General features: G+C 68.7%; 57 protein-coding genes and 1 pseudogene (2 of these 58 only partly in view). 18 read left to right on the top strand and 40 right to left on the bottom strand.

The window, feature by feature from the left end; all coding sequences use genetic code 11:
* On the top strand, positions 1 to 607 hold the 3' portion of the coding sequence (locus ACNQOV_RS01120; RefSeq protein WP_402266344.1) for an SDR family NAD(P)-dependent oxidoreductase. It extends 137 nt beyond the left edge of the window; only the last 607 of its 744 coding nucleotides appear in the window; the start codon falls outside the window, past its left edge; it ends in the stop codon at positions 605 to 607.
* A 24-nt stretch (positions 608 to 631) separates the two neighbouring features.
* On the opposite strand, the gene ACNQOV_RS01115 is transcribed toward ACNQOV_RS01120, so the two are convergent.
* The 3 genes from ACNQOV_RS01115 to ACNQOV_RS01105 all read right to left on the bottom strand — a co-directional run bounded on the left by ACNQOV_RS01115 (position 632) and on the right by ACNQOV_RS01105 (position 2639).
* The gene (locus ACNQOV_RS01115; protein WP_022906781.1) at positions 632 to 1195 is read right to left on the bottom strand and encodes a DUF6611 family protein; all 564 of its coding nucleotides are present in this window, start codon (positions 1193 to 1195) and stop codon (positions 632 to 634) included.
* Complete coding sequence (locus ACNQOV_RS01110) at positions 1192 to 1722, bottom strand: hypothetical protein (protein WP_042723742.1); 531 nt, start codon at positions 1720 to 1722, stop codon at positions 1192 to 1194. The genes ACNQOV_RS01115 and ACNQOV_RS01110 overlap by 4 nt, the downstream gene beginning before the upstream one ends.
* A gap of 215 nt (positions 1723 to 1937) precedes the next feature.
* Positions 1938 to 2639 (bottom strand): SDR family oxidoreductase, encoded by a 702-nt coding sequence (locus ACNQOV_RS01105; protein ID WP_416392997.1) that lies wholly within the window; start codon positions 2637 to 2639, stop codon positions 1938 to 1940.
* Between the two features lie 86 nt (positions 2640 to 2725).
* Between ACNQOV_RS01105 and ACNQOV_RS01100 the strand changes: the two genes are divergently transcribed.
* Positions 2726 to 3115 carry a MerR family transcriptional regulator gene (locus ACNQOV_RS01100; RefSeq protein ID WP_031262038.1) on the top strand — a complete coding sequence of 130 codons (390 nt, stop codon included), beginning with the start codon at positions 2726 to 2728 and terminating at the stop codon, positions 3113 to 3115.
* Here ACNQOV_RS01100 and ACNQOV_RS01095 read toward each other — a convergent pair whose 3' ends face one another.
* The 3 genes from ACNQOV_RS01095 to ACNQOV_RS01085 form a co-directional block, all read right to left on the bottom strand.
* A complete protein-coding gene (locus tag ACNQOV_RS01095; RefSeq protein ID WP_416392996.1) occupies positions 3116 to 4063 on the bottom strand; it encodes a helix-turn-helix domain-containing protein in 948 nt (315 codons plus the stop codon).
* A complete protein-coding gene (locus tag ACNQOV_RS01090) occupies positions 4060 to 4623 on the bottom strand; it encodes an AAA family ATPase (protein WP_416392995.1) in 564 nt (187 codons plus the stop codon). Before ACNQOV_RS01090 ends, ACNQOV_RS01095 begins: the two co-directional genes overlap by 4 nt.
* Positions 4624 to 4717: 94 nt before the next feature.
* On the bottom strand, positions 4718 to 5935 hold the full coding sequence (locus tag ACNQOV_RS01085; protein ID WP_416392994.1) for an FAD-dependent monooxygenase: 1218 nt from the start codon (positions 5933 to 5935) through the stop codon (positions 4718 to 4720).
* Positions 5936 to 5994: 59 nt separating this feature from the next.
* Between ACNQOV_RS01085 and ACNQOV_RS01080 the strand changes: the two genes are divergently transcribed.
* Together ACNQOV_RS01080 and ACNQOV_RS01075 are read left to right on the top strand one after the other, a co-directional pair.
* Positions 5995 to 6516: a MarR family winged helix-turn-helix transcriptional regulator gene (locus ACNQOV_RS01080; protein WP_022906774.1), complete on the top strand. Its 522-nt coding sequence runs from the start codon at positions 5995 to 5997 to the stop codon at positions 6514 to 6516.
* Between the two features lie 30 nt (positions 6517 to 6546).
* Positions 6547 to 7149 carry a copper resistance CopC family protein gene (locus tag ACNQOV_RS01075; RefSeq protein WP_022906773.1) on the top strand — a complete coding sequence of 201 codons (603 nt, stop codon included), beginning with the start codon at positions 6547 to 6549 and terminating at the stop codon, positions 7147 to 7149.
* A gap of 11 nt (positions 7150 to 7160) precedes the next feature.
* Here ACNQOV_RS01075 and ACNQOV_RS01070 read toward each other — a convergent pair whose 3' ends face one another.
* Both ACNQOV_RS01070 and ACNQOV_RS01065 read right to left on the bottom strand, forming a co-directional pair.
* Entirely contained in the window at positions 7161 to 7397 is a 237-nt protein-coding gene (locus ACNQOV_RS01070) for a hypothetical protein (RefSeq protein ID WP_022906772.1), read from the bottom strand.
* Between the two features lie 51 nt (positions 7398 to 7448).
* On the bottom strand, positions 7449 to 7817 hold the full coding sequence (locus tag ACNQOV_RS01065) for a VOC family protein (RefSeq protein WP_022906771.1): 369 nt from the start codon (positions 7815 to 7817) through the stop codon (positions 7449 to 7451).
* Positions 7818 to 7878: 61 nt separating this feature from the next.
* Between ACNQOV_RS01065 and ACNQOV_RS01060 the strand changes: the two genes are divergently transcribed.
* Entirely contained in the window at positions 7879 to 8328 is a 450-nt protein-coding gene (locus ACNQOV_RS01060) for a MarR family winged helix-turn-helix transcriptional regulator (protein WP_416392993.1), read from the top strand.
* Between the two features lie 9 nt (positions 8329 to 8337).
* Here ACNQOV_RS01060 and ACNQOV_RS01055 read toward each other — a convergent pair whose 3' ends face one another.
* A complete protein-coding gene (locus ACNQOV_RS01055; protein WP_416392992.1) occupies positions 8338 to 8769 on the bottom strand; it encodes a bleomycin resistance protein in 432 nt (143 codons plus the stop codon).
* A 194-nt stretch (positions 8770 to 8963) separates the two neighbouring features.
* Here ACNQOV_RS01055 and ACNQOV_RS01050 point away from each other — a divergent pair, with 194 nt between their 5' ends.
* The 3 genes from ACNQOV_RS01050 to ACNQOV_RS01040 all read left to right on the top strand — a co-directional run bounded on the left by ACNQOV_RS01050 (position 8964) and on the right by ACNQOV_RS01040 (position 12580).
* Positions 8964 to 10514, top strand: coding sequence for an MFS transporter (locus tag ACNQOV_RS01050; RefSeq protein ID WP_416392991.1), 1551 nt, complete (start codon positions 8964 to 8966; stop codon positions 10512 to 10514).
* Between the two features lie 120 nt (positions 10515 to 10634).
* Positions 10635 to 11612 carry an alpha/beta hydrolase gene (locus tag ACNQOV_RS01045; RefSeq protein ID WP_416392990.1) on the top strand — a complete coding sequence of 326 codons (978 nt, stop codon included), beginning with the start codon at positions 10635 to 10637 and terminating at the stop codon, positions 11610 to 11612.
* Positions 11613 to 11620: 8 nt separating this feature from the next.
* The gene (locus tag ACNQOV_RS01040; protein ID WP_416392989.1) at positions 11621 to 12580 is read left to right on the top strand and encodes an NAD-dependent epimerase/dehydratase family protein; all 960 of its coding nucleotides are present in this window, start codon (positions 11621 to 11623) and stop codon (positions 12578 to 12580) included.
* 409 nt (positions 12581 to 12989) lie between these two features.
* Here ACNQOV_RS01040 and ACNQOV_RS01035 read toward each other — a convergent pair whose 3' ends face one another.
* Together ACNQOV_RS01035 and ACNQOV_RS01030 are read right to left on the bottom strand one after the other, a co-directional pair.
* Complete coding sequence (locus ACNQOV_RS01035; protein ID WP_416392988.1) at positions 12990 to 13859, bottom strand: hypothetical protein; 870 nt, start codon at positions 13857 to 13859, stop codon at positions 12990 to 12992.
* A gap of 82 nt (positions 13860 to 13941) precedes the next feature.
* Positions 13942 to 14520 carry a TetR/AcrR family transcriptional regulator gene (locus tag ACNQOV_RS01030; RefSeq protein WP_416392987.1) on the bottom strand — a complete coding sequence of 193 codons (579 nt, stop codon included), beginning with the start codon at positions 14518 to 14520 and terminating at the stop codon, positions 13942 to 13944.
* Positions 14521 to 14641: 121 nt separating this feature from the next.
* Here ACNQOV_RS01030 and ACNQOV_RS01025 point away from each other — a divergent pair, with 121 nt between their 5' ends.
* From ACNQOV_RS01025 to ACNQOV_RS01015, 3 genes are all read left to right on the top strand, one after another.
* Entirely contained in the window at positions 14642 to 15523 is an 882-nt protein-coding gene (locus ACNQOV_RS01025; protein ID WP_416392986.1) for an SDR family oxidoreductase, read from the top strand.
* A gap of 608 nt (positions 15524 to 16131) precedes the next feature.
* Positions 16132 to 17310 carry an XRE family transcriptional regulator gene (locus ACNQOV_RS01020; RefSeq protein WP_416392985.1) on the top strand — a complete coding sequence of 393 codons (1179 nt, stop codon included), beginning with the start codon at positions 16132 to 16134 and terminating at the stop codon, positions 17308 to 17310.
* Between the two features lie 11 nt (positions 17311 to 17321).
* Positions 17322 to 17789 (top strand): DUF4411 family protein, encoded by a 468-nt coding sequence (locus ACNQOV_RS01015; protein WP_416392984.1) that lies wholly within the window; start codon positions 17322 to 17324, stop codon positions 17787 to 17789.
* A 41-nt stretch (positions 17790 to 17830) separates the two neighbouring features.
* On the opposite strand, the gene ACNQOV_RS01010 is transcribed toward ACNQOV_RS01015, so the two are convergent.
* Genes ACNQOV_RS01010 through ACNQOV_RS00985 form a run of 6 tightly spaced genes read right to left on the bottom strand, consistent with a single transcriptional unit; the run spans position 17831 to position 23466 of the window.
* Positions 17831 to 18334, bottom strand: a complete 504-nt coding sequence (locus ACNQOV_RS01010) for a GNAT family N-acetyltransferase (RefSeq protein ID WP_416392983.1) — start codon at positions 18332 to 18334, stop codon at positions 17831 to 17833.
* A 29-nt stretch (positions 18335 to 18363) separates the two neighbouring features.
* Positions 18364 to 18759 carry a low molecular weight phosphatase family protein gene (locus ACNQOV_RS01005; RefSeq protein WP_416392982.1) on the bottom strand — a complete coding sequence of 132 codons (396 nt, stop codon included), beginning with the start codon at positions 18757 to 18759 and terminating at the stop codon, positions 18364 to 18366.
* Positions 18760 to 18771: 12 nt separating this feature from the next.
* Entirely contained in the window at positions 18772 to 20169 is a 1398-nt protein-coding gene (locus ACNQOV_RS01000) for an FAD-dependent oxidoreductase (protein WP_416392981.1), read from the bottom strand.
* 20 nt (positions 20170 to 20189) lie between these two features.
* Positions 20190 to 20606, bottom strand: coding sequence for an arsenate reductase ArsC (locus ACNQOV_RS00995; RefSeq protein ID WP_416393040.1), 417 nt, complete (start codon positions 20604 to 20606; stop codon positions 20190 to 20192).
* Positions 20607 to 20629: 23 nt separating this feature from the next.
* The gene (locus ACNQOV_RS00990; RefSeq protein WP_416392980.1) at positions 20630 to 22033 is read right to left on the bottom strand and encodes an arsenic transporter; all 1404 of its coding nucleotides are present in this window, start codon (positions 22031 to 22033) and stop codon (positions 20630 to 20632) included.
* On the bottom strand, positions 22033 to 23466 hold the full coding sequence (locus ACNQOV_RS00985; RefSeq protein WP_416392979.1) for an FAD-dependent oxidoreductase: 1434 nt from the start codon (positions 23464 to 23466) through the stop codon (positions 22033 to 22035). Before ACNQOV_RS00985 ends, ACNQOV_RS00990 begins: the two co-directional genes overlap by 1 nt.
* Before the next feature lie 66 nt (positions 23467 to 23532).
* On the opposite strand from ACNQOV_RS00985, the gene ACNQOV_RS00980 reads away from it, so the two are divergent.
* On the top strand, positions 23533 to 23889 hold the full coding sequence (locus ACNQOV_RS00980; RefSeq protein WP_058724395.1) for an ArsR/SmtB family transcription factor: 357 nt from the start codon (positions 23533 to 23535) through the stop codon (positions 23887 to 23889).
* 32 nt (positions 23890 to 23921) lie between these two features.
* Here the strand turns inward: ACNQOV_RS00980 and ACNQOV_RS00975 are convergent, their stop codons facing one another.
* Both ACNQOV_RS00975 and ACNQOV_RS00970 read right to left on the bottom strand, forming a co-directional pair.
* Complete coding sequence (locus ACNQOV_RS00975; protein ID WP_416392978.1) at positions 23922 to 25103, bottom strand: IS30 family transposase; 1182 nt, start codon at positions 25101 to 25103, stop codon at positions 23922 to 23924.
* Positions 25104 to 25182: 79 nt separating this feature from the next.
* Positions 25183 to 25599, bottom strand: coding sequence for a nuclear transport factor 2 family protein (locus ACNQOV_RS00970; RefSeq protein WP_416392977.1), 417 nt, complete (start codon positions 25597 to 25599; stop codon positions 25183 to 25185).
* On the opposite strand from ACNQOV_RS00970, the gene ACNQOV_RS00965 reads away from it, so the two are divergent.
* Positions 25592 to 25957 (top strand): hypothetical protein, encoded by a 366-nt coding sequence (locus ACNQOV_RS00965; RefSeq protein WP_416392976.1) that lies wholly within the window; start codon positions 25592 to 25594, stop codon positions 25955 to 25957. The two genes, ACNQOV_RS00970 and ACNQOV_RS00965, sit on opposite strands and share 8 nt — an antisense overlap.
* A 129-nt stretch (positions 25958 to 26086) precedes the next feature.
* Positions 26087 to 27248, top strand: a pseudogene (locus ACNQOV_RS00960) (IS3 family transposase).
* A gap of 14 nt (positions 27249 to 27262) precedes the next feature.
* Here the strand turns inward: ACNQOV_RS00960 and ACNQOV_RS00955 are convergent.
* The 10 genes from ACNQOV_RS00955 to ACNQOV_RS00910 form a co-directional block, all read right to left on the bottom strand.
* Positions 27263 to 28525 carry an ATP-dependent nuclease gene (locus ACNQOV_RS00955; RefSeq protein ID WP_416392975.1) on the bottom strand — a complete coding sequence of 421 codons (1263 nt, stop codon included), beginning with the start codon at positions 28523 to 28525 and terminating at the stop codon, positions 27263 to 27265.
* A gap of 199 nt (positions 28526 to 28724) precedes the next feature.
* Positions 28725 to 29384, bottom strand: coding sequence for a hypothetical protein (locus ACNQOV_RS00950; protein ID WP_416392974.1), 660 nt, complete (start codon positions 29382 to 29384; stop codon positions 28725 to 28727).
* 151 nt (positions 29385 to 29535) lie between these two features.
* Positions 29536 to 30270, bottom strand: a complete 735-nt coding sequence (locus tag ACNQOV_RS00945; protein WP_416392973.1) for a hypothetical protein — start codon at positions 30268 to 30270, stop codon at positions 29536 to 29538.
* A gap of 477 nt (positions 30271 to 30747) precedes the next feature.
* Positions 30748 to 31950: a helix-turn-helix domain-containing protein gene (locus ACNQOV_RS00940; RefSeq protein ID WP_416392972.1), complete on the bottom strand. Its 1203-nt coding sequence runs from the start codon at positions 31948 to 31950 to the stop codon at positions 30748 to 30750.
* Between the two features lie 11 nt (positions 31951 to 31961).
* Positions 31962 to 32561: a hypothetical protein gene (locus ACNQOV_RS00935; RefSeq protein WP_416392971.1), complete on the bottom strand. Its 600-nt coding sequence runs from the start codon at positions 32559 to 32561 to the stop codon at positions 31962 to 31964.
* Between the two features lie 149 nt (positions 32562 to 32710).
* Positions 32711 to 34909: a TniQ family protein gene (locus tag ACNQOV_RS00930; protein WP_416392970.1), complete on the bottom strand. Its 2199-nt coding sequence runs from the start codon at positions 34907 to 34909 to the stop codon at positions 32711 to 32713.
* Positions 34867 to 36021 (bottom strand): AAA family ATPase, encoded by a 1155-nt coding sequence (locus tag ACNQOV_RS00925; protein ID WP_416392969.1) that lies wholly within the window; start codon positions 36019 to 36021, stop codon positions 34867 to 34869. Before ACNQOV_RS00925 ends, ACNQOV_RS00930 begins: the two co-directional genes overlap by 43 nt.
* Positions 36018 to 38060 carry a hypothetical protein gene (locus ACNQOV_RS00920; RefSeq protein WP_416392968.1) on the bottom strand — a complete coding sequence of 681 codons (2043 nt, stop codon included), beginning with the start codon at positions 38058 to 38060 and terminating at the stop codon, positions 36018 to 36020. Before ACNQOV_RS00920 ends, ACNQOV_RS00925 begins: the two co-directional genes overlap by 4 nt.
* Positions 38057 to 38680 (bottom strand): hypothetical protein, encoded by a 624-nt coding sequence (locus tag ACNQOV_RS00915; protein ID WP_416392967.1) that lies wholly within the window; start codon positions 38678 to 38680, stop codon positions 38057 to 38059. Before ACNQOV_RS00915 ends, ACNQOV_RS00920 begins: the two co-directional genes overlap by 4 nt.
* A 564-nt stretch (positions 38681 to 39244) precedes the next feature.
* On the bottom strand, positions 39245 to 39511 hold the full coding sequence (locus tag ACNQOV_RS00910; RefSeq protein WP_416392966.1) for a hypothetical protein: 267 nt from the start codon (positions 39509 to 39511) through the stop codon (positions 39245 to 39247).
* Between the two features lie 966 nt (positions 39512 to 40477).
* Between ACNQOV_RS00910 and ACNQOV_RS00905 the strand changes: the two genes are divergently transcribed.
* Positions 40478 to 41149 carry a hypothetical protein gene (locus tag ACNQOV_RS00905; RefSeq protein ID WP_416392965.1) on the top strand — a complete coding sequence of 224 codons (672 nt, stop codon included), beginning with the start codon at positions 40478 to 40480 and terminating at the stop codon, positions 41147 to 41149.
* 386 nt (positions 41150 to 41535) lie between these two features.
* On the opposite strand, the gene ACNQOV_RS00900 is transcribed toward ACNQOV_RS00905, so the two are convergent.
* From ACNQOV_RS00900 to ACNQOV_RS00885, 4 genes are all read right to left on the bottom strand, one after another.
* Positions 41536 to 42276, bottom strand: a complete 741-nt coding sequence (locus ACNQOV_RS00900) for a metallophosphoesterase family protein (protein ID WP_416392964.1) — start codon at positions 42274 to 42276, stop codon at positions 41536 to 41538.
* 55 nt (positions 42277 to 42331) lie between these two features.
* On the bottom strand, positions 42332 to 43111 hold the full coding sequence (locus ACNQOV_RS00895) for an alpha/beta fold hydrolase (protein ID WP_416392963.1): 780 nt from the start codon (positions 43109 to 43111) through the stop codon (positions 42332 to 42334).
* An 85-nt stretch (positions 43112 to 43196) separates the two neighbouring features.
* Positions 43197 to 43781: a uracil-DNA glycosylase gene (locus tag ACNQOV_RS00890; protein ID WP_416392962.1), complete on the bottom strand. Its 585-nt coding sequence runs from the start codon at positions 43779 to 43781 to the stop codon at positions 43197 to 43199.
* Positions 43778 to 44935, bottom strand: coding sequence for a TDT family transporter (locus ACNQOV_RS00885; RefSeq protein WP_416392961.1), 1158 nt, complete (start codon positions 44933 to 44935; stop codon positions 43778 to 43780). Before ACNQOV_RS00885 ends, ACNQOV_RS00890 begins: the two co-directional genes overlap by 4 nt.
* 9 nt (positions 44936 to 44944) lie before the next feature.
* Here ACNQOV_RS00885 and ACNQOV_RS00880 point away from each other — a divergent pair, with 9 nt between their 5' ends.
* Positions 44945 to 45931, top strand: a complete 987-nt coding sequence (locus tag ACNQOV_RS00880; RefSeq protein ID WP_416392960.1) for a LysR family transcriptional regulator — start codon at positions 44945 to 44947, stop codon at positions 45929 to 45931.
* Between the two features lie 192 nt (positions 45932 to 46123).
* Here ACNQOV_RS00880 and ACNQOV_RS00875 read toward each other — a convergent pair whose 3' ends face one another.
* On the bottom strand, positions 46124 to 46408 hold the full coding sequence (locus tag ACNQOV_RS00875; RefSeq protein WP_416392959.1) for a hypothetical protein: 285 nt from the start codon (positions 46406 to 46408) through the stop codon (positions 46124 to 46126).
* 410 nt (positions 46409 to 46818) lie between these two features.
* On the opposite strand from ACNQOV_RS00875, the gene ACNQOV_RS00870 reads away from it, so the two are divergent.
* A complete protein-coding gene (locus ACNQOV_RS00870; protein ID WP_416392958.1) occupies positions 46819 to 47664 on the top strand; it encodes an AbiJ-NTD4 domain-containing protein in 846 nt (281 codons plus the stop codon).
* 336 nt (positions 47665 to 48000) lie between these two features.
* On the opposite strand, the gene dnaB is transcribed toward ACNQOV_RS00870, so the two are convergent.
* The 6 genes from dnaB to ACNQOV_RS00840 form a co-directional block, all read right to left on the bottom strand.
* Positions 48001 to 49368 (bottom strand): replicative DNA helicase, encoded by a 1368-nt coding sequence (dnaB, locus tag ACNQOV_RS00865; RefSeq protein WP_402266088.1) that lies wholly within the window; start codon positions 49366 to 49368, stop codon positions 48001 to 48003.
* 632 nt (positions 49369 to 50000) lie between these two features.
* On the bottom strand, positions 50001 to 50453 hold the full coding sequence (gene rplI, locus ACNQOV_RS00860) for a 50S ribosomal protein L9 (RefSeq protein ID WP_144711708.1): 453 nt from the start codon (positions 50451 to 50453) through the stop codon (positions 50001 to 50003).
* Positions 50454 to 50467: 14 nt separating this feature from the next.
* Positions 50468 to 50725: a 30S ribosomal protein S18 gene (gene rpsR / locus ACNQOV_RS00855; RefSeq protein ID WP_017887834.1), complete on the bottom strand. Its 258-nt coding sequence runs from the start codon at positions 50723 to 50725 to the stop codon at positions 50468 to 50470.
* Between the two features lie 47 nt (positions 50726 to 50772).
* Positions 50773 to 51339, bottom strand: a complete 567-nt coding sequence (locus ACNQOV_RS00850; RefSeq protein ID WP_022907087.1) for a single-stranded DNA-binding protein — start codon at positions 51337 to 51339, stop codon at positions 50773 to 50775.
* 3 nt (positions 51340 to 51342) lie between these two features.
* Positions 51343 to 51714 (bottom strand): 30S ribosomal protein S6, encoded by a 372-nt coding sequence (rpsF, locus tag ACNQOV_RS00845; protein WP_022907088.1) that lies wholly within the window; start codon positions 51712 to 51714, stop codon positions 51343 to 51345.
* Positions 51715 to 51875: 161 nt separating this feature from the next.
* Complete coding sequence (locus ACNQOV_RS00840) at positions 51876 to 53312, bottom strand: CCA tRNA nucleotidyltransferase (RefSeq protein ID WP_416392957.1); 1437 nt, start codon at positions 53310 to 53312, stop codon at positions 51876 to 51878.
* Positions 53313 to 53436: 124 nt separating this feature from the next.
* Between ACNQOV_RS00840 and ACNQOV_RS00835 the strand changes: the two genes are divergently transcribed.
* A protein-coding gene (locus ACNQOV_RS00835) for a DUF6049 family protein (protein WP_416392956.1) crosses the window boundary here: on the top strand, positions 53437 to 55588 show its 5' portion. Its footprint extends 1853 nt past the window's final position; only the first 2152 of its 4005 coding nucleotides appear in the window; the start codon lies at positions 53437 to 53439; its stop codon lies beyond the right edge, outside the window.

Below are 55588 nucleotides of genomic sequence, written 5' to 3'. Positions count from 1 at the left end.
CCGGGTGCGGGTGCTCCCCGCCGACCTGGCGACGACCGCCGGGGTCGACGAGGTCCTCTCCGCGCTGGACGGCACGCGGGTCGACGTCCTGATCGCGAACGCCGGTGTCGGGTGGCACGGCACCTTCGCGGAGCAGCCCGACGACGGCATCGTCCAGCAGATCGCGCTGAACGAGACGGCGCTGGTGCGGCTCACGCGGGCCTTCCTGCCCGGGATGCTCGCCCGCGGTGTCGGCGGCGTCATGACCGTCGCGTCGACCGCGGCGTTCCAGCCCACCCCGCACATGGCGCTGTACGGCGCGACGAAGGCGTTCGTCCTCTCGTTCACCGAGGCGCTCTGGTGGGAGACCCGCGGCCGGGGCGTCCGGGTGCTCGCCCTCTGTCCCGGACCGACCGCGACGGGCTTCTTCGACGCCGCCGGGGGTGGCTCGTTCCTCGAGGGCGGCCGGCAGACGGCGGACGAGGTCGCACGCGTCGGTCTGCAGGCGTTCTCCCGCGCCGGCGGCCCGACCGTGGTGTCCGGACTCCGCAACGCGGTGCTGGCGAGCGCGCACCGGTTCGTCCCCCGGGGCCTCATGACACGGATGTCCGCGATGGTGATGGAGTGACGGGCCGGACGGGACGCCGTCCGGTCAGCGCCCGAGCGGACCTCGTCGTCCCGCGGCCGGCGGCGTCGGGCGGCTGAACCGGGCACGTCGGTCGCGCGGCAGGTCGTTCCACACGTCGGCCCAGATCGCCTCGAAGTCGACCGGTCGGATCGCGCCCTGCCGGAGCGCCCGCTCCGGCACGGTCAGCGCGTCGAGCGAGGCGCCGAGCAGCCGGACGTCGCCGTGCACCTCGGGGCGTCCGTTGCCGTGGAACGTCGTCACGGTCAGGGTCCGCACGCCGGGTCGGAGTCGGCGGGCGGCGCGCCCGAGCACCAGGAACCCCGCGGCGTACAGCCCCACGGCGGCACCGGTCCCGAGGGCGGCGTGGGGGGCGAGCGCGGCCATCACGCCGATCGCCACGAGGGCGCCGAGTGCCGGCCAGGCGGACCACGCACGGAGCACCGCACGTTCGCCACGCGTCGTGCCCGGCGGGTAGACGACGAGCGTCCGGGTGCTCCACATCGTCCGGTCCACGGGCCGCACCGCGTACCGACCCCACACGTGCGGACCGTCCACCACGCGGGACCGGACGTCGGAGACGACGCTCACCGGACGACCTCGGCACGGACCGGCGCCACCACGTCCCGGTGCCGGATGGCGGTGACGCAGGGGAAGCAGAGCAGGTCGCCCTCCTGGACGTCCGACGGCAGCGGCGCCGGGAGGCGGTGGAACGGACCGTCGTCCGCGCCGACGCACGGCGTCAGGACGTACGTCCGCGTCGGTGCGGCGGTGCTCACGCGGCCGATGAGCCGCACCTCGTCGAGCACCGCGAAGCGGGGCAGCACGGCGTCGAGTTCGAGCAGGACGACACCGGTGCGGGGTCGTCGGACCCGCACGACCGAGGCCACGGCGACGCTCACCTCGCCCGGCGTCCACGTGCGCGGGCGGTACCGGGGCGGCGCCTGCTCGGCGGTGTGCACGCACGGGGTGCCGGCGAGTTCGGCGAGCCGGACCATCGAGACGGCGGCGACCAGGACGTCGCCGGTCGTGGGCTCGGTGTGGGCGGGCCAGAGGGTCGGGTCCACGGGGTCGGGGAGGGACGCGCGGAGCGTCGGGAGGATCGCGGTCAGGGTCACCACTCCACGATCCGGCGGGGGCGGCCGGGCGGACAGCGTCCTGACGGATCGCTGACGGCGTGCGCCGGATCCCGTGCGCGGTCCTGACGCGGCGAGCGCGGAGGACGCGACGAGGGCGCGGAACGCGCGGGGCGGCGGACGGGAGGCGCGGTGCGGGCTGGCACCGTCCCTCCCGTCCGTCCCTGGGTCACGCCGGCCGCATCACGCTCGTCGCGTCACGCGAACTGCGCGTAGAACCGCTCGGGCGCCTCGGCGAGCGAGGCCTTGACCCCGGCGCTCCAGTCGTCCACGACGACCTCGGCCGCGCCCCGCTCCACCCCGTCGAGCGAGCGCCGGGCGACCTCGGCCGGGTCGACCTTCGGCCCCTCGTACCCGGCCATCATGTCCGTGTCCGCGGCCCCGAGGTGCAGCCCCTGCACGGCGACGCCCCGACCGGCCAGTTCGAGGCGGACGGCGTTGGTCATGTTCCACTCGGCGGCCTTCGCGACGGCGTACCCGCCGGAACCCGGGTACGCGAACCAGGACAGCGCCGACAGGACGTTCACGATCGCGCCCCCGCCGTTGCCCTCGATCACCGGCGCGAAGGACCGGACCATGGCGAGGTTGCCCCAGAGGTGCGTGTCCAGCTCACGCCGGACGTCGGTCAGGTCGTCCGTGAGGAGCGATCCCTGGGTCGTGATCCCGGCGTTGTTGACCAGCAGCGTCACGTCGGACGCCCGGGCGGCAGCGGCCTCGACCGAGGCCTGGTCGGTGATGTCGAGGGGGAGCACCTCGACCCCGTCGACGTCCACCAGCTCGGGCCGCCGCGCCGTGGCGTAGACCTTGGCGGCGCCGCGCTCGAGCAGCTGCTGCACGAACCGTCGTCCGATGCCCCGGTTCGAGCCCGTGACGAGTGCGACCGATCCAGCGATGTCCATGGTGTCCCTCCTGCCGAGCGGGCACCTCCCGCAGCGGCTCGGCTACGCTAAGACCTCACATCCATGTGAGGTGCAAGGAGGAGATCGTGCGCATCGGAGACCTCGCCGCGGCGACCGGCGTGAGCGTCCGGTCACTCCGGTACTACGAGGAGCAGGGACTGCTCCGCGCGGACCGCACACCGAGCGGCCAGCGCGCCTACGCCACCCCGGCGATCGACCGCGTGCGGCTCATCCAGCAGCTCTTCGCCGCGGGACTGCCGAGTCGCACGGTGGTGCAGCTGCTGCCGTGCGTGGACGCCGGCGTGGCCACCGACGAGACGTTCGCGCTCCTCGTCGCCGAACGCGACCGGATCACGACGCAGCTCGCCGAGCTCGAGGCGGCGCGCGACCGGCTCGACGAGGTCATCGCGATCACCGAGCACCCGACGCCCGAGCACTGCCCGGCACTGCGGGACCGACCGGCGCAGGCCGCCTGATCAGCGGCGGCGCGCAGCCTGCCAGGTCTCGCGCGGCAGCACCCCGAACTCGTCGCGGTAGCTGCCCGCGAAGCGGCCGAGGTGCGCGAAACCGGAGTCGCGGGCCACGTCGCCGACGCTCCGGTCGTCGCCGGACTCCAGGCCCTCGCGGGCGAGCAGCAGCCGGATGCGCCGGAGGTAGGTCGTCGGTGTGATGCCGTGGTGTCGACGGAAGGCGTCCTGCAGGCCGCGGATGCTCAGGCCGGCCGCCGCGGCGACGTCCTCGACGGTGATCTGCTCGGTCGCGTGCTCGAGCAGGAACGCCTCGGCCCGGGCGAACCGGGCCGCCGCTGCCGTGCGGGGCTGGTCCTGACCGACCGGCCAGTGCGGGATGGCGGTCAGCAGGCCGCCCGCTGCGAAGCGGGTCAGCTCCCGTTCGTGCTCCTCGGTGACCTCCTCCGGTCCCCGCAGGACGTCCGCGGCCACCGCGCGCACCATCAGCCACCAGGCCGCGAGGGTCGGTCCCTCGGGGACGTGGTGCGGCTGGAACTCGATCGGTCCGGGGTGCCACGCACCGCGTTCGGCAGCCACCTGCTCGACCGTCGTCCGGTCGATGCGGATGAGGTCGAGCTGGAACCCGTCCCACCGGACGTGCTGGGGATCGTGGCGGAACAGTACGGGTCGGCCGGTCGGCACCGGGTCGCCGTCGACCGCACCGCCGCCGGACTTCAGCCAGAAGAGGACCATCGCGGTGTCGGCCTCGACCGTCCCCTCGACGACACCCGTGCTCGCCATCGAGACGAGGGACAGCAGGTCGGAGCCGCGACGCCGCTCCGCGAACGAGAACCCGGACTCGGCACCGTCGACCGTCGCGCGCCGGACGTCGGGGATCCGCGTGACGAGCTCGGCCACGTCCGCCGGGTCGGACGTCACGACCGACCACTGCGCGCGCTGCACGAGGGCGGTCACGGTCGGACCTGCCCGGGCGACGGTGCGGAGGCGTCCGGGGCGCCGAGCACCGCCTCCGCGATGTGTCGGGCCACCTGCTCGGGCGGGGTGTGCGTCGTGTCGACGACCTCGGCGGTGGCGTGCAGCCAGGTGCGCGCGGCCTCGGCGTACGGTCCGACGCGGCTGTACCGGAACGTGGACGGCCCCATGACCTGGTCGTGCTCGATCCGGTCCCGCAGGGTGGGCTCGTCGGCGTGCAGGACGAAGTGCCGGACCGGGATCCCGTGCCCGGCCAGTCCGTCGGCGATCTCCCGCCAGTAGCGCTCGACCAGGACCGTCTGCGGCATGACGAGCGTGCCACCCACGGATCCGAGGACCTGCCTCGCGGTCTCGACGACGAGCGGTCGCCACGGGTCCCAGTGCTGGAAGTCGTCGGTCGGCCACAGCTGCGGGTGGATGTCCATCAGGGTCTCGCCGACCTTCTCGGGGTCGAGCACGCGTGCGTCCGGCAGGAGCGGTGCCAGCAACCTGCTGGTGGTCGTCTTGCCCACTCCGTGCGTCCCGTTGATCCAGACGATCATGACCGGACCGTAGCGCATCCGGCTGCCGGACCGGGGGAGCGGGCGGACGCCGGGCGCGTGGCGGGGTCGCACCGCGCCCGGCGTCGGTCGCAGGTCACCCCAGGTGCGCGTAGTCCGGCAGGTCGATCGCCTCGGCCGGTGGGGTGGCGAAGCGCGCCCCGAGGCGCCCCACGACGGGCAGCGCCGCCACGCGGACGGCGGCGCCGAAGGCCGCGACCCCGAGGCGGGACGTCGGGTTCGCGAGCCGCGGGGTGCCGGGCGGGAGCCGCTGGGCGCGGGTGACGTACGGCCGCATGATCCGCTCGTACGCGCGGAGGGCGTCACGGTGGTGGACGTGGGCGGCGAGCTCCCCGGCGAGGACGTAGGCGCCGGTGAGGGAGAGGCTCGTCCCCATGCCGCTGACCGGCGACGCGCAGTACGCGGCGTCCCCGACGAGGACCACCCGACCGTCGAACCACCGCGGGGCGTGCACCTGCCCGATGGCCTCGGAGTAGAGGTCGTCGGCGTGGTCGAACCCGTCGAGGATCCGTTGGGCCTCCCACCCGGCGTCCCCGAACACGGCGTGCAGGCGTCGGCGCACGGCGTCGAGGTCCCCGCGGTCGGAGCCGGCTCGCTCCCGCCGGCGGTCCGTCACGACCGACACGGCCGCACGGATCGTCCCGTGCGGGTCGGGGCGGAGCGTGATCGACCGGCCGCCCGGGGCGTTGTACCAGCGCCACCAGTCGTCGTCCGACGCCGTCCGGGGGATCGTGCCGTAGGTCGTCTCGAGGCCGAGCGACCGGATCTCGGGCTCGTCGCCGAACACCAGTCGGCGGGTGCTCGACCCGATGCCGTCCGCCGCCACGACCAGGTCGAACCGGTCGTCCGGGCCGTGCTCGAAGCCCACGGTCACGCCGTCGTCGTCCTGGTCGATGCGGGTGATCCGGTCGCCGTAGCGGTACTCGGTGTCGTCGACCGTCCGGTCGACGAGCAGTCGCGCGAGGTCGCCCCGCAGGACCTCGAGCTCGGCGGTGGCCCCGTCGGAGTCGGAGGTCCCCGCGGCGAACGCGGCGATGGTCCTGCCGTCGGCGCGGACGAACCGGGTGCCGACCTCGCCGGTCGTGGCGGCACGGATGGCGTCCTCGACGCCCATCCGGCGAGCGACCTCGCGCCCGGCGCCGCGCACGTCGACGTTCTGTCCGCCGGTGCGGAGGGACGGTGCCCGCTCCACGATGACGGTCTCGAACGAGAAGCGGTGCAGCCAGTACGCGAGCGCGGGTCCGGCGATGCTCGCACCCGAGACGAGCACGCGTCCGAGAGGGTGGTGGGTCATGTTTCCTCATGTCGTTGATTACCAATGAGATTGGCAATGTACACGACTACCATGGACACGTGTCGAACGAGGAGCAGCAGATCCGGGGCGTGCGCGCCGACGACCGCACCGACCGTCACGACCGGGCGGCAGCACGTCGCGACGGACGCGTGCTCCCCGACGACGACATCCGCGCACGCGTCCAGCAGGTCGCCGTCCGCCAGCAGCGGTTCGAGCGGCACCTCGCCCGGGCGCTCGAGGTCGACGCGGCCGGACTCGAGGCGATGGACCACCTCATCGCGACCGGTCCGGCGACCCCGACCGAGCTCGCGCGACGCCTCGAGATCTCGACGGCGGCGATGACCCTCGTGCTGAACCGGCTCGAGGCCGCCGGACACGTCCGCCGCGAGCGCCACCCGAGCGACGGCCGCAAACTCGTCGTCACCGCCGCCGAGCGGTCGTCGGACCGCGCGTACGACCTGGTCCTGCCGCTGATCGACGGCATGGAGGCGATCGTCGACGACCTCGGGCCCGACGAGCGCGCGACCGTGCAGGCCTTCCTCGACCGACTGATCGGCGTCTACGACGACGCGATGGGCTGAACACCCGGACAGGATCGGCGACAATGGGCCGTGCCCTTCCGTGCCCTCCTCACCACCGCCGCCTCGGCGTTCGCCCTCGCGATCGTCCTCGCCACCGCGACGCCCGCCTCGGCCCACGACGTTCTCGCCGGGTCCGCACCCGCCGCGGACACCACGGTCCGGGGTGACCTCGATCAGGTCACCCTGACGTTCTCGGAGCCCCCGCTGGCGGGACTCGAGTCGGGCATCGTCATCAGCGTCACCGACCCGGACGGCACCGAGGTCGGCAGCGGGGACGTCGACGTCGACGGCAGCACGCTCCGCACGGCGGCCGACCTCACGACCGCCGGTGCCTACACGGTGACGTGGCGGAGCGTCTCGGTCGACGGCCACCCGATCTCGGGGAGCTACCGGTTCACGTCGTCCGGGGTGCCCGCCGCGAGCCCGACGACGGGAACGTCCGTGAGTCCGTCGGCGGCAGTGGCCGCACCCAGCGCGAGCGCGACGGCGTCGAGTGGTCCCGCGAGCGCCCTGGCAGACCCGTCCGGGCCGAGGGCGACGCCGTGGGTCCTCGGCGGGATCGCGGCGCTCGTGGCCGCCGCCCTCGTCACCGCGCTGGTGGCCGTCCGCCGCCGGACGGTCGCCGACGACTGACCCCGCCCGGATCAGCGCCCCGCGTAGCGCCCGCGGCGGTGCCGCCGGTCCCACACCGCGACGGCGATCCGGCCGACGCCGAGCGCGATCCAGGCCCCACCGACGATCCACCGCCACGCGTCACCGCCCTCGACCCCGGCGACCACGAGCCAGACCACGCCCAGGGCGGTCCACGCCACGGCCATCCAGATGGCCGGTCGCCCGACGATCGACCGCCACAGCTGCTCGTCCCCGGCGTCCTCGCTCATGGCCACACCGTAGACCGTCCGGTCCGCCCCGGCGAGGAACTGAGCAGATCGTCAGGCGCGATCGTGCAGCGTCACCTGGTACCCGTCCGGGTCGGCGAAGGTGAACGTCCGACCGAACGGACCGTCGATCGGCGCGGACACGATCGTGTGCCCGTCGGCGACCAACGCGTCGTGGATCGCCTGGACGTCGGTCGCGTGCAGCCAGATCGCCGCGCCGATGCCCGGCTGGGCCACGGCGTCCAGGTCGGTGCCGGGCACGAGGTCGCGCAGGGCGAAGGCGATCGGCGTGGTCTCGAAGACCACCGCGTGCGGCGGACCCGCCTGCGAGCGGACGAGGCCGAGGTACCGCTCGTAGAACGCCTGCGACGCGTCGAGGTCGCGGGTCTGCAGCGAGATGAAGTCGGGGCCGGTGACGGGCATGGGGTGCTCCTTCGTTGGTGTCAGTTATCTGACACGGATCAATGTATGTCAGACTACTGACATGCGTCAAGACGGGAACGGCATCGACCTCGACACGTCCCTCGGCTACCTGCTCAAGGAAGCGTCGAGCGCGCTCCGCACCGCGATGGAGGCCGTGCTGCGCCCGCTCGGCATGACCATCACGCACTACTCGTGCCTCGAACTGCTCGCGCAGCGGCCGGGGTCGTCGAACTCCGACCTCGCCCGCGGGGCCTTCGTGACGCGGCAGTCGATGAACGTGCTGCTGCAGGCACTCGAACGGGACGGCTCCGTGTCGCGTGCGTCGGAGGCACCGGTGGGCAAGGCGCTGCCGGTCCAGCTCACCCCGCTCGGTCGGGAGCGTCTCGCCGAGGCCTCGGCAGCGGTCCGCGGCGTCGAGCTCCGGATGCTCGGGGGGATGTCGTCCGACGAGCAGGAGGCAGCGCTCCGTGCCCTGCGGAGCATGGTCCGGGCGCTCCGCGACGACGCGTGAACGGTCCCGCTACGGTGCGACCGGTCGGCGCCCCGTGGACGACTGGAACCGCAGCAGGTAGCCGTCCGGATCGGTGACGAGGAACTGCCGCACGCCGGCCTCCTCGTCGCCCACGCGGTACCAGCGCGTCTCCGGCGGCATGAAGAGCTCGACACCCCCGGCGCGGAGCGACGCCGCGACGACGTCGGCGTCCGGCACCCCGATCTGCAGGTTGATCCCACGGCCGAGGGGTCGCTCGAGCGGCCCGGTGACCCAGTTGCGACCGACCCCGGCCTGCTCCAGCATCACGTGGGCCGACCCGAAGACCAGGTACGCGAAGCGCTCCTCCGGACGCGCGTAGCGCACGGTGAAGCCGCACAGGCCCACCCAGAAGGCGGTGCTGACGTCCACGTCGGCGACGAGGAGCTCGGGCACGAGCGCGGGATCCGGGTCGGGTGTCACGAGGCCATGGTGCCAGTCGTGGCGCCCCACGGCGCTCCGCAGAGCGCGGTCCAGGAGGCGCGGTGCGGCCGGGGTGGACGCGCTGCGGTCGGGCGCACGGTGCGTGACGGACGCGCACCGCGCCTCCTGAACGTGTGGACAAGATCCGTGCTCGCCGGACCGGCGACGCGTCGGCGGCCTAGCGTGAGAGCGTCATGGCACCCGAACACCGACTCCCTGCTGAGCCCGATGCGGCTCCCACCGTCGCGCACCACGAGGCGCACCACGCTGCCACCGCCGCGCCACCCGAGCGCACCGAGCACTCCGATGGCGGCTCAGGCGACCAGCCGGACCCGAACCGCTGGAAGGCCCTCGTCATCTGCCTGCTCGGCGGCGGCATCGTCCTGCTCGACGTGTCGATCGTCAACGTCGCGCTGCAGTCGATCTCGTCGGGCCTCCCCGGGGCGACCCCGGAGGCCGTGCAGTGGATCCTGTCGGGCTACGCGCTGTCCTTCGGGCTCCTGCTCGTCCCGGGCGGGCGGCTCGGCGACGCCTCCGGTCGACGCCGCATGTTCGTCATCGGCGTCGGGCTCTTCACCCTCGCGAGCGCCCTGTGCGGCTTCGCGCCGAACGGGATCGTGCTGGTCGTCGCGCGCCTGGTGCAGGGCCTCGCCGGTGGCCTGCTGACCCCCCAGGTGACCGCCCTCATCCAGCAGCTGTTCCGCGGCAAGGAACGCGGCACCGCGTTCGGCCTCTTCGGCGCCACGGTCGGCATCGCCACCGCGATCGGCCCGCTCGTCGGCGGCCTCCTCATCACCGCCTTCGGCACCGAGAACGGCTGGCGGTTCGTCTTCTTCGTGAACCTGCCCGTCGGACTCGTCACGATCCTCCTGGCCTTCCGTTACCTGCCGGCGGCGAGCCGGGCGGAACGCGGCCGGAAGCACGACTTCGACCCCGTCGGCATCGCCCTGCTCGGCGCCGCCGTGGTCGCCCTGCTGCTGCCGTTCGTGCAGTCGCAGGAGTGGAAGGGCACGGCGAAGTGGTGGCTCGTGGTCGCCGCCGTCGTGCTCGGAGTGCTGTTCGTCCTGTGGGAGCGGCGGTACGCCCGGTCGAAGGAGCCCGTCATCGACCTCGCGCTGTTCCGCCGCCGGTCCTTCTCGCTCGGCGTCGGACTCGCGACGCTGTACTTCGCCGGGTTCACGCCGCTGTTCTTCGTCCTGACGCTGGCCCTGCAGTCCGGCCTGCACTACTCGGCGCTGATGGCAGGCCTGGCCTCGCTGCCCTTCGCGATCGGCTCCGGGGTGGCGTCGACCATCGGCGGTCGCGTCGTCTCGCGGTTCGGCCGGCAGCTCATCGTCGTCGGGACGATCCTCGTGCTCGTCGGGCTCGGTGCCGTGATCTGGGTCGTCGCGAACCACTACCGGTCCGACCTCGGGTGGTGGCTCGTCGTGCCGCTCCTCGTCGCCGGGGTCGGCTCCGGGCTGACGATCTCGCCGAACCAGACCCTCACCCTGTCCGAGGTGCCGGTGGAGCAGGGCGGGTCGGCCGGTGGCCTCATCCAGGTCGGCGCCCGTGTCGGCTCCGCGATCGGCATCGCCGCCGTCGGCAGCGTGTTCTACTCGGCGCTCGCGAGCTCGAAGGGCGACTACTCGCAGGGGCTGCCGCTGGGGCTCGGCGTCGCGCTCGCGTTCGTGGCGGCCGCCCTCGTCGCCGGCATCGTCGACGTCGTGGTCGGACGGGTGCGGGGGACCGAGGCGACGGTGTGATCCGGGTCCTGACGATGCGCTATCGTCAGGACCAGAGGGAAAAGGCCCGCGCCCCACCGGCTGCCGGGTACTCACACGCGGCTCACGGGGGTCGCCACTTCGTCACCGAAGGAGTGCCCCGTGTCCGAAGTCCTCGCTCGCCCGCCGTTCGACCCCGAACTCGTGCCGTTCCTCGACGCACTGGCGGCACGCGGTCCCTTCACCGTCACGCCGGAGATGCTCCCGCACATGCGGCAGCTCGACGTCACCGAGGCCGAACTCGACGCACGGCTGCACGCCCGCGGGTACGAGCGTCGGCGCATCACCGTGCCCGGCCACCGCGGCGACTCGATCGACCTCGCCGTGATCCAGCGCGCCGGTCGAACGGGCGCGACCACGGGGGTCTACACGATCCACGGCGGCGGCATGGTGTTCGGCCACCACCTCGGGAACCTCGACTCCTACGACGACTGGCTGCTGGTCCACGACGTCGTGCTCATCAGCGTCGACTACCGCCTGGCTCCGGAGCACCCGGACCCGTACCCGGTCGAGGACTGCTACGCCGGCCTCGTCTGGGTGGCCGAGCACGCCGAGGAGCTCGGCATCGACCCCGACCGCATCGTCGTCGCCGGGCAGAGTGCCGGCGGCGGGCTCGCGGCGGGCACCGCCCTGCTCGCCCGCGATCGACGAGGACCGTCGCTGCTGGCGCAGATCCTCGTGTCGCCGATGCTCGACGACCGGGACGCCACCGTCTCGACGCGGCAGATCGACGGCGTCGGGGTCGCCGACCGGCAGCTGACCCGGTTCGGTTGGGACGCCTACCTCGGGGACCGTCGCGGTACCGAGGACGTGTCCGTGTACGCCGCCCCCGCACGGGCGAGCGACCTCGCCGGACTCCCGCGCACCTACATCGACTGCGGCAGCGCCGAGGTGTTCCGCGACGAGACCGTCGCCTTCGCGAGCGGGCTGTGGGCAGCGGGCGTCGACGCCGAGCTGCACGTCTGGCCCGGAGCCTTCCACGGCTTCACGAGCATGGTGCCCGACTCGACCGTCGCGAGGACCGCCACCGCAGCACTCGCCCGGTGGACGAGCCGGACGCTCGGTGACGTCGAGGATTGAATGGACCCGTGCGGGTACTGGTGCTGGGCGGGACGGGGTGGCTGGGACGGGCGATCGTCCGTGCGCTCCTCGCAACGGGGGCGGACGTCACGTGCCTGGCGCGCGGCGAGACGGGGACGGTCCCGGACGGCGCCCGGCTCGTCCGGGCCGACCGCCGGGCACCCGGCGCGTACGACGACGTGCGCGGCGCGTGGGACGAGGTGGTCGAGCTCTCGTGGGACCCCGACCTCGTCGGCCCCGCGCTCGACGCCCTCGCGGACGACGCCGCGCACTGGACCCTCGTGTCGAGCACCTCGGTGTACGCCCGCAACGACGAACCGGGTGCGGACGAGACCGCCGCGGTCGTCGAACCCGCCGACCTGACGCAGTACGCGGACGCCAAGGTCGCCGCCGAGCGGCGGAGCGTCGACCACCTCGGATCGAGGCTGCTGGTCGCCCGACCCGGCCTGATCGTCGGCGCCGGCGACCCGAGCGACCGGTTCGGGTACTGGCCCGGCCGACTCAGCCGTCCCGGGCCCGCGCTCGTCCCCACGACGGCCGGTCGCACGGTCCAGGTGATCCACGTCGAGGACCTGGCCCGCTGGATCGGCGATGCCGGACGGGCCGGTCGCACCGGGGTCGTCAACGCCGTCGGGGACGTCGTCCCGATGCATGACTTCCTCCGCCTGGCCGTCGACACCACGGGCTTCGACGGCGAGCTCGTCGAGGTCGCGGACGACGTCCTGCTGGCCCACGACGTCGCGTACTGGGCGGGGCCGCGGTCCCTGCCGCTCTGGCTGCCGCGCACCGACACGGCGCTGATGGACCGCTCGGCGCGGGTGTTCCGCGACACCGACGGCCGCACCCGTCCGCTCGAGGAGACCCTCGCCGAGGTGCTCGAGGACGAGCGGGCACGCGGTGTGGACCGGCCGCGGCGTTCCGGGCTCACGGCCGCCGAGGAGGCAGCGGTCCTCGCGGCAGTCCGCTGACGCCTCGCGCCCGGATCGACGCTCAGCCGCGCCGCCGGCGACGGAGCCGTTCGAACCACCCGGCCGTCGCGATCCCCTGACCCACGTCACCGCTCCCGGCCAGCGTGCCCGCGGCGAGGCCCAGGAACGTCGCACCGCAGGCGTCGCACAGCGTCCGCGTCGCCGTCCGGACCGGCTCGCCCTGGATGGGTCGTCGGCACTGGTCACACCGCTGCTGCATGGTCCCCCGATCGTCGGTGCTGGCTCCCGAGTCTGCCGCACCGTCGCATGGCCCTGCCGTGTGACGGACGGGAGACGGCCCCACCAGCCGGTTCCGGCGCACCGCGCCAGCGGTGCGACGGCCATGACGGGAGGGACGGTGCCGGCTGGCACCGCGCCTCCCGTCCGGCGGCGGGTCGCCGCAGCGTGCTCAGCCCTGGTTCACGGTGTCGGCAGCCCAGGACAGGTCGTCGTCGGGGTCGACCTCGAACGCCTCGAACCGCGGGTCCCCGAGGATGTCCGCCACCAGGGTCCGGCTCCCAGCGACGATCGTCGCGTCCCAGTCGATCTCGGTGGCGAGCACCCAGGCGTGGTCCTCGGGCCAGAGCATCTGCGGCGTGTGGCCCGGCGCGGGGTGGTCCTCGATGCTGACGGTGTCGAGCCAGTCGGGGCGGGCGAAGGTGTCGAGCGAGGCCGTCATCAGGTGGAAGCCGCGCCCCGGCCAGGCGAAGCGCGGACCCTCGAGGGCGTCGGCGACCATCCGTCTGCGGCGTCGCAGCTCGACGAGCGCCCGCTGCTGCTGCGCCGCGATGTCCGCCGCAGTGGGCTCCCCGAAGCCGAAGGATGCCGCGCTCGAGCCCGCTCCGAGGTCGCCCCATCCCTCCCACACGGCGGCGACGAGGTCGGTCGGCGTGGTCGTGGTCCGAGCGAGGTGCACGGTCAGGGCCGCGAGCAGGTCGGTGTCGAGTTGGCCCTCCTCGGGTGGCCCGACGGTCCAGCCGTCGTCAGTCTCGACGGCGACGGGCGGCGTCCGGCCGGACAGGTGCACCCACTGCACCAGCGGATGCACCCGCTTGCCGGTCCGTTCGGCGATGTCGGACCACCGCCACGGTCGCCCGTCCACGAGGAGCGGCACACCCCACTGGTCGGTCACGCTCGCGTCCCACCGATGTGCGGGCAGCGGGTGCAGGATCCGCGCGTAGGCCGCGAAACCGGTCCCGGCGACGCCGCCCGCCGTCGCCCATCCTCCGGCGCGTTCGAGCAACCAGTCCCCACGACCCACGTCCGCGATCAGCCCCATGGGGTCACGGTAGACCGGCGGAGCCGGATCGTCGCGCGGCGCTGCCGTCGAGGTGCGGCAGCCGACTCGTCGAACCGGCTGTTCACCCGAGCGCGCTGGTCGCGCTGCGGAGTTCCTGCAGCACGTCGAGCGCATGGCGCGCCAGTCCGTCGTCGTCGCTCGGCTCGCCCTCCGACCAGCGTGCGTACCCCTGCTTGAACGCCAGGACCCCCATCTCGCTCGCCAGCTGGGCGAGCGTCTCGGGCACCCCACGCTCACGGAGCGCCGTCACCATCGCCGCTGCCATACCGACGCTCTTCAGCGCGTCGCGTTCGCGGAGTTCGGCACTCGCAGCGACGGCGGCCTTGAGACGCGGGCCGAGCGCCCGGTTCCGCGGACCCATCTCACCAGAGGCTCGCTCGAGTCCGGCGGCGACGGCGTCCAGCGGGGTCGCCTCTGCTGGAGCCTCGGCGATCCCCTCGGCGAGGAGGCGACTGAGGGTCTCCTGCCCGGCGACGAGGAGCTCGCGCTTGTCCGGGAAGTGCCGGAAGAAGGTGCTCTTCGTCACGCCGGCGCGCTCGGCGATCTCGACGACGGTCGTCGCGTCGTACCCCTGTTCGGTGAACAGATCGACTGCGGCGATGACGAGTCGCTCACGTGCTCCCGGTTCCCATCGCGCCATGGTGCGATCCTAGCCGACGGGACAATTGTCCCATGATAGGTCCAAAGTGACGGGACAATTGTCCCATGGTGGGTCTAGAGTGACGGTACACATGTCCCATCACTCGAATCGAGTAACCACCATGCATGTCTTCGTCACCGGGGGCACCGGCACGATCGGTACAGCCGTCGTCACGGAACTGCTCGCCCACGGCCACACGGTCGTCGGCCTCGCCCGCTCGGATGCTTCAGCTGCCCTCCTGGAGACCGCTGGCGCCGGGACCCTGAGGGGTTCACTCACCGACCTCGACATGCTCCGCTCCGGCGCCGCCGCTGCCGATGGGGTCATCAACCTCGCCTTCAGCCGCGACTACAGCAGTGCCGATGGACTGGAACGAGGACTCGTCGAGGAACGGGGAGCGATGGAGACACTGGGCGACGCGCTCATCGGCACCGGGAAACCGCTCGTCGCCGTGTCCGGCACGCCTTGGGTGCCCGGACGATTGTCGACCGAAGTCGACCCGCTTCCGACGGACGGCCCGGTCGGTAGCCGAGCCGTTGCCGTGTCCGCCCTGCTCGCGCTCTCCGCGCAGGGCGTCCGGGCCTCCGTGGTCCGCATGCCGAGGACGGTGCACGAGAACGGCCGCGGCGGCTTCGCTGGCCTCCTGACCGATGCCGCTCGTCGCTCGGGCACAGCCGGGTACCCGGGCGACGGAACACAACGCTGGCCCGCCGTCCACGCCCGGGACGCCGCGACGCTCTTCCGACTCGCGCTCGAGTCAGCCCCTGGCGGCAGCAGCTGGCACGCGGTCGCCGACGAGGGGGACCGGGTCCTCGACATCGCGACGGTGATCGGCCGTCGACTCGGCTTGCCGGTGGAGCCCGTACCGGACGAGACGTTCGGCCCGCTCGGACCCATCTTCGCGATGGACCAGCCAGCCTCCAGCGCGCAGACCCGGAGGGCACTCGGGTGGGAGCCGACGCACCCGTCACTCCTCGACGATCTCGAGTTGCTGCACCCTTGAGGCATCCCCGGCCTGTCGACGGGCGCTCTCCGGTCCGCCGATCGCCCACCCGGGCCGGTCCGCGTGGCCCCCGTGGCCGACTCGCGTAGCGGACCTTCACCGGAACCTGTTCCGGACCACCCATCCGGACAGTGCGCAGGCGCAGCCCTGCAAAGACCCCCGTCCTCACTGCCGAGCGTCCGGTTGACGACCGGCTAACGGACGGGCGTCGCCCCGGTCGTGGGCAGTATCCGTTTCCCTGATCGTCGAGCCGTTACGGTCAACAGACGATGCGAGCAGTGATCCTCGTGGGAGTCGCCGTCGGATGCGTGGTGGCGATCGCCGCAATCGTCTTTACGATCAGGGACATCCGAGCAGGCCGGTCGATGTCTCGTCGAGCGATCGGAACTTTCTGCGCGGCCGGGCTCATCATGAGTGCAACCATCGCCTACGCCGTCGCCACGCCTGCATCGTCTTGACCCCTGCATCGTCAGCCTCGGGCTGAAGCACCTGTCCGCTGACCGATCGGCTAGTGAGACGCGATCGTCCGTCGCTTGGCCGCGTCATGGAGCATGAGCGTCGTTGCAGGTCTGTACGCTTCCGATCATGAGTAGCTCGAGGGTGCGGTGATGGCGGTTCAACGCCACCTCGCGGTCGAGCCGAACGTGTTGGTTTGGGCGCGCGAGTCTGCTCGGCTTGGCATCGATGAAGCTGCGGCTCGCATCGGAGTAAGTGCTGCGCGAATCGATCAGTGGGAGCAGGGGACTCACGAACCCACGATCATCCAGCTGCGAAAGGCGGCCGCCGCGTACAACCGGCCGCTGGCGGCGCTGTTCATGCCGGTTCCGGTGCAGGACGAGACGGTCTTTGACGTTCCGGACTTCCGCCGTCCTGAGAGCGAAGGGGACGAGTCTGCGATCTTGCGGAGGGCCATTCTTCGTGCTCGGCGGCAACAGGATGCGTTGCGTGAAGCGCACGACGACCTTGAAGAGTTGCCGTTCCCTGTGCTGCAGACCGTAGAGGTTGATGCCGACGACGCTGAGCGCGCTGGTGCCCTCGTGCGCCAGCAGCTCGCCCTTGACGAGCTGCCTGCTCGGCTGTGGTCAAAGCCCGATGAGTTGTTGCGTGAGCTAGTCCGTCGTGTTGAGTCCCGCGGCTACCTCATCATCCAGGTGCAGCGCGTCCCGATTGCCGAGATGCGCGGTTTCTCGATCGCGGACGACCTTGCGCCGGTTATTGCCTTGAACGGCAGTGATTGGCCACGCGGCAAGGTGTTCACGCTGCTGCACGAGCTCGCGCACGTGGGACTTCGCAGCGGCGCACTGTGTGATCTCAGTCGGGAGGGTGCTTCGCCCGAGGAGCGATTCTGTGACCAGGTGGCGGCGGCGACGCTGATGCCGGCGCGGCAATTCCGCGCGGAAACCCGGCGACGGAACTTGTCAGCTCGCTCCTATGAGGACCTTCGTGGACTCGGCGATCGCTTCGGCTCCAGCGCGGAAGCGGCCTTGCTCCGGATGGTGAACCTCCGATTGGCGACGTGGGATGACTACACGCTGATGCGCACGGAATTCCGGTCCGCGTACGAGCTGTTCAAGCGCGATGAGAAGAACGCGCGCGCGGGGAAGAATTCACCGATCTACTACCAGCTCAAGGTCCGCGATTTGGGTCGGCCATTCATCGTGTCGATGCTGCGCGCGCACAACGAGGGTGTGCTCAGCTCCCGCGATACCGCGCACCTTCTCGACGTGTCGTACGACAAGATACCGAAGCTGCTTGAACGGATCAGGACCGATGAGGTGTTGGTGTGAGCGGTGGCCAGGTGTACTCCGTCGACACGAGCGCGCTCATCGATGGAATGGAGCGGTTCTACCCGCGACGGAACTTCCCGGCGTTGTGGGAACGCATCGACGTGCTCATCGACGACGGTCGCATGCACATCTCCGAAGAGGCGTGGTCGGAAGCAACCTCCGTCGACGCTCCCGTGCGGGAGTGGTGCGAGGAAGAGGGCGCTGGGCGAGAGCGCAGCGTCTACGCAACTACGGCGGCGGTTGCGGCGGTCGCTGGACAGATCGGCGCGAAGTTCCCGAACTGGGTTAAGCAGGGCCGGAAGAACGGTGCTGACCCGTTCGTCATCGCGGTCGCAGAAGTCGAGGGTGGCATGGTCATCTCGGGCGAGACGAACGGTGGACCCGGTCGGCCGAAGATTCCGTACGTATGCGGGCAGCGGCAAGTGAGTCACGGTCGGCTGGTGGACTTGATCACTTCCGAGGACTGGGTGATCGGCTGAGCGATCAGCAAAATGGCTCCTGGGGCTGCCGCAACAAGCCCCTACTCGATCGCCGAGTCGGTACCCGCGCGGGGACTGCGGCGTTCGACGAGGACGTTGTCGCGCCATTGCCCGGCCCACGGGCCGAAGGTCATGAGGCCGATGCGTTCTCGGGTGCCGAGTTCGCGGAACCCGTGTTGGGCGTGGAGGGTTCGGGAGGCGGTGTTCTCGGGGAGGATTCCGGACTGGATTGTCCAGATGCCGGCGGCCTCGGTCGATGTGATCAGGGCGTCGAGGAGCAGATGTCCAACACCGCGGCCGCGCGCTGCGGCGGCGACGTAGACGGAGTGCTCGATGACGCCCCGGTACACCGGCCGGGTAGAGGTCGGGGAGACCGCCACCCAGCCGAGAACCGCGTCGCCGTCGACGGCGACGAACCGGTGCTCGAACAGCTTGCCGGCGTCGAATGCTTCCCAGGTCGGCGGTTCCGCTTCGAATGTCGCGTTCCCGGTTGCGATGCCCTCCCGGTAGATCGCCTCCACGGCGGGCCAGTCGGCGGCGGTCATCGGACGAACGGTGACCGCGGTGCTGTCCGTCATGGGTACAGTAGCTCGTCCTGGATGCGGCCGGCGACGGCGTCGCGCATGGGGCGGACGTCGTCGGGGGACCAGGAGTCCGGGTCCGGGAACGACCACTGCAACACCTTCCCGCGGGGCGTCGCAGGAAGGTCCAGGCCGGGCTTCATCAGCACGACGACGTCGGCCTGATCCAGCAGCTCTGGGGTGACCTTCCGCGGGGTGCGATCGCTGATGTCGAGGCCAAGTTCCGCGACGGTCGCGGCGATCGACGGGTTCACCTCGCCGGCGGGAGCGATCCCGGCAGAGGTGGCGGTATAGCGGTCATCGTCGGCGAGTTCGAGGAGGGCTGCGCCGAGTTGGGAGCGGCCGGCGTTGTGCTTGCAGATGAACAGCACCGTGGGCTTGTCGGTCATGTGGGGTCCGGTTCAGTTCGTGCAGCAGGAGCTGCTGGCGGGCGGCGCGGCCGACACGAGGGCGGCGCAGCAGGATGAGCCCTCGGCCGCTTCGTTCGTGGCGGGGACGCCGCAGGAGGATGAGCCGCCGACGTCGGTGGTGCAGACGCCGGTTTCGGGGAGGACGAGCTGCACGTCGCGGGCGGCCTGGTGGTCGCCGGCGAGTTCCGCGGCGATGGAGCGGACCTGCTCGTAGCCGGTGAGGAGTAGGAACGTGGGGGCGCGGCCGTAGGACTTCATGCCGGCGATGAAGAAGTTCGGCTCCGGGTGCGCCAGCTCCGCTACACCGTGCGGGGGGACGGAGCCGCAGGAGTGGAGGTTCGGGTCGATCAGCGGTGCGAGGGCGCGGGGTGCTTCGACGATGTCGTCGAGGCCGAGGCGGATCTCGCGGAGCATGTCGAGGTCGGGCCGGAAACCGGTCGCGTTCACGATCACGTCGACCGTCACCGTGAACGGCTCGCCGGCACGGCGGCCGGTGACGGTGACCTGGTCGCCGTCGGGGCGGACGTTATCGATCTCGAACGACGCGAGCTGCTCGACCTGCCCGGACTCGACGAGCCCGTTGACGTTGGAGCCGAGCTGCCCGCGGGCGGCGAGCCCGTCGGCGGCGTCCGCGCCGAGGCGGGTGGTGCCTGCGTTCCGGATCGCCCACAGCAATGTCGTACCGGGTTCGTCTTTCGCGAGGGCGGCGAGCTCGATGAGCGTGTTCGCGGCGGAGTGGCCGGCCCCGACGACGAGGACCCGCTTCCCGGCGAATCGGTCACGGTCCACCCCGAGCACGTCGGGGAGGGCGTGCACGATGCGGTCGCCGAGGTCGGCGGTGGGGGCGAGGCCGGCGGCTGTGAGCGGGTTCGGGGACGTGTACGTGCCGGAGGTGTCGACGACGGCGCGGGCGGTGACGTCCTCGAGGCCGTCGGCGGTGTGGAGGCGAAGGAGGAACGGGGTGTCGGCCCGGCCGGTAGAGCGGGTGCGGTCCATGCCCTGCCTGGACACCGCGTCAACGTGGACGCCGTACCGGATCACCGGGACCAGCTCGGGCGTCTGGGCGAGGGGTTCGAGGTACTGGGCGACGAGGTCGTGCCCGGTCGGCAGCGACGACCGGCGGGGCTCAGTCCAACCGGTGGGTTCGAGGAGCCGTCGTGCGGCGTCGTCGATGACGTACCGCCACGGGGAGAACAGCCTGGTGTGCCCCCACGCCCGGACGGACGTGCCGACCTGGTCGCCGGCTTCGTAGACGACGACTGGGAGCCCCTGCTCGAGCAGGTGCGCGGCGGCGGCGAGCCCGACGGGGCCCGCGCCGATGACTGCGACGGGCAGCCCGGTCAGGCGGTCCGCGTCAGCACGGGGTGGGACGGTGAGGGTGAGGGTCATGGTCGTGGTCCTTCCGGTGGTCAGGCGGATGCTTCGGTGGGCAGCAGCTCGGCCAGGAGCGCCTGCACGCGGGTCTTGATCTCGTCGCGGATCGGGCGGACGTCGTCGATGCCCTTCCCGGCGGGGTCGGTGAGATCCCAGTCCTCGTACCGCTTGCCGGGGAAGATCGGGCACGCGTCACCGCAGCCCATCGTGATCACCGCGTCGGACTCGCGGACAGCGTCGGTGGTGAGGATCTTCGGCTGGTTCCCGGCGATGTCGATGCCGTCCTCGGCCATCGCCTGGATCGCGATCGGGTTGATCTGGTCCTTCGGCGCGGAGCCGGCGGAGAGGACCTGAACGCGGTCGCCGCCGAGGGCCTGGGCGTAGCCGGCGGCCATCTGGGAGCGGCCGGCGTTGTGGACGCAGACGAACAGGATCGTGGGGGTCGCGGTCATGGCGGTGCTTTCGGTTCGGGCGGTCATCGGATGAGGGTGAGCCAGCCGGCGAGGGCGGCGAGGGTGACGGCGAGGACGGGGACGGTGAGGACGATGCCGGTGCGGAAGTACTGCCCCCAGCCGATGTGGATGCCCTTCCGGTCGAGCACGTGCAACCACAGCAGCGTCGCCAGCGACCCGATCGGGGTGATCTTCGGCCCGAGGTCGGAGCCGATGACGTTGGCGTAGATCATCACCTCATGGGTCAAGCCGGTCGCGCCGGCTCCGCCGATCGCGAGGGCGGCGATGAGGACGGTCGGCATGTTGTTCATCAGCGACGCCAGGATCGCGATCACGAACCCGACCCCGAGCGCAGTGACGAGGACCCCGTGGTCACCGAACACGTCGAACAGCTTCGCGAGGTAGTCGGTGAGGCCCTGGTTCTGCAGCCCGTACACGACGAGGTACATGCCGATCGAGAACAGCACGATCTGCCACGGCGCATCCCGGATCGTCTTCCACACCGGAATCACCCGCCCTGACCCACCACCGGTCCCACTGCCACCGGTGGTGACGGTGGCGGTGCCGCCGGTGGTGACGAGGACCGGGGCCGCAGCCCGACGGGCGAAGACGAACGCGGGTTGCCGGGCGGCGACGAGGACGATCACGACCGCGCCGACACCGGCGACGGCGGCGAGGGGGACGCCGAGCGGGTCGGCGGCGAAGTAGCCGACCAGCAGGACGGCGAGGACCACCCATCCGGCGCGGAACGTCGCCCGGTCCTTCACCGCGGCGGCCGGACGGGTGAGCGCGAGGACGTCGTACCGCTTCGGGATGCTCCTGCCGAAGAAGGCCAGCAGCATCCCGAGGGACGCCAGCACGGACACGATGCCGACGGGCACCATGACGACGGCGTACTCGGCGAACCCGACGCCGAAGTAGTCGGCGGAGACGATGTTGACCAGGTTCGACACCACCAGCGGCAGGCTGCCGGTGTCGGCGATGAACCCGGTGGCGAGGATGAACCCCAGCGCCGCCTTCGCCGGCATGTTCAACGCGCGAAGCATCCCGACGACGATCGGGGTGAGGATCAGCGCGGCCCCGTCGTTGGCGAACACGGCCGCGATGACCGCGCCGAGTCCGACGATCAGCACGAACAGCAGCCGACCGTTCCCGCGACCCCACCTGGCTACGTGGAGGGCGGCCCACTCGAAGAACCCTGCCTCGTCGAGGATCAACGAGATCAGCACCACTGCGACGAACGTCAGCGTAGCGTTCCACACGATCCCGACCACCGTCGGCACATCACCGAGCACCACCACCGTGGTCGCGAGGGCGAAGACCGCGCCGATGAGGGCGGTGTAGCCGATCGGGAAGCCCTTGGGCTGCCAGATCACCACCACGAGCGTCGCGACGAAGATCGCCGCAGCGACGACAGCCAGCACCATCAGGCGCTCACCTCGGCCTGGTTCGCTGCCGCGGCGGCGCGCTCCCAGCCCTGCGCGGCGACCTGCACGGCATCCCACGGGGACCCGAGCGGCGGCGTGTAGCTGAGGTCCAAGTCGATCACGTCGTCCACCGAGAGGCCGGCGTGGAGGGCGGTGGCGTACGTGTCGATGCGCTTACTGATCTCCGCAGACCGTTCCCCGACGATCTGCGCGCCGAGGAGCCGGCCGGACGTGTGGTCGCCGGTGACGCTGATCGTCAGTGGCACCGCGCCTGGGTAGTACCGCTTGTGGTCATCCGCGACCGTCACCCGCGTCAGCGGCGACACGTCCAGCGGTGCGGTTTCGTGGTGACGGAGGCCGGTGCGGGCAGCGACGAGGTCGAACACCTTCACCACCTGCGTCCCCACCGAACCGGCGAAGGTCCGGGACCCGCCGAGCATGTTCTCCCCGGCGACACGTCCCTGCTTGTGCGCGGTCGTTCCGAGCGGCAGCCAGGTCGTGCCGAGAAGCCGGTGGTGTGTCACGACGCAGTCACCTGCCGCCCACACGTGCGGCACCCCGGTGCGCATCTGCTCGTCGACGACGATCGCGCCAGCCTGGCCGAGTCGCGCACCGGCCGCGGCCGCGAGATCCGTCAATGGCCGTACCCCGACACAGACCACCACGAGCGCGAACGTTTCGGCGGCGTCACCAGACGTGGAGCTGGTCGCGACGCTCCACTGCCCGCCGCCCGCGGGAGTGATTCCAGTGACGGTCGCACCGGTCAGCACCGTCGCGCCGTGCCGGCGAACCTCCTCGGTGATCAGCGACCCGAGTTCCGGGTCGAGGGTGGAGAGCACTTCCGGGCCGCGCTGGATCAGCGTCGTATCGAACCCGCGGGCGACGAGCCCTTCTGTCATCTCGAGGCCGATGTAGCCGGCGCCGACGACCGCGACGCGGCTGCCGGCAGGCAGGAGCTCCAGGGCGGCGACGACCTGCTCGGCGTCGGTCATCGAGTGCAGCAGGTGAATCCCGGGCGCACCGAAGGGGATTCCGGCCGGGCTGATCGGCTCAGCGCCGGTCCCGATCAGCAGCTCGTCATAGGCGATCTGCTCATCGCCGGCAGGGCCGGTGACGGAGAGCAGCTGGCGGTTAACGTCGACGGCGGAGGCCCATGTCGAGGAGCGGACGGTCATCCCGGCGGCTTCGAGGTCGGCGCGGGTGCGGTGCGCGAGGGACGCTTCCGTGGCGACGTCGCCGGAGACCCAGTAGGGGATGCCGCAGATGGAGAAGTTCGGGAACTCGTCGGCGAGGACCACGGTCACGTCGGTCGACGGGTCTAGCTCACGGGCGCGCAGCGCCGCGGCGATACCGGCGTCGCTGCCCCCAACGGCAACAAGGTGAGTCATCGGAGTCGGTCCTCTGCAGATCGATCGGAAGTCGAGCAGGAACATCGAAGCACGTCGATATCGATGAACGCAAATATAGACCTGCATCGAAGGGCGTGGGATGATGGTGCGATGACGACGATCGAGCTGCTCCCCATCCAGGACGTCACCGCATGCTGCTCGCCCGTCACGACCGAAGCGATGACGCAGGAGTCCGCCGAGGTCCTGGCGAAGTCGTTGAAAGCGATCGCCGACCCGGCGCGGCTCCGGCTGATCTCGATGGTTGCCGCGCACGAGGGTGCAGAAGCGTGCGTCTGCGACCTGCAGGAACCGCTCGGCCTGTCCCAGCCGACCGTGTCGCACCACCTCAAGGTGCTCGTCGACGCCGGGATCCTGCACCGCGAGAAGCGCGGCACCTGGGCCTACTTCTCCCTCGTCCCCGGGGCGCTCGAATCGGTCGCTGCTCTACTGACCTCACCTACCCGGTGAGCGAGTCCGGCGTCCGTTAGCCGATGGCGGTTTCAAGGGGTCGTTGCAACGGGTGGTTGTGTCGGGTCCGACAGTAGCTGTTCAAATGCCTCGGCTGGCGTGCGGTAGTCGAGGGTCTTGCGAGGCCGTCCGTTGAGTTCGGCGGCGACTTCGAGGAGCCGTTCCGGGCTGTGGACGCTGAGGTCGGTGGACTTCGGGAAGTACTGCCGGAGCAAGCCGTTGGTGTTCTCGTTCGAGCCGCGCTGCCAGGGCTTGTGGGGGTCGCAGAAGTAGATCGCCAAGTCGGTGGCGAGGGTGATGTCCTTGTGCCGGGCAAGCTCGCTGCCCTGATCCCACGTCAACGAGCGGCGCAGGTGCTCGGAAAGGGTCTGGATGGTCGGGATCATCGCGTCACGGACGGCGTCGGCGCTGTGCCCGTTCGGCAGGCGCAGGAGCATCACGTAGCGCGTGGTGCGTTCGACGAGGGTGCCGATCGCGCTCCTGGCGTTGATACCGACGATCAGGTCCCCTTCCCAGTGCCCGGGAACAGCCCGGTCGTCGACCTCGGCCGGGCGTTCACTGATCAGGATCATGTCGCGGATCGTCGACCACGACGCCCGCCGCGGCTCGCCCCGGTGTCGGCGGATGGCGCGGCCGGTGCGGAGGTGTTTGTGGAGGTCAGCGCGCAGGTGGCCGCGGCCCTGGACGAAGAGGGACTGGTAGATCGTCTCGTGCGACACGTGCATCTCCGGCCGGTCAGGGAACGTCCGGGCCAGGTCATCACGGATCTGCTCCGGGGACCAGTTCCGCACCAACCGCAACTCCACCTGCAGGGCCAGCTCGACCCGGTCCAGCTTCCGGGGCTTGGGTCGCCGTGCTCGCTCCCGGCACCGCTGTTGGGCGGCGTAGGGACGGTAAGCGCCACCCCTTGAGCTGTTCCGGGTGAGCTCCCTGCTGATGGTCGACGGCGCCCGACCCAACTCAGCCGCGATCCGGCGGACCCCTGCGCCACCGAGGCGAAGGTCAGCGATCCTGAGCCGGTCCTCCTCGCTCAAGTACCGGCCCGAACGAGACGCGCGCTCGAACGGGTTCTTCCCTCGAGCGGCCTTGAACCATCGGTAGCCCTGACGCGGATGCACGCCGACAGCATCGCAAGCAGCAGGCCTGCTCATGCCCTGTCCGAGTAGCTCCCAGAACCGCGCCTCCCGGGCACGGTGCTCCAGCCTCGATGCCATCTGCAACACTCCGATTCACGGTGCTGTTGCAACGACCAGCTGAACCCAAGGATCCCTTATCGGATAGTCGCTCGCTGCTTCATGAACGGGGGTTACCACCGGCCTGTTGGGCTTCCCAAGCAGTTCGAATGGGATCGGTGTCGTACACGATGTGCAGGTGTTGAATCCGGGCTTCCAGGTCTAGCTCGGCGACGTCAACCACGGAGAACGGTGCGGGGGTGCCGTCCGAGAGCGTCCAATCGAAGTCGAACCAGAACGCAACAGTCGGAGCCGAGTCGTCTGTGCTGACCAAGGTTCGGCGGAGCGTGAGGACGGATGCGGCCGTGTCGGCGAACAATGTCGGGTAGAAGTCGCGGGCGGGCTGCTCCCCGTAAAGCGGTGAGCTCACAATCGCGTCCGGTGTGAACAGGGCGAGCACCGCGTCTACGTCGGCTGATCTGAGAGCTGCGAGGTATGCATCGACGAGCTGTGTGAGGGTCGTTGCGGGGATGGTCATCAGTGATCGCTTTCGGAGGGGTTCGGCCCACAGCAGCTCGGGCCGGGCGACATTTACCAGCTTCCCATCACCAAAGGCGGAAGACGAACTTGGCTCGCTGGGTCCGGTTGACGACCGGCTATCGGTCGCGGGAGCGGCGCTCGGCTCGAACTCGACGTCGCGCGTCCTGCTGATCCGGCAGCGGGTTTCAGCCCATGCTCCCGCGGGTCGCGAGGAAGACGAGCACGGCGACGATAACCAGTACCACCGGCGCAAGGAACCGCAGATTCAGCATCGCTGCCCCTATCGATCGGTCGTGCCGTTTCAGACGTGCGTGGGGCATGGCGAGCAGTTGGCGACAGAAATGCCGTCCGGTTGACGATCGAGCGCTGGCATCTAGGAGTAGCGCTGCTGTGATGGGTTGCTGCTGGCGGAGTCGGGGACTGCTGCAGGTTCGGTTGACTCCTGACGGGTAGGGGCATCGGCTCCTGCTGGAAGGATGTGCGCCATGGTGAAGGCGTATCCGGAAGAGTTCCGCCGCGACGTGATCGCGGTCGCCCGGAAGGGCGAGACGTCGGTGCGGCAGGTCGCGAAGGACTTCGGGATCTCAGAGACCTGTCTGGCGCGGTGGCTCCGGCTGGCGGACCGCGACGACGGCAACGGATCGGGAGCGTCTCCGTCGGCGAAAGCGGTCGAGCAAGCCGAGCTGCGGGAAGCACAGAAACGGATCCGGCTGCTCGAGCAGGAGAACGAGATCCTCCGCCGGGCTGCAGCGTACTTCGCCCAGTCACAACTCCCAAAATGATCTACCCGCTGGTCCTCGAACTCGCCGCAGACCGGATCCCGGTCGCGGTGGCCTGCCGGGTGCTGGGGTTCTCGAAGCAGGCCTTCTATCGGTGGCGGGTCGACCCGGTCTCGCAGCGGGACTGGGACGACGCGCACCTGACCAATGCAGCCGTCGACGCGCACCGAGATGATCCGACGTTCGGGTATCGGTTCATCGCGGACGACCTTCATGCTGCCGGCCACCGGGTGTCGGAGCGGCGGGTGTGGCGGTTGTGCTCGCAGCAGCGGCTGTGGTCGCTGCACGCAAAGAAGCGGGGCCTGAGCCGCAAGGCCGGGCCACCAGTGCACGACGATCGGGTCCGACGTGCGTTCACTGCCCCGGACCTGGATCGGCTCTGGTTGACGGACATCACGGAGCATCCGACCGGGGAGGGCAAGCTCTACCTCTGCGCGGTGAAAGACGCTGCTCCCGGCGCATCGTCGGCTACTCGATCAGTGACCGGGTGCGGTCCTCCCTCGCCGTCGCGGCTCTGCAGATGGCGGTGCAGCGACGGAATCCGGTCGGGACAGTCGTGCACTCGGACCGCGGCAGCCAGTTTCGTTCCAAGCGCTTCGTCCGGGCGATCGCGGACGCCGGGCTGCTCGGATCGATGGGACGAGTCGGTGCCTGCGCGGACAACGCAGCGATGGAATCGTTCTTCGCGCTCCTGCAGAAGAACGTCCTCAACCGAAAACGTTGGGTGACCCGGGACGAGCTCCGGCTCGCGATCATCACCTGGATCGAGGCGACCTACCACCGGAAACGACGCCAACGAGGTCTGGGGAAGTTGACCCCGATCGAGTACGAGACAATCATCAACCCACAGGTCGCACTCGCGGCCTAAACGAACGAGTCAACTCAACCTGCAGCAGTCCCCAGCTTCCGTGCCGGCGCCATGTTGCGGGAACCATCCACTTCGACGACGCTGACGCCCGCACGGTCGAGGTCGCGCCCAGTTAGCTCCGCTACCCGCTCGAGAATGATCCGGTCGGAGGGGCCTTCGACAAGGACGACCGCTGCTGCAGTTAGTGGTTCTAGTTTGCCTTGTACCCACCACCGCGCCGTAAGCTTGCCCTCTCCGTCGAGGAATCCCCTAGTCGGCTGTCTGATCTTGCCCCCAGCCCGGACCACAGCGACGTCGTCAGGGGAGAAGGCACTGACAACGTCAGGTGAGTGCGTGGCCAAAATTTTTTGGTTCGGGCCCTCTCGAAGCAAACGGGCGAGAGACCGCTGGCTGGAAGGATGCAAGTGAATCTCCGGCTCGTCGATTGCCACAACGTTCGCCGCTGCACTCACGAGGTCGTACAACGCGATAGCGAATAAGGCACGCGCCCCGTCCGACTGTTCAGCGATTGGACGTGGCTCGCCCCCGTGCGCGAGTTGCAGTCGCACATCCGCCAGCAAATCTTCGGATGCGATGCTGCCAGCCACAAACGACAGGTCATCGGGCCCGACGACCCGCGGGACTGCTCGTGTGAGCTGTCCCGCGAGTTGCCCCCGCAGCTCTCGGAGCACGGCTGACTCCCCGAGCTGCCGTTGCAGGCCTTCCGCGGCCGATTGGAAAGCCTCCCGCTCTCCGGCTAAATCGATCGCACCAAGGATGTCATCTAGCGCAGCGTTTTTCTCGTCCCTGAAGTCTCGCGCGGCGCTCTGCGTTGCAGTCACGAGCTTGAAGCCCAGGGCAGCTATCTGGTCGCGGCTTAGCTGACGCAGACCGGGACCGTGCGGGCTGAATCGACGAATCTGCACCGTCCCCCCGTCATCAACCAGCACCTCCATCCGCACTGTGACCGTTCTCGTCCCTAGCTCGGGCTCCACACGCGGCTCATCGACGAACCAAGCTCTTTCGGCAGGGGTGAGTTCGTCGAGTTCAGCCTCCAGCACGAGCGGCTGTGTCCTGTCTCGCAGGTCATCAGCACTCACTCGCGCGTAAAGCGCTGCCGCGCTCGCGCCGAGTAGGAGGTCCATGCATCTCAGAAGTGACGACTTGCCGACGTCGTTCGAGCCGACCAGGACAAGGTGCGATCGAATCTCTAAATTGACGTCCTCAAGGCGTGCGTGATTCTCGATCGTAAAACGAACCAACCGCAACGTTGCCTCCTGATGTCGACGTTGCTTCAAGTATCCCTCAGAACCTCGAGACCTCTGAACCGACAGAGGCGCGCCGATGACTCGGATGGCGAGGTGCTGGCTCCTGACGGACCAGCGCGGGATGAGCGACGTGAAGGCCTACCAGCGGGACCGATGCAAGGTTATAGGTGACATCTGATTTGGCTCGCCCGGTGCGATAGGCCTAGAAGGACGCCATCGTGTGCAAGCCCTAGCCGCAGGAGTCACGCGCCGATGTCGTCCGTGTCGACGCGGAACCGTGAGCCAGGCGTGATGACCGAGCAGATCGCAGCCCCCCGACCACGCGCTCAGCCCGGGCGAGGATGCCCAAGGTACCTCCAGCCACAAGCGCAGTGAGGAGGATGGTTGCTCCAGCTTCGAGGGTTGGTCGGACTGGACGCAGGTGCGACCACCGCTGTCGCTGCACCGGCTGCAAAAGATCCTCCGCAAACCACTGCAGGGTCTTCTTGCCGCGTGACCAATCGGCGAGAGCCCCGGTGGTTTCGATCGCGATGGTCGCGGCCGATGCATCTGACGGCGCACCCTTCATGCGCTTCACTCTCGCGGCGAACCAACGAAGCAGAATCTCCTCATCGGCGTTGACGAGCAGCGCCATCTGAGGCACGGCGAGCGAGAACTCGAGCTGATAGTTGACCCACAAGCGTGCGAAGACAGGACGAACCTGAGTCCGGGTGATTCGCTCGAGTCGGCCAATGACCTGCCCCACAAGGACCTGACGGCGCTCTTCCGACACCCTCGCTTCTCGGGCCGTCTCCCTCCGAGCCGAATCGCGGATCGTGTACCAGGCGGCTGCGACGGAACAAAGAGCGAGCATCACTGATCCGAGTTGGATCCATAGGGCTGCGGTCACCTGGGAACCATATCTACGGGAGAACGCGAAGAGGAGGACCCCGAGCGGGGCACAGAACGAGGGCGCCGTCGATTGCGCCCGGTTGTGAAGCAGGGGTGTTCGGAGCGAGCGAGGGTGCAAGTGTCTCGAGCCGGCACTCCACTGCCAGTCTTCAAAGCGTGTGAAGCGAGAACTTACTGAAGGGGGTGCCTTGAGCATGCATATCGCGGTAGTATCGGTTCGCAAGTTCGAAAGCCTGTTGGACCCGCGTGCGAGTGTCAGCGCCCTTTCTGACCCTTGTGAGCAATGCCGAGTAGAAGGCCATATCGAATGCGGTCAGGTTCGCCGGCGTCACTTCAGAATCAGCGGCAATGAGAATTTGTACCTTGCAATCGGCCAGCGCGGCGCGCCAGGAGCCGCTCTGGAATTCGCAGGCAGTGGACACTACGATGGGCGGCAGCCGCAGGCCCTTTTTGCCCTTCTCTGAGAGCTTCGTCGCCGTAACGGTCGACTTCCCGTTCCCTGTCTGAAGATTCTCCGTGTCTCCATGGGCGATAAGATGGAGTAGATGATCGTTTGATCCGACTGCGCGGAAGAAGTCCGATTCGGTGTAGGCGCGGGTAAGGCTGGCGTTGGCTCTTGGGACGGCTCGCCCGACGTCCTTAACGTTCCGGAATAAGCCTAAAGAGTGCATCAAGAACGTCGCCTCTTGCTCGCTCATCAAGTCGAACATGCCTCCGCAGGACAGGACGTGAACCTCGAGTGTTTGAACAGCCACCCGCCGATCATGACAGATCTTCAGTCTCACGGCGAGGTGATCGCTCGATGGCTCGCTGCCGGACCACTTGTACGTATCGCTGAGGGCGAGCTCCCGATAGGCGCGCAGATCAGCCGTCGTGCCCTGCACCAAGACGATGCCGGAGCCAGCGGCCCCCGGGTTGCGCGGACTCGACCACTGGTTCCTGGTAGGGGCCCCTTCTGCGACACACGGCCTTCCGCCACAGCGGTGAGCCGGTGCCGCCTGATGTCCAATTGGTCGTACGACGCTTGCAAGGCGCTCGCCTCACTGGCCGTCCTGCTGGTCGACTTCCCGAACCAGGCGGATGAGTTCGCGGTCCTCGGCTTCGTAGCCGGGCTTGCCGACATTGCGGAAGGGACTCCGGTCGGCTCCTGGAGGGTTGAACCTGTAGCCCGCGTTAGGCAGAACCTCGCCCGGTGTCCCCTCTTTCATCCCCCGAATCAGCTCATCTTGAGACAGGACGAAAGGGAGGCAGGCCTGCCCCCGATGACCGATGAGGAACTACGCCCGCCGCGAGTCTCTTGAGCACCCACCGCTGCCAGCCTCATCGCCCACCACCAGCTCGACTGCGCATCGGCAGTCGAGTTACCGTCGACGGGGCATGCGAGTGAGCCGGCCCGCACCGTCGGGCGGTGCCTCGAGACCCTCCCGTGGAGACAACGTCGTAATCGTCGCTGTCCTCGGTACTGTTCCGGACGGAGACCAATCGAGCCAGCGCTGCAGATACCGCTCGTGCAGACCGGCGGCCGCGGCAGCTCGCCGAGGGCCTTCGTCGCCGGCGAACCTCTCCTGCAACGCTTTGCGGAGCCAAACTGCGGATTCCGTACCCGGCCGGTGGGGTTCGTCCTTGTTCCATCGCCTCGCAGATATCTGCTTATACAAAGACCGCGCTTGGGCTTCGTCGATCACACCCAGCTCTCGGAAGCGGAAGACAAACGCCTTGATGGCGTAGCCCCACTTCTGCTTAAGTTGCGCGAGCACACTCAAGGTGACGCGGCCGCCAGCGGCGTGCAGGTCTTCGAGTGCGGCGTCACCAGGGACCAAGAACGCCGCGGCGAAGCGGTTCGCTTCCCGCTCCAGGCGCGCCGCATCCGCTGGAGTAGATGGTTGCGCTGACCCGGAATGCAGCACGAGATGCCCGAGTTCATGGGCCACCGTGAAGCGTTGCCGATCTCCGGGAATGTTGAACTCCGGGTCATTCGAGGGCCTGGTGACTCGGATGACCGGGAGATCGCCAACGGCAACAGACATACCCCAGTGCTTCCCGAGCTCGCCGTCAAGAGGCAGCACGACGCATCCGAGCCGTTCTACAGCGCGGATGACGTTCGGTACGACCCCCGCGTCGTCGAGGCCGGCGAGCGCACGGACGTCCGCTGCGACTCGATCGATTGCTTGATCGTCGTTGAGATCGCCGTCGAAGTTCGGTACGCGCATATCGAGGGTCCGGAGTCCGAGACTGCGGATTGCTTCCGCCGCGGTGATCGTGTCATACAGCGTCCGGTCAACGGAGCGCTGCGACGCATCCGCATACGCACGAAGTTTCGGCCGATCAACCGGGACAGCATTCTTCTCAGACGTCAGGTACTCCGTCGTGCAGTCGAGCACTTCGGCGAGGGAGTCGAGAACGTTGCCGTCTAGTTCCTGGTGCCCGTTTTCGAGCATCGATAGTGTCGCTGGTGCGATGCCGGCCTGCCGAGCAAGTTCTGCCTGGGTTAGTCCGAGTGCCGAGCGGAGACGGCGGATGCGGTCTCCGATCGGTTCCAGTGGTGTTGCTTCTGCTGGTGCCACGTCGTGTGTTCCTAAGCCTGCGTGCCTGCGATGCCCTGATCGTCAGCGTCCCAGCCGTCGAGGTCGTCGCCGTCGTCGGGGATGAACGAGGTTCCGGTGGGGGTTGTCGGGGCTTGGAAGTGGTGGACCCACCCGAACTCCAGGTACGGCACTCGTCCGTCGCTGTGCCCTCGGACGTGCGCGACGAAGAACTCCAGCGAGTCCTGTTCGTTCGCGACAACTCCGAGCACATACGGGTACTCGCGGATGAGTGCGTCCTCAGCGAGGCCGCCGTAGGTGGAGCCCTGGTTGGCGATCACCTTCAGCTCACCGTCAACGTACTTCGCGGTCCTCAGGCGGATGACCGCGTAGGCGTCGTTGTCGAGCACGGTGATCTCGAAGGCGCCACCGCTACCCGGCTGCGCATCGAGGCCCTGACGGACGCAGGCGTGCTCGAGTTCATCTTCGATGAGGGATCGGCGCAGCGAAGACCGTGGCCGGTTGGACCGGGTGAATGACTCATGCTGGGTCAACGCTGCCGCGATCGACCCCGCGTTCGCTTCGAAGCCCTCGCGGACATCGACGACGACGTCCCCAAGGACACCAACCAGTTCAGGCGAGAGAGCGACCATAGCCCTAAAGATATTCCTCCTGATGTCACACCGCAAGGCTGCTGCCCGGCGTGTTCAAAGCGAGTCTTTGCGAACCGCAGGCGCCTGGTCTGGCGATGACGGCCGCTACTGGCCATCAGCGGCAGGGCGGAGTCAGTGGGTTGTTCGACTCAGGATGCTGGGGTGCGCTCCCAGACCACCAGATTGGCCCGTTGAAGCTTCCCCGGGGAATCAGCAGATCTTCGGTGCCCGGCTCTTCGCCATGGTTCGGCTCTGACTTCCTGCAGCTCGGTGTTCCAATCGATCGGGGAGATGGGACGCCCGGTGGAGGCAGGATGCTCCTGCAGCGTCCAGCGAACGTGATTCGGGGAACGGTGGGCGACACGAGCGAGTGTTCGGATCGCGGTCACGCCGTCGCGAAGGTGGTCGTGGAGGAGTGTTAGGTCGATGTCGAGGAGCTCGGGACCGAGCGCGGCAAGACCAGAGCCTCTCCATCGTGGAGGTGACCAGACCGGCTGACTGGGCGCCGTGTCCTTCCGCCGAAGTTCTACCGCTTCTGCCGCTCGGTCGAGCCACACGGCGAGGTAGGCGTCGAGCGCTGTCTTGAGTTCCGCTGACATGCGGATATGGAAGTCGGTGAGGTCTGCGGCGTCGTACCCGTCGACCAGCACCCTCCACTGCTTCGGCAAAGCCCGCGTCGGCTGGGCTGTTGCGCGAAGGAAGAGATACCGGCGCGCGTTGAGCAGGGCCTTGCCGCGACCAGGTGTTTCTCCGACACTCTCGACGACCGCTTGCCAGTGCTCGCGGTGCAGGAGTTCCCACCATGGGAGCTTCAGGCGGTCGTCGTACCAAATGTTCGAGCCGTTGGTGCGGAGGTAGCGTGCCAGTTCAGCGAGCTGCCCAAGGATGGCGTCGGTCTGTGCGGGAGTGCCGAGCATGGCGGGCCGTAGCTGCTTCCCGATGCCAGCGACGATGTCGGGGTCAGGCGCGTAGTAGCGACCGCGGTCGAGTGTCTCGGCGCCAGCGATGGCAGCACGAAGTGCGAGGCTGAGGGAGTACTGCAGGGTCTCAACGTTTGCGCCGCCGGCGACGCTGAGCGGGCATGCCCACGATGGCCACAGCAACGCGGGGATCTCCCAGTGACGTGGGCCGTTGTGTTCGAGCCGCTGGCGGCTGAGAACTTCAACGACGTACCCATCGAAGTTGGGTCGGACCATGCTTCCTGTCACGAGGCGTTGCATCGTTGACAGGTCTCCGTCGACGGCGCGAAGGACACGGCCGCGGAACCTCGGTCCAACGTCGGGCCAGTAGCTGAGCATGGTCGCGGCGCTGCCTGGTCCGCGCTCGGCGGTTCCGGTCTTGGCCGGACGGGCAAAGGTGAGGCGTCGAAGGATTGGTCGCACGCTCTCCTCGGGCGCGTACATAAGCGTGATCGCCGCGGCCATGAGCGCGCCCATCGCGAGGGAGTTCTTGGGTGGAGACGTGCCGATCCGCGTCTGCTCATCGAAGAGCCCGCGGAGGTCCTCGGCGGGTATCCGCGCGAGGCGGGCGATCAGGTCGATGTCGGCGGCCGCGAGGAGCGCGATCCCCACGCCGCGCGCGGTGCTGAGGAGGTGCTCGAGGTCGGGGATCTCTAGAGAAAGCTGGGGCTGGTTGCGGCTCCAGGCGACCGTGATGAGGGTCTGTGCGAGGTTGATCGGCGAGTGGAGCGGGAACGGTTCGTCGGTCCACGTGTCACGAAGGTCATGCCCGCAACATGCACCGGATGGCAATCGGGTGCGGCAGCGTGAGGGCGTCACTGGGCGGCGTTCCATCCAGTTGGGCTCCGGTATCGGCGACCAGCACGACGGGCAGTCCTCGCGGAGCGGTACGAGGTGCTTGTCGCAGAGGAAGGACCACCAGAGCCGCCAGTGCGCCATGAACACGTCTGGTTGCTCCCGAAGGCAGAGCGGGCAGTACCGCGTTCCGGATCCTCGCGTCCAGTTCTTGGCGTGGGCGGGGAGCTCGTCGAGTCCATGTGCGACGGCGTCCTCCGAGAACGCACCCATTGAGCCGTGGATGATGTCGAGGGGATCGCATCCGACCGCCGCGGCGATCGCATCCGCAACGTCCCAAGAAGGCTCTACGGTGAGGCGTTGGCGGCGCTGCGGCGGGATCGTGTTCAGTCCGCACCATCTACTGATCGCGGCGGGCGGTTCGCCCACGTGGGCTGCGATCCGGTGCAGAAATGCGGGGAAGTACTCGCCTGGAACGATCAGGGCGTCGAAGCCAAACCGGCGAATCCGATTGGTGTCGATCGGTGCTGCCGTTCTGCGGGGACTCAACCTCAGGCCCAGCTCTTCTTGAACGAGAAGCGGCCAACGTCCCACAGGTCGAGTCGCTGTGCGCGTGAGCGTTCGACGCGGATCTCGATCTGTAGCCCGTCGAGAACCTTCCGGGTGATGCGCTGTCCCGTTAGCCGTGCAGCAGCGTTCGCAGCCTTCGACACAAGCGTCGAAAGATGGTTTGCGTACCCCAGCGTCGAGACCCAGAGGTACTCCTCGAACTCCTCACTAAGCACGGTGTCGCCGGTCGCATGCCCTTGAAGTCGAAGCCGCCCCTCGATCTTGCGAAGGAACCGCCGCCACTCTCGCGCTTCGCTCTCGTTCGCGTGCCCGAACGGCTGGAGCTCGATCATCTCCCACCGCGCTTCTGACTGAACGCGCGCCGCCTCACGTGCGCCCGTCTTCTGGTCCGCGAGCTGCTCCCGCATATTGTGCCCACTCAGGACGACGCGGATCCCAAGGTTCTGGAGTGACCGCAGCCCGTCGTGGACGTACTTCCCGGTTTGGCCGTCGAAGTTGATGAACTGGATCTCGTCGATGAACACCCATCGGATGCCGTGACGCTCGACTGCTCGCTCGAACGACGTCCTCGGGTCTTTGTCCCAAGGCGCACCAACTTGCTCGCAGAGCGCCGCGAACAGTTGCCGCTCTTGCACCTTCTTAAGCAGCGAGAAAAAGACGACATCGCGGCGCCGGGCCGAGAACAGCGCGCCCGTCGGCTGGTCGATGGTCACTCGTCGCGCATCCCAGGCGGACTCGCACATCGCTCCAGCTGCGAGTTGCCTAAGGAGCTTTGACTTCCCCGTGCCAGGCGGACCAGTGATCAGTGTCACGGGGAGCGGATGACCGCTCCTCGTACCTGCCGGCGGCGGTGACGGGATGGCGTGGAACTGCATCTCGGCGTCCGCGAGCTGCTGCGTTCGAATGTAGGGCCAGAAGTGATGCCACTGCTCGGTTTCGAGCCGGAACGCCCTCCGCTGATCGGGGTCTGCAGCTTCTCGGGTTCGCGTTGGATCAATTAAGTGAGCACCGCTGACCTCGGTCACGAAGTGACGGTCCTCGGGCGGCATCATCGCCCAGCTCTGGTCCGGGTAGGGGTCTTCGTCGAACAACCGGAGGACGTCAGGCGGCAGGACGGTCGGCGTCGTGATTGTCATGCCAGTCGCCCGAAGAGGTCATCAAGGTCATCGTCGGAGGTGTCGTTGTCCAACTCGGCGTCGGCATGGCTGAGGAGTTCCTCGAGGTCGTAGTCCATGTCTGCCGGGATCACCGTCCCGGAGTCGAGCGCGCGCAGCCGCTCGTAGGCGATTGCGTTCATCTCGTCGGTCCGCGACAGCTCCGACCGGCTGCCACGAATCAGAGCATCATCAGCGCGCCACTGAGTGAGCAGCTGCAGCATCCGATCCTGGAACTCCGCCCGCCGCAACGTGAGATCGCCGACCTGCCCGCCGAGAACGGTCAGAGAGTGGTCCGAGAACTGGGGCGTGTCTTCGGTGCGTAGCACCCAGGGCACTTCCCAGGCGGTGCCCTCGGGGTCAAAGCAGTACACCTGCCGCAGGTCGGATGGGTTGTAGTGGAACGTCCAGTAGCCGTCGCGCGAGACACCTGGGGTGCGCAGCAGCGTCTCGATGATGGGGGCGTTGAACAGCTCGTAGCGACGGGTGATGCCGTACTTCCGGAGCTTGGCTCGGAAGATCGGAAGGAATCGGATCCACTCGTTTTCCCACTTCGGCATCTCGACGAACCCGGTCTCGCCGACGAGTTCCGCCCATCGCTGGTAGGGACTGATGCGCCGTCCGAGTTCAACGCGGAGGCCCCGGTGCTCGCGGAAGTTGTAGAGGTCGGTCCATTGCTGGTCGCGTTCCCAGAGCTGGTCCCAGGTGAGGAGAGCTTCGGTGTGGATGCCGCGTTCGTCGATGGATCCGCCGACGTAGCCGGAGCAGAGTTCCTCGAACTCGGTTTTGTAGCTGAGGAAGCTGCGCTCGATGAAGGCTTTGGCGCGCGGGTCGCGGACGCGAGCGAACTCGACCTCGCATCCCAGGCGGGCGAGTTGGCTGACGTGGAAGTTGGAGAGGAAGTCTTTCCCGTTGTCGGTGATCAGGCGGCGAGGCGGGATCGGCCATCGAGTGAGAGCGCGCGGCATCCCGACGAATGGACGCGGGTACACGCGGCCATCGACGGTGACAGTTTCGCGGTCGTCGACCATCGACGCGAACGCGTCGGCAAGGGCGAGGACGACACCAACGCCGGATGAGTGCTCGCTGATGGAGCGGCCGACGATCATGCGGGTGGCGGAGTCGATGATCTTCACCAGCGTGACGCGGTAGGTGCGGGTCCTTCCGGTGCGGTCTTTCGGGTCCCAGAGCATTACGTTCGAGGTGGTGGCGTCGATCTGCCAGAGCGACCCGGGGCGTTCCAGGTGGCGCGGGGCGAAGGACTGCTTGGGTGCTTGTTCGGTGCCGTGCTTCGTCTTCGACTTGCTCTTCAGGTGCGGCATCCGCTTGTGCACTCGCTCGACGAGGCGGTAGAACGTCCGCTCCGACGGCGGCTTCGTGATGTCGGGAGCGGTACCGAGGAGCCACAGCCGGAACTCGAGGTACTGCGTCTGCGTGTGCAGGGCCGGATCGAACACGCGGTCGAGCAGGAACTCCTCCACCAGGACGGGGATGTCAGCGTCGCGGTTCTTCCGACGTTCCCGCGTGTAGCGACCGTCGACCGTGGCTGTGGGGCCAGCCGCTTCTCGCTTGATCGCGCGGCTGACGCGCTTGCGAGCCGTCTCGTAGGAAATCTCGTCGTGCTCCGCGATACGTCTCGCGATCGCAGCGACACGCTTGCGTTCGTTGTGGATGACGTTCGGGTCGACGTCTCGGGAGGGCTTCTCTTCGTCCCTTTGCCAGGGGGCGATGCCGGTGTCGATGTAGCGAATGAGCGCGCGGTGGTCGTCGCGCTTGCCGATCGCGTGCTCACTGAGCCGGTCGTCGAGGTCGTGCAGGAGCATCGACGCCGGCGGCGGGTTCTCCGGGCTGGCGATCGCCTTGACGACCGCGCGGAGCGGTCGAGGTGTCACGGGTCGGTTCGCGGCGTCGACGAACTGCACCCACCCGTCAGCCCATGACTGCACGAACACCTGTTCGCCGTCGAACACCACCGGCATACCGACGCGCAGCTTCGCGACCCACTCTGAGTCCTTCGTCACGGATTCACCGCCCACACGATCGATGTCGGCCGGAACGGCAACCGCATGTCGGTGCGAAGGTCTCGGCGCCAGAGCATCCTGCGGATCAGCATCATCGCGAACCCGGGCTCGTAGCCTCGTGCGGCGATGCGGGTCACGAGTTCGACGACGGGCATGGGCCGCGAAGATAGCTCGGTCGCGATCGGTGCCCAGCGCCGGTAGGACGGTTCGGGGACGCGCGCTTCGGTGAAGTTCTCGAGGTTCGCCTGCATCAGTCGCGGCATCCCGGTCCAGACCTCATAGCCGATACCTGCCTCGGCAAGAACGTCCCGAATCAGGGCCGCCCGAGCCCGCCACTTCCGTTTCGCCGCCTGCTCCGGGTTCTTCACATCCACGACCAGCGGCGGCAGCCCGTCCCCAAGAAGGACCAGGTCCGGCGTGTGGAGCTTGCACGGCGCTCCTCGCTCGAACGCCAACGTGAACGGCTGACCGCCGATGTAACGCACCGCCGGGTGGAAGTCGGCGAGGGTGATGAAGTCCCGTTCCAGATGCGACTCGGCGCCGACGAGCGATCCGGTCGTGTGGGTCCAGACGGCTACAGGCTTGTGATCCTGCGTTAGCCGGCGAGAGAACTCCCGCATCGGATGAGCGGAACCCAGCGACTCCGCAGACAGATCAGCCACCTGCACATTTCGGACAGTGCGCCCGTCCGTCGAGTACCCGACAATGACGCCGGCGGAAGGCCTCGCGGGCTTCAGACGGTACGTCGACCACGGCCGGTGAAATCTCATCCGAAGCCCCTGTACCAAACTGCCGACGCGGCCTGTCGTATGGCTGGGGCTGGCCGCCCACGAGTTCAATACCGCCATGGGATCAACGTCCCACTCATCGACGCGCGTCCGGCCGCGATAAGCGAGGCGTTCGCTGTCACGGAGCAGTGCGATCCCGAGGTCCCCCGCCCAAGCTGGAGGGGAGTTAGGGATTCGCATATGCGCCGGCTGGCTGGCGCGGTCCGGCCCCTTGGGCGGAGCAGTGAGCTCGGGCGCGCTCATGCGATGGCGTCCCCGAGGCGGGCCACCCTCGCTGAACGGCCGCCGCGATCGCGACGATCCCGCCAGCACGGATTCACGTGCGCGATGGACAACGGAGTGCTCATGGCGGCACACTATTGTGAATCTCGTTAGAAAAACAACCAAGCAGGAGGTTCAGCGGCTGTGCGACGTCTCCTGGTCCTTCGCTGCCCGGACCCATTTCCCGACCGCCACGTTGCTCACGCCAAGCGCTTCCCCGATGGCGTCCAACGTGAGACCTTCCTCGTACGCTTCCAGCGCCAGCCGGACGCGCTCCTCAGTGGTCTCACGGAGAACGCGCTCCGCGGTTCGCATCGCGTCAAGCAGGGCGTCGGCCCTCGCCTGATCCTTCACAACCTTCGGGGGACGGCCGATCCGGCGACCCGGGGTCGATGTGCTCACGGTTTCGCTCCAACGTTCAGTTTGAGCGTCGGAACGGCGGTTGCGCGCCCCGCGGGCACGTGGGAAGATCCGACGCGAATCTCGCTCGGATCAGGCTGGGAGTCTCGAGTTGTGGCGGGCACTACACGCGGTTTGGCCGTCGCGTGCCGAGGGGTCAATGAGGACCCCTGCAAGTCGTGCCTACAAGCCATGGTAGCTCCAGAGTCCCGTCGCCTTCCCGCCCTGGCTTGGCGCCAGGCGAGTGGCCCCATTCTCCCTCGTTTACGAGCCGAAACGACGGATAGAGGGGTGTGACTGAGATGAACGAGCTCGAGTCGTCCTTCGCCTCGCTTGCCGGCGTCCTCGATCACGGTCGCGACTTCGGCCTGGGCAACCAGCGCCCGGACGGCTCCCGATCACGTGGCAGTTCACCGGGGACATTGCCCAGGCCGTTTTTACGAGGACGGCGTGCCGGGCACCGGCGTGAGGTGACGAGAGGGACGGGCGACCGACTTGGGCTTCTTGACCAACGCCTGCCGCGCGCTCCGAGGTACGATGCCGATTCACGCCCATCGATTGGCTCGGCCTCGGCCTCGGCAAGCATGTCGTTCCATAACAACTCGAAGCCGCGAGCTGGCGGTAGGAGTACCTCGACGGCACACGACTGCACCGCTTCGAGCCCCACCATCAGCTACAACGAGCCATGCCTGCAGGGGGCATCGATGACGGATTCAGGACTCGACCGAGAAGAAACGACGCGTTGACGTCGCAGCTACCGATCGCTCGCGCACGCGCTCGTGTTGCTCCCGCCGCCTAAACGGGCGAAGACGTGCCGGACAGCGTCCGGGAGATCGCCGCGCTGGACTTCGCCGGCGACGACGCGACCCGAGAGACATTCACCGATTAGGACTCCTCAACTTGGTGACAAGACTTCAGATCGCCCGAGCACGCGCTCAGATTGCACTTGCGCACCTCGATGGCGCTCCCGTGTCTGAAGCGATCCGAAAGGTCGCTGCCGTCGCATTCGCTGACGCGCAGGACGCGGTCACGGCAGCGAGCAGTGCCGACGGAGCGCCTGGAGTACAGTCGCACGCCTTCGCAAACGCTGTTGGCGTGCATGCGTCCGGGTACGACTTCGGACCACACCACGACTCCTTCCGTCTGACCACGAACGACAGACCACCCACCCCGGCGCAAGAGCGGGTGTTGATGAACGCCCACGGCCGTGAGAAGTACGAGGAAGCGGCGCGGCGGGTCGCACGGGGAGAGCTCGACGTGATCATTCGACGGAGTCGCTCGAATGGTCTGAGTGCCGCGCTGACCGTCGACGAAGCCGCCGGCTGGATCAGGAAGGGTGCAGGTCGTGTTCTTCACGACATCCATCAGGGTGATCTCCTCGCGTTCGTCTGCGACGGCGAGCTCCGTCTCCCGGCATGGCAGTTCACCGCGGACCCTGACATGCCGACCCTTCGCCACCTCTCGCGGCTGATTCCGCACTTCGAGTCCGACCAGCACCCCGCGACGATCCTCGGCTTGATGACCACACCCCACGACGACACGCTCGTCAACGGCGCGGCCGTCACTTCCACCGTATGGCTGCTCGCCGACGGCAATCCGCAGAAGCTGATCGACATGCTCGACTCATTCCTCATGGCGTGAACGCATCGTCAGCTGGAGGTCCCGAGGTTTGAGCTCTCCGACCACGCAACCGGGGGCCGGCTCATCCAGGCAACTTCGGCGACGTCAGCGCGACGAAGCTTCCGGAGATTTCGACCGTGCGCTGTCACTTCCTGACTCTGCCTTTGGCGCCAACGGTCTCCTGGTCAGCGAGTCCGCGGCACAGGAGCCGGGATCCCTTTGTGCCGTCTGAAGGCCGCCGGAACGGCCACATCACCTGCTCGATCGTCCCGCTTAGGGGACCGTCACCGGGACCCTTCCGGACCACCCATCCAGACAGCGTGTCCGCGCACCCCTTCAAAAAAGTCCGTCGTTGCTGCCGAACGTCCGATTGACCACCGGCTATCGGGACGGGTTCGAGCGCCTGTTCAGGGCATGCGTCCGGTGCGGAGCGCGTGCTCGACGTCCGGGCGGTCGTTTGCCCGCGCGGCGGCTGCTGCCGCCTCGATGTCGTACTGGGCCCGGTGGAACGCGACCTCCCATGAGCCGGTCGCGTCGTCGACCACGGCGTACCGAGCGTGCGGTGTTCCGGCCTCGATGACGTGCGGGTAGGGCTGGTCATCGTCGTAAGCGGGCCAGCCCACGCTTCCCGGATTCACGATGAGGGTCCCGTTCGTCAAGCGCATCGATCGCTGCAGATGGGCGTGCCCACAGAGCAGGAGCTGCTCGTCGGGGAGGGTGCCCAGCCGGTGGGTGACTTCGTCCTCGGTCGCTGGGCGGACACCGCTGGGCGTGACCGTTTCCAGGAGGTAGGTCAGGTCGTCATCTGGTGCTCCGTGGAACGCGAGCACGCCCTGCGCCGGCCGGGCGATGGCCGGCAGTGACGCCAACCATGCTCGCTGCTCGTCGTCGATCTCGTCGTCGGCGAGTCCGTCGGAGAGCCCCATCTGGTCGCGAGGGGACTCGAGGAGTTGCCGTTCGTGGTTGCCTCGTACGGTCACCGCGGGGGTGTGCATGAGGAGCGCGGCGGTCTCCGCGGGTCGGACACCGCCCGACAGCAGGTCGCCCAGGTTCACGAGATGGTCGATCTTCGATCGGCGGATCTCGTCCAGAACCGCTCGCAGAGCGAAGACGTTGCCATGGACATCCGAGATCACAGCGATACGCACCAGCCGACGCTAACAGCGTCGTGCGTGACACTGCACCGTCCCGGTGAGGGATCGGCTAGCGGTCGATCCGCGCGAGCCAGTCGCGGATCAGGGCGGCGGTGATCCCGGGTTGCTCGAGGTGCACGTTGTGTCCAGCACCGTCGAGGACGACGAAGCTCCCTCGCGGATAGTGGTCCCGGAGTACGAGCCCGTCCTCGTAACCGACGACGTCGTCCTGCCGGCCGAACAGGTGCAGGGCCGGAGCGGTGAACGGTTCCGGGTGGAGCTCCTCCGGCACGGCATCGAGTGCGTAGTCGGCGGCGATGCGGTTCATCACCGCAGTGTCGGCGCCACGGAGACCGGGCAGCACGTACCGCTCGAACGCGGTGAACGCGGCGGCGTCCTGGATGACGCTGACCTCCTCGAAGGCTTCTCGCGCGTCGCCGGCGGCTTCGAGGGCGGACGGTTCGGTGTGCAGCACGGTGCGTTCGGGGACGGCGCGGTCGGCGTGTGCCGGGTGCACGACACCCGCCAGGGTCGCGACGCCGAGGACGTGGTCTCGGCGTTCGTGGGCGACGTGTCGGGCGATCATGCCGCCGAAGGAGTTCCCGATGACGGCGAAGGGCTCGTCACCGAGGTGGTCGTCGATCTCGGCGAGTACCTCGTCGGCCACCTCGACCGCGCTCGTCGCGGTCGAGGTCCCCGCGGCGGCTTCAGCCCATGGCAGGTCGAGGAACAGCATCCGCCACGGCAGATCCTGCACCGCGTCCACCAGCGGCAGCATGATTCGGTGGTCCACCCCAAAGCCGTGAAGGGCAACAAGCGGACGACCAGAACCAAGAACTCGCGCGATCACCCAGCAAGCCTATGAGCAGCCCGTGCCGATAGCCGATCGGCTATCGGTCATTCGTGCCTTGCCAGTGAAGGCAGTTGAAGCCTCGCTACATCCGACGCGTCCGTGCGGCGAGTCGGAGTGCCTGGACGGAACGTCGGTGCTGTTCCGTGCGGTGGCGGCCGTTGGCGGGAGAGGGGTGTGGTGCCGCGATGACGGGGACGAGTCGGGCGTGCTCGTCCAGGGTGAAATGTCGCATGACTCCGTCGAGAGCGATGCTCCCGTACGTGACGATCGCCTCGACGGAGGGGAGTGCCCTGAGGAGAACGCCGAGGGCATGTCGTCCCTCGTCGATGTCTGCAGGTCGTCCACGGCCGGGGAGTTCCCACGGGATGAGGTTCCAGCGGAGGTACTCGTTGCGTGCAAGTCCGGACTCGATGCGGGCTTCGCGGAACGCGGCCGCGGTCGGCCCCGGGTTGTCCTCGCTGCAGACCGCCGAGTGCGCTGCGGCAATGGTCTGCGGGCCGGGCGACTGCATGAGGACCAGCACTCGGCTAGCCGTGCCGCCGGATCGTGGGTCGAAGCTCGGGACGAACCGTCGCGAGCCGTCGGGTGCGGTGCGCCATGCCTCCGCGAGGACGTTCAGCGATCGGAGGTCCGCGACCTCATCCGCGAGTTCGTCAGGGGTGCTCATGCCGGCTGTGGTGGTGCGAGGAGTGTGCCGCGGATGACGGAGCCGTGGAAGGTGCGGACGGCGACGATCAGCCATGCGGTGGCGAGGCCGGCGTAGTAGACGACTGCGAGGACGGCGATGACGGTGAGTCCGGAGTGCAGGGTCAGGCCGTTCAGCCCGGTGACGCAGGTGCCGACGGGGAACGTGAAGGACCACCAGGTCAGGCTGAATGGCAGGTGTTCGCGGGCGGTGCGGATGGTGATGGTGAGGGCGATGACGGTCCACAGCAGCGCGAATCCGAGCATCGCGAACCCGTACACCAGTGCCACGACGAGGAGTGCGTGGGCGGTGGAGGCGTCGACGACGGTGGGGGCGTTCGATGCGAGGAGGTTCACCGCGGTGATCGACTGTCCGACCGGGCCGAGGACGATCCACAGGGTCGGCACCATGCCGGCGGCACCGACCTTGTGCTGCGCCAGTCGGTTCCAGATGAGCGTGATCACGACCAGGGACGTGATGAGGCTGAGGCCGAAGAAGCCGTAGCAGGACCACAGCAGTGTCTCCCGCGCCTGCCCGGCGGGGGCGTACGGCAGGAGGAGCGCACCGGTGGAGGCGGACACCATCGGCGGGACGATCGGCATCAGCCAACCCCCGAATGCCGAGTCGGGCGTGTTCTCGTGGCGGGTGAACGCCAGGTACGGCACCAGGACCGCTGTGAGGAGCCCGCCGACGGTACCGATGCTCCAGAGGACCCAGTCGACGGTGACGGCGGCGGGGAGGCCGATCCAGTCCTTGCCGAGGAGGATCGTGCCGGCGCCGACGGTGAGGAACGCCATCGGCGGTGCCCCGTAGAAGTGCGAGATCACCGGGTTGAGGTGGTGCTTCGCTGCGGTGCTCCGGTAGCGGACCCAGTGCAGGGCCGTCGCGATGGTGAGGGCGACGAGCAGGACCGCCGCGATCGCCCACACGATCGTCGCCGCCGTGCGCAGGCCGGGGAACTGCAGCGGCAGCGACGCGGCAGCGACGGCGACGATCCCGGTGCCCATGATCGATGCGAACCAGTTCGGGGTCAGGTTCGACACGATCAGACCAGGCCGCTCCAGCTCCCGGAACAGCCGCCGGTCGCGCGCATCGTGCTCGGACGTCGCGGGTGCGTGGGCGAGGTGAGCGGACATGCGCCCATCGTGCGCGCGTTCCCGTGGTTCGGGAACGGCGGACTCGTTGGCAGGGCACAATGGTTGCTTGTGGCACTGCGGCGGTTGACGGACCGGACTCTGGACCTCGACACCCTCGAGGTCCTCGTCCGCGTCGCTGAGACTGGTTCGTTGACCCGTGCGGCCGAGGTGTTGAGGGTGACGCAGCAGGCGGTGTCTGCGCGCTTGCGTGCTGCGGAGCAGGCGACCGGTCAGCCGCTGGCGCACCGGACGGCGTCCGGGACCGCGCTGACCGACGCCGGCCGGGTGGTGCTCGGTCTGGCCGTCCCGGTGTTGGAGGCCTCCCGGCGGCTCGAAGCAGGAGTCGCCGCGCTGCGGGAACCGGCGGGATCGCTCGTGGTCGCAGCGTCGCAGACGATCGCCGAACTCCTGCTGCCTGGATGGTTGCTCGCCCACCGGGCCGTGACACCCGCGGCCTCGGTGCGCTTGATCGCCGGGAACTCCGCCGCTGTGACCGACCTCGTTCGCTCCGGCGCTGCCGACGTCGGGTTCACGGAGACCCCTGCTGCGCCAGCTGACCTCTCGTCGCTGGTGGTCGACGAGGACGAACTGGTGGTCGTCGTGGCTCCGCATCATCCGTGGGCAAGCGCTTCGGTCATCACCGCGGATGAGCTCGCGGAGACGCCGCTGCTGCTCCGTGAGGAAGGGTCCGGCACCCGCGCCACGGTCGAGGCGTGGCTCGACGACGCGGGCCTGACCCTGGACCCGCCGGCTGCAGTGCTGGAAACGACCGGCATCATCCGCGCCAACGCTCGAGCGGGCATCGCGCCCGCGGTGATGAGTCTCCGCACCGTCGACACAGACCTCGCCGACGGCGCCCTCGTCCGGGTGCTACTGCTCGGCCCGCCACTGATCCGGCCGCTGCGCGCAATCTGGTCAGGCCACCCGGGGCCTGCTGTGACGGCGTTCCTGGACACCGCTCGCAGCTCGAGTACCGGTGGTCAAATCAGTCCGTAGCGCAGCTCCGGGTAACGCTCGGCGGCAGAGCACCCACCATCGCAGAGCCGGTCCGTTCCGGGACGCGGTAGGACACGGAGCGAACCTCCAAACCGACACCAGACGAGCAGACAACGCCGGGGTAGTGGTGCAGCTTTCCGAACGTCCGGTGGCCGATCGGTGTACGGACGCGCGAGCGTAACGAGACCTACTTCATGAATCGTCATCGCGCTCCGCGCGAAGTGCGCGTCGGCCGGCGATCCGCTGGACAAGCTTCCTGAAGAAGACGAGCTCGAGTGCCACCGTGATGGCCAGGCTGAAGAGAGCGAACGCGATGCGCGGTGCGTTGAAGCCGCCACTGAGCACGATGATCGGGAGACCGATCATCAGAGCGGCACCCGCGATGACGTTCCACCACGACTCGAGAAGTCCCGCAGGCATACGATTCGTCGATTTCGGATCGTCTGAAGGATCGGTGCGATCCCACCACGATGTCATGCTTCGACGCTACCCGGCGCCCGGCGCCCGGCGCCCGACGACCGCGACAGGGCTCAACCTCGTCCTGCCGGGCGTCGACCGTTTCGTTGGCCGATTCGTCACCGAGACGCCAGCGAGCGTTAGGGGCGGCCGGCGGACGTGTGAGGCGTTCTGCATCCCGCGAGGGCGAGCAGGGTCAGCGCGCTCCGAGTTCGACTGCGCTGACGTTGACCTCGAGTGGGACAATGTCCGACTGCACCCAGATTTCGTACACGTCGAATCGTTGCTCGCCAATCCTCAAGCCACCAAGTCCCCGGAGCCATCTCCCTCCCGGGGCATGTCGGCGCTTCCTGCACGGCGCCCCTGAGCATCTCCGTCCGCTCCTCTTCCCAACGGAGACATGCGTCGGCGGCTGCCGCTATGGTTCGGTCATGTCCTTCGCTGAACGCATGGGGTACACCTCGCCGCGGACTCTGACGCAGACGGACACGCTCGACATCGAGACGCGAACCGAGCTGTGGAACGTCATCTTTCTCGCGCGCGGTATGACGCGGCGGGACGACGTCGGCTACGACGTGGAGACGGCGATCAACGCCGCTCTATGGGCGTGGTACTTCAAACGCCCACGCGATGAGCAGCCGCGAGACGACGTTGTCTGGGACCGCGTCAAGTTGGTCATCCTCGACGGGGATTGGTTCGAAGCGTTGAACTGCATCGAGGAGTACGGCAAGTACCTGCACCGATTCTCGAATCAGTACACCTACCAAGTCCCTGATGTGTTCGACGGGCTCCTCAACGCCACCCTCGAGCAGTACCTCGTGGGGTACCGGCTGATCGGACAAGAACTTGTCCCGCTCGGTGACGACGTATCCGCCGCCGCGGTAACCGACGCGTTGGACGTCACGGCACAGCTCACGGGCGCCCGGCACCATCTCGTCCGAGCAACGGAGCTGCTCTCCGACCGGCAGAAGCCCGATTACCCGAACACCATTAAGGAAGCCATCTCCGCAGTCGAGTCCGTCGTGGCAACGGTCACCGGGGAGAACACGCTCGGGTCCGGATTGAAGAAACTCAAGGCCGAAGGCACCGAACTGCACCCCGCGCTCGAGAGTGCCTGGTCGAAGATGTACGGGTGGACCTCGGATGCGCAGGGCATCCGTCACGCGGCGATTGACGAAGCAGACGCCGACCAGACCCTTGCCAAGTACATGCTCGTGGCGTGCTCGGCGTTCGTGTCCTACGTCGTCGAGAGCGGCAGCAAGAGTTCGCTCATCTGAAGCGTTACGCCGCCTACGACTGGGTGCATACGCTCAAGGGACTGTTCGTTGACCACGAGGAAGCCGTCCGATGACCGGTTCGCCAGCGAGCCACGAGATGCCTGCGGGGGCTTCGGACTCCTACGGCCCTGCTCTGGAGTGAGCCCTGTCTCACATAGGTGGTCCGCGGGCTATCTCAGTTCACGCATGCTGTACGTACGCCTCCCGGCGCACGAGGGCTGAGCCCTGCACTAGTCCAAGGCTGTCCGCGCTGCCAAACACCCTGTCCAACTCCGTATTTCAGGACACGCTACGTGGCAGTAGGACAAGTTAGCTGGCGGACGACAACACGACTGCCTACTGCGGCATGTCCACGAACCTCGAGAACATCCCGTGGAACGCCACAGTGATGGTGTCCGTCGGCCCGTTGCGGTGCTTCGCCACGATGAGGTCCGCCTCACCCTGACGCGGGTTGTCCTTCTCGTAGGCGGACTCACGGTGCAGCAGGATGACCATGTCGGCGTCCTGCTCGATCGACCCGGACTCACGCAGGTCGGAGATCTGGGGCTTCTTGTCCGCACGCTGCTCGGGACCACGGTTCAGCTGCGACAGCGCGACGACCGGCACCTGGAGCTCCTTCGCCATCAGCTTCAGCGCACGCGAGAACTCGGAGACCTCTTGCTGGCGGCTCTCGACCTTCTTGCCGGAGGTCATGAGCTGCAGGTAGTCGATGACGACCATGCGGAGGTTGTGCTGCTGCTTGAGGCGACGGCACTTCGCTCGGATCTCGACGAGGGTCATGTTGGGAGAGTCGTCGATGAAGAACGGGGCGTCGTTGATGCGGCCGCGGGTCTGCGCGATCGTCGTCCAGTCGCGGGAGTCGACGGTGCCCTTGCGCATGTTCTGCAGCGGCACGCTCGACTCGGCGGAGAGCAGACGCATCGCGATCTCGGCACGGCCCATCTCGAGGGAGAAGAACGCGGCGGTCTCGTTGTGCTTGATCGCGGCCGCGCGGCAGAGGTCGAGCGCGAGCGTCGACTTCCCGAGGGCCGGGCGGGCGGCGATGATGATGAGCTGCCCGGGGTGGAAGCCGTTGGTGAGGCCGTCGAGCTGCGCGAAGCCGGTCGGGACACCGGTCATCTGCCCGTCACGACCCTTGGCGGCCTCGATCTCGTCGAGCGCGGCGGAGATGGCGTCGGTCAGGGGGACGTAGTCCTCGGTCTGCACACCGCCGGCGACGTTGTACACCTCGGCCTGGGCGCTGTTGACGAGGTCGGTGACCTCACCCTCGGACGCGTAGCCCATCTGCACGATGCGGGTACCGGCGTCGACGAGGCGACGGAGCACGGCCTTCTCGGCCACGATCGCGGCGTAGTAGCCGGCATTCGCGGCGGTGGGCACCATGCTCGTGACGCTGTGCAGGTACTCGGCGCCACCGGCACGGGACAGCAGACCGGTCTTCGTCAGTTCGTCGGTGACCGCGATGACGTCGGTCGGTTCACCGTGCGAGTAGAGCGAGAGGATCGCGTCGAAGATGACCTCGTGCTTCGGGATGTAGAAGTCGACCCCGCGAGCGGTCTCGATGACGTCGGCGACGGCGTCCTTCGACAGGAGCATGCCGCCGATGGTCGACTGTTCGGCGAGCATGTCGTGCGGGGGAGTCCGCTCTGCGCCACCACGCTCCGCGTAGTCCTGCGGTGCGGGCTCGAGATGCGCGATCGACACACTTGCTCCTCTTGGTTGGCGGCGGACACGGACGAACCGACCGACCGTCGTGGCGGGCGGCGCGGACGAACCGACCGCCCCTGTTCTACCCCGGGCGACCGACATCGCCGAGTCGCTGGGCCAAGCTACGGGGACAGAGTTATCCCCAGCAAACGGCCCTGTGGATAACTCTGTGGAGAGCTTGCGGAACACGCCGGGGTGCTGTGTGGACAACTGTGGAGAGGCATGTGGACAACCGGCATGGGGAACAGACTTTCGACCATTTGACCTGGGGTTTCCCGTTCCACACCATGTGTGGAGAAGCGGGGTTCAAGTGCGCATTGAAGGTTGCGATTTCGATCGTTTCGGCTGTGTAAAAACGGTTGACAAACGGGAACCGGAGGAGAACGTTCCCAACCGGTTCCCAGCAAGCGCGACCCCGTCTGTGAGGTAACCGGTCAGCGCGGGACGACCCGCGCCTCCCGGCCTGGCGCAGCCCACCGGAACGGCGGAACCAGCCCACCGAAACGGCGGAAGCAGCCCACCGAAGCGGCGGAAGCAGCCCACCGCGGCGGGGACAGCCCGCGGACATGACAACGGGCGGGCCTCCCGGAGGAGACCCGCCCGTCGTGAGCGGAAGACCGCAGCCAGCGTTACTTGGCGGCGACGACCTGGAGCGAGATCACGGCAGTGATGTCCTCGCGCAGACGCACGGTGGCCTCGTGGTCACCGACGGTCTTGATGGTCGCGGGGACCTCGACCTTGCGCTTGTCGAGCGAGCCGACGCCCTGCGCCTGGACGGCGTCAGCGACGTCGCCCGGACGGACGGAGCCGAACAGACGACCGTCCTTGCCGGCCTTGACGGTCAGCTTGATGGTCGCGTTCTCGAGCTTCATCTTGAGGTCCTGGGCCTCTTCGATGGTGGCGAGCTCGCGCGCGGTACGCGCGGCCCGGATCGACTCGACCTGCTTCTCGCCGCCCTTGGACCACGCGACAGCGAAGCCCTGGGGGATGAGGTAGTTGCGGGCGTAGCCGTTCTTGACGTCGACGACGTCACCGGCGGAACCGAGGCCGGAGACCTCGTGGGTGAGGATGAGCTTCGACATGTGTCGACCTCCGATCAGCGGCCGGAGCCGGCGTAGGGGAGGAGCGCCATCTCACGGGCGTTCTTCACGGCACGGGCGATGAGGCGCTGCTCCTGGACGGAGACGCCGGTGATGCGACGGGCGCGGATCTTGCCACGCTCCGAGATGAACTTGCGAAGGGTCGCGACGTCCTTGTAGTCGATGACGCCGACCTTGATCGACTTCGCGGGAGCGGCGTTCTTGCCGCCCTTACCGCGAGGCTTCCGGCGGTCGCCGGTGCTCTTTCCAGCCATTGTTTGTCCTTAAGAAGTGGAAGTTGTGTCCGTTGAACCGCGGAGGATCAGAACGGGGTCTCGTCGTCGTACGTGCCGCCCGGGGTGCTCCACACGTCGTTCGACTGTGCGTTGCCGCCCTGCTGGCCGCCCTGGGGGGACCAGGGCGCGTCCGACTGACCGCCACCGTTGTTCCAGCCGCCGCCGTTGCCGCCGTTGCCCGCCGGGGCGTTGCCGCCGCCGACCTGGCCACGACCGCCGCCGGAGCCACCCGCAGCACGGGTGATCTGCGCGGTCGCGTAGCGGAGCGAGGGGCCGATCTCGTCGACCTCGAGCTCGATGCTCGTGCGCTGCTGGCCTTCACGGTCCTGGTACGAGCGCTGACGGAGGCGACCCTGCGCGATGACGCGCGAGCCCTTCGTCAGCGAGCCCGCCACGTGCTCGGCGAACTCGCGCCAGACACTCGCACGGAGGAACAGCGCGTCGCCGTCCTTCCACTCGTTCGCCTGACGGTCGAACGTGCGAGGAGTCGACGCGATGGTGAAGTTCGCCACGGCGAGCCCGTTCTGCGTGTAGCGCAGCTCCGGGTCCGCGGTGAGGTTGCCCACCACCGTGATGACGGTTTCGCCGGCCACGGGTTACTCGGCGCTCGCGGTCGCGTTGGCGGCCTTGCGGGCCGCGCGGGCCTCGTCGCGCTGCTTCTGGGCGGCGACCTGCGCGATGCCCTCTTCAGCGCGGAGGACCTTCGTGCGGAGCACGGCCTCGGAGAGACCGAGCTGACGGTCCAGCTCCTTGGCGGCCTCGGGGGTGGACGTGAAGTCCACGACGGCGTAGATGCCCTCGGACTTCTTCGCGATCTCGTAGGCGAGACGACGACGGCCCCAGACGTCCACGTTGTCGACGGTGCCACCGTCGTTGCGGATCACAGCGAGGAACTTGTCCAGGCTGGGAGCGACGGTGCGCTCGTCGATCTCGGGGTCGAGGATCGCCATCAGTTCGTACTGGTGCATGCGGAACCCACCTCCTCTGGTCTCAGCGGCCCCGAGCAGTTCTCGGGGCAGGAGGGTTGATGCATGTGCCCGGCAGCGCAGAGTGCGTGCGCGGACAACCCGGCAAGCTTAGCGGACGGCCTGGAGGCGCGCCACCGCCTGTGGAGAACCGCTCGCGCCCGTCAGGCGGTCGCGTCGCGGGCGGCCCACCAGTCGCGCAGGCGCGCCTCGGCGTCGTCGGGACCGAGGGGCCCCTCGTCCATCCGCACCTCGAGGAGGAAGCGGTACGCCTCGCCGACGGCACGGCCCGGCGGGATGTCGAGGATGCGCATGATGTCGTCGCCGGAGAGGTCTGGCCGGATCGAGTCGAGCTTCTCCTGCTCGGAGAGTTCCGCGATGCGGTCCTCGAGGTCGTCGTACGCGAAGGCGAGCCGGTCGGCCTTCCGGCGGTTCCGGGTGGTCACGTCGGAGCGCGTCAGCTCGTGCAGCCGCTCGAGCTGGTCGCCCGCGTCCCGGACGTAGCGTCGGACGGCGGAGTCGGTCCAGGCACCCTCGGTGTAGCCGAAGAACCGCAGGTGCAGCTCGATCAGGCGCGACACCGCGGCGATGGTGTCGTTGTCGAACCGCAGCGCACGGAGCCGCTTCTTCGCGAGCTTCGAGCCGACCAGGTCGTGGTGGTGGAAGCTCACGGCGCCGCCGGGCTCGAGCTTGCGGGTCGCCGGCTTCCCGATGTCGTGCAGCAGGGCGGCGAGCCGGAGCACGGTGTCCGGCGCCTCGCCCGCGTGCCGCTCGGCCTCGTACCCGATGGCCTGCTCGAGCACGGTCAGCGAGTGCTCGTAGACGTCCTTGTGGTGGTGGTGCTCGTCGATCTCGAGCCGCATCGCGGGGAGCTCCGGCAGGAACCGCTCGGCCAGACCCGTGTCGACGAGAAGTCGGATGCCGTCGACCGGCGCGTCGGTGCCCAGCAGCTTCACCAGCTCGTCGCGGACACGTTCGGCGGACACGATGTCGATCGACCCGGCCAGGTCCGTCATGGCCGCACGCACCTCGTCCGAGACGGTGAAGCCGAGCTGCGCCGTGAACCGGGCCGCGCGCATCATCCGCAGCGGGTCGTCGCGGAAGGACACCCGCGCGGCCTGCGGCGTGTGCAGCCGCCCGGCGAGCAGGTCCTCGACGCCGCCGTGCACGTCGACGAGTTCCCGGGCGGGCAGGCGGAGCGCCATCGCGTTGACGGTGAAGTCCCGGCGGAGCAGGTCGTCTCCGATGGTGTCACCGAACGCGACCTCGGGCTTGCGGGTCTCGCCGTCGTAGACGTCGCTGCGGTACGTGGTGATCTCGACCTGCTCGCCGGCCACCCGCGCGGCGATGGTGCCGAACTGCCGGCCGACGTCCCAGGTCTTGTTCGCGATCGGCTCGACGATCCGCAGGATGTCGTCCGGGCGGGCGTCGGTGGTGAAGTCGAGGTCGGTGACGGCACGACCGAGGAAGGCGTCGCGGACGGGTCCCCCGACGAGCGCCAGTTCGTGTCCGGCGTCGGCGAAGGCCCGAGCGAGGAGGGCGACGGGCTCGGTGGCGGCGAGTGCGTCGAGTCGCTCGACGGCCTGGGCAACGGACTGCATGACGGTCCTCATCCTCCCAGATCCAGGGCCCGAGTTCTCCACAACGTCCGCGCGCACGGGAGCGTTCATGGTCTGGCCTCATACACTCGTGGACGGCCCGGACCGACCCCGTGGGCCCCTTCGCATGCAGATCTTCCGCACCACGCTCGCCGCCGCCGCGTCGGCCCTCGTCGCGCTCGGCCTCGTCGTCGCGCCCGCCGCGACCGACGGCGCCCACGCCACGACGGTCTCGTCGACCACGACCCGGACGGCGCACCCCGCGGCCGCCGCGGCGGGCAAGACCACCATCTCGATCGCCCCGGCGAACCGTGGGATCGTCCAGCGGGACGAGGAGCTCGAGCTCTCGGTGACGGTCACGAACGACACCGATGCCGACGTCCCCGCCGGCACCGCGGAGCTCGACATCTTCCGCTCCGTGAGCACGCGCGACGTGCTCTCGGACTGGCTCGCCGACACCAGCACGACCGGTTACCTCGGCGCCCCCATGGACTCCGTGGACGTCCCGGCGGTCCCCGCGCACCGTTCGGTCACGCTCGGCTCGGTCAAGATCGTCGCGGGCAACGTCGCGCTCGGCGGGTACTCCTCGTTCGGTGCGCGGCGCATCGCGGCCGAGTACACGGCCGGCGACACCTACGCCGTGGCCCGGTCCGCGATCACCTGGTACCCCGAGTCCGACCAGACCCCGGTCAGCGTCTCGGTGGCGATGCCGATCACCGTCCCGGAGACCAACCAGGGGCTGCTGTCCGCGGGCACCCTGGCGGCCACGACCGCCGTCGACGGCACGCTCACCCAGCAGCTCGACGCCGCCGAGGACCACAACGTCGCGGTCGCCATCGACCCGCGGATCATCGCCTCCATCCGCATCCTCGGCGAGAACGCGCCGTCCTCGGCGATCGCCTGGCTGAGCCGGCTCGAGTCGCTCCGCAACGAGACCTTCGCCCTGCCGTACGCCGACGCCGACGTCACCGGCCTCCGGCAGGCGGGGTCGGACGGGATCCTCGCACCGATCTCCCTCGACCAGGAGATCAAGGAGCAGAACTTCCCCGGGGCGTCCACACCGACCCCGACCCCGACGGCGGACGCCACGAGCCCGACGGCCGACCCGTCCGCGACGAGCACGCCGAGCGACGAGCCCACGGCCGACCCCGGCACCGACGACGGGACACCGGCGACGCTGCCCACGACCGCCTCGCTGCTCGACTTCCCGTACTCGATGGACGGCATCGCGTGGCCGTCCGACGGCACCGTCGCCGCGGCGGACCTGCCGGCACTGGCCAAGGCCGGCTCCACGACCACGATCGTGTCGAGCGGCAACACCTCCGCCGGCGCCGACACGACCATCGCCGCCTCCGAGCGGATCGGCAGCGAGCACGTCCTGGTGTCCGACCAGTCGATGTCCGCCCTCCTCCGGACCGCCGCCACCGCGTCGAACCAGCAGGAGTGGTCGACGGCGATGTCGGAGCTCACCGCGACGCTCGCGACCTCGGCGCGGGCGGGGACGGCCGAGGCACCGATCCTGCTGACCCTCGGGCGCGACTGGCCGACGAACTCCACGCGGCTCAGCCAAGCCCTCGACGCGCTCGAGGACACCGCCTGGGTCGCGCCGGCGGACCTGTCCACGACGGCCTCCGCCACCGCCGGGTCCCTCACGCTCGCGGCCGGGACGAACGGCGACGCCCGCACCGACCAGCTGGACCGCCTGGTCGACGGCGAGCAGGACCTCGCCGGGTTCGCGTCCGCGCTCGACACCCCGACCGACCTGACCGCACCGGCACGGCTCCGACTGCTCGCCCTGGCGTCGAACGCCTGGCGGGACGACGCATCCGGCCTCGCGACCGCGATCGACGCCCAGCTCGCGAACTGGGCGGGGAAGACCGCGCAGATCAGCATCCCGGACTCGAGCAGCCTGACCCTGCTCGGTGACCGGTCGTCGCTCCCGATCTCGATCCGGAACCGCTCCGACTACCCGGTCACGGTGCTGCTGTCCGTGCAGCCGTCGAACTCGGCGTTGCGGATCGTGCGGAACGACATCGAGGTCAAGATCCAGCCAGACTCCTCGACCCGGACCACCGTGCCGGTCCAGTCGGTCGCGAACGGCAAGGTGAACCTGACCCTGTCGCTCACGAGCCCGACCGGCGTGAAGATCGCCACCCCCGCCACGGTCGAGCTCAACGTCCAGGCCCAGTGGGAGACGGTCATCACCGCAGCCGCGGCGGTGGCCCTCGTCGCGATCTTCGGGTTCGGCATCGTCCGGAGCATCCGGAAGCGCCGTCGTC

This window comes from Curtobacterium sp. LFS084 (assembly GCF_047977705.1).
In the GTDB taxonomy this organism is placed as follows: Bacteria; Actinomycetota; Actinomycetes; order Actinomycetales; family Microbacteriaceae; genus Curtobacterium.
Note: the sequence above shows the minus strand (reverse complement) of the source record. Positions and strands in the feature narration are given on the sequence as shown.

Bases quoted from the DNA above. Each gene is read 5' to 3' on its own strand.
- ACNQOV_RS00975 (WP_416392978.1), bottom strand. From the start codon at position 25,103: ATGGCATCGAGGCTGGAGCACCGTGCCCGGGAGGCGCGGTTCTGGGAG.
- ACNQOV_RS01065 (WP_022906771.1), bottom strand. From the start codon at position 7,817: ATGCCCGTCACCGGCCCCGACTTCATCTCGCTGCAGACCCGCGACCTC.
- rplI (WP_144711708.1), bottom strand. From the start codon at position 50,453: ATGTCGAAGCTCATCCTCACCCACGAGGTCTCCGGCCTCGGTTCCGCC.
- ACNQOV_RS00885 (WP_416392961.1), bottom strand. From the start codon at position 44,935: ATGTCCGCTCACCTCGCCCACGCACCCGCGACGTCCGAGCACGATGCG.
- ACNQOV_RS01000 (WP_416392981.1), bottom strand. From the start codon at position 20,169: ATGACCCTCACCCTCACCGTCCCACCCCGTGCTGACGCGGACCGCCTG.
- ACNQOV_RS00985 (WP_416392979.1), bottom strand. From the start codon at position 23,466: ATGTTCCTGCTCGACTTCCGATCGATCTGCAGAGGACCGACTCCGATG.
- ACNQOV_RS01025 (WP_416392986.1), top strand. From the start codon at position 14,642: ATGCATGTCTTCGTCACCGGGGGCACCGGCACGATCGGTACAGCCGTC.
- ACNQOV_RS00915 (WP_416392967.1), bottom strand. From the start codon at position 38,680: ATGCGGGAGTTCTCTCGCCGGCTAACGCAGGATCACAAGCCTGTAGCC.
- ACNQOV_RS00875 (WP_416392959.1), bottom strand. From the start codon at position 46,408: ATGACATCGTGGTGGGATCGCACCGATCCTTCAGACGATCCGAAATCG.
- ACNQOV_RS00970 (WP_416392977.1), bottom strand. From the start codon at position 25,599: ATGACCATCCCCGCAACGACCCTCACACAGCTCGTCGATGCATACCTC.
- ACNQOV_RS01005 (WP_416392982.1), bottom strand. From the start codon at position 18,759: ATGACCGACAAGCCCACGGTGCTGTTCATCTGCAAGCACAACGCCGGC.
- ACNQOV_RS00995 (WP_416393040.1), bottom strand. From the start codon at position 20,606: ATGACCGCGACCCCCACGATCCTGTTCGTCTGCGTCCACAACGCCGGC.
- ACNQOV_RS00840 (WP_416392957.1), bottom strand. From the start codon at position 53,312: ATGCAGTCCGTTGCCCAGGCCGTCGAGCGACTCGACGCACTCGCCGCC.
- ACNQOV_RS00870 (WP_416392958.1), top strand. From the start codon at position 46,819: ATGTCCTTCGCTGAACGCATGGGGTACACCTCGCCGCGGACTCTGACG.
- ACNQOV_RS01060 (WP_416392993.1), top strand. From the start codon at position 7,879: ATGCGTCAAGACGGGAACGGCATCGACCTCGACACGTCCCTCGGCTAC.
- ACNQOV_RS01070 (WP_022906772.1), bottom strand. From the start codon at position 7,397: ATGAGCGAGGACGCCGGGGACGAGCAGCTGTGGCGGTCGATCGTCGGG.
- ACNQOV_RS00990 (WP_416392980.1), bottom strand. From the start codon at position 22,033: ATGGTGCTGGCTGTCGTCGCTGCGGCGATCTTCGTCGCGACGCTCGTG.
- ACNQOV_RS00925 (WP_416392969.1), bottom strand. From the start codon at position 36,021: ATGACAATCACGACGCCGACCGTCCTGCCGCCTGACGTCCTCCGGTTG.
- ACNQOV_RS01010 (WP_416392983.1), bottom strand. From the start codon at position 18,334: ATGACCGCCGCCGACTGGCCCGCCGTGGAGGCGATCTACCGGGAGGGC.
- ACNQOV_RS01035 (WP_416392988.1), bottom strand. From the start codon at position 13,859: ATGGGGCTGATCGCGGACGTGGGTCGTGGGGACTGGTTGCTCGAACGC.
- ACNQOV_RS01030 (WP_416392987.1), bottom strand. From the start codon at position 14,520: ATGGCGCGATGGGAACCGGGAGCACGTGAGCGACTCGTCATCGCCGCA.
- ACNQOV_RS01105 (WP_416392997.1), bottom strand. From the start codon at position 2,639: ATGGACATCGCTGGATCGGTCGCACTCGTCACGGGCTCGAACCGGGGC.
- ACNQOV_RS01050 (WP_416392991.1), top strand. From the start codon at position 8,964: ATGGCACCCGAACACCGACTCCCTGCTGAGCCCGATGCGGCTCCCACC.
- ACNQOV_RS01090 (WP_416392995.1), bottom strand. From the start codon at position 4,623: ATGATCGTCTGGATCAACGGGACGCACGGAGTGGGCAAGACGACCACC.
- ACNQOV_RS01085 (WP_416392994.1), bottom strand. From the start codon at position 5,935: ATGACCCACCACCCTCTCGGACGCGTGCTCGTCTCGGGTGCGAGCATC.
- ACNQOV_RS00890 (WP_416392962.1), bottom strand. From the start codon at position 43,781: ATGAGCACCCCTGACGAACTCGCGGATGAGGTCGCGGACCTCCGATCG.
- ACNQOV_RS00935 (WP_416392971.1), bottom strand. From the start codon at position 32,561: ATGGTCGCTCTCTCGCCTGAACTGGTTGGTGTCCTTGGGGACGTCGTC.
- rpsR (WP_017887834.1), bottom strand. From the start codon at position 50,725: ATGGCTGGAAAGAGCACCGGCGACCGCCGGAAGCCTCGCGGTAAGGGC.
- ACNQOV_RS01020 (WP_416392985.1), top strand. From the start codon at position 16,132: ATGGCGGTTCAACGCCACCTCGCGGTCGAGCCGAACGTGTTGGTTTGG.
- rpsF (WP_022907088.1), bottom strand. From the start codon at position 51,714: ATGCACCAGTACGAACTGATGGCGATCCTCGACCCCGAGATCGACGAG.
- ACNQOV_RS00980 (WP_058724395.1), top strand. From the start codon at position 23,533: ATGACGACGATCGAGCTGCTCCCCATCCAGGACGTCACCGCATGCTGC.
- ACNQOV_RS00965 (WP_416392976.1), top strand. From the start codon at position 25,592: ATGGTCATCAGTGATCGCTTTCGGAGGGGTTCGGCCCACAGCAGCTCG.